Raw genomic sequence first — 57671 nt, forward strand, 5'->3', positions numbered from 1 at the left:
ACGCACGCGCCGTCTAGCCCAACGTCGAGCCCGGATCACCGCGGTACCGCCTGCGGCCGGCCTGGTCGGGGCATGACGGCCGACATTCCGCTCCCCCGCCGGATCGTCCATGTTGAAAGGTGTGTTACTCGGCTTTGCCTGCTACGCCGCCTATGCGATCAGCGATGCGTTCGTCAAATCGCTGCACGGCACGTTGCCGGCCTATGAAGCGGTGTTCTTCGGCGCGGTGCTGATGCTCAGCGCCCTGCCCTTCATCCGTAACCCCGGCGATCGCTATCTCGACGTGTTCACCGCACGCAAGCCGCACCTGTGGTGGATCCGCGCGATCACCGGCGCCATCTGCAATATCTCCGCCGTGATCGCCTTCACCGCCTTGCCGATGGCCGAAGCGTTTGCGCTGATTTTCTTGTTGCCGATCTTCGTGACGCTGCTGTCGGTGATTTTCTTGAAGGAACACGTGGGCTGGCGACGCTGGTCGGCGGTGATCGTAGGCTTCCTCGGCGTGCTGGTGGTGCTGCGGCCGGGTTTTCGCGAGCTCGGCGTGGGGCACCTGGCGGCGATGACCTGTGGTCTTTCCGGTGCGGTATCGGTGGTCGCATTGCGCATGGCCGGTCCGCATGAAAAACGCATCAGCCTTTACGGCGCCGGCGTGATGGGTCCGCTGGTGAGCGGCGGCGTGTTGATGCTGCCAAGTTTCATCTGGCCGGATCTGCATCAGTGGTGGTTGCTGGCCGGTTACGGTCTGCTCGCCGGGCTTGCCGGCGTGTTGCTGATGCTCGCCACCCATCACGCGCCCGCCAATCGCATCGCACCCACCCAATACAGCCAGATGCTGTGGGCGATTTTCTTCGGCTACTGGCTGTTCGGCGATCACCTGGATTGGTTCATGCTGATCGGCATCGCGCTCATTCTTGGTTCGGGACTCTTCACGCTGGTGCGCGAGGAAAAGGTCACGAACTGGTGGAAGCGCACGCGCATGGTCTGATCGACCTTAGATGAATATTTCTTAATCAAGCAGCTAAGGACCTGCGTCTTGCCGCGAGGCATCACTCGTCCGTGACAACGCTTGTGCCATCACTTTTTCCATTGCATGTCAGCCCCGCGCCCACGCGCTTTGCGGGCAAAGTCATGGCCGCGCGCGCCCCTGCCCGGGTCAACCACATGGACCACGGATCGTTAGAAGTCAGTCAACACGACGTCACGGCGCAACATCGTCGCCGCATCGTGCTCGCGAACAACGATACGAATGGTTGGTCTTGTGAATTGCATACTTGAGTTGCTGGGAGATGGTCGATGAGTGCCGACACTGCCCAAACGTCCGGGCACCCTCGTAGGAAGCGTGGCGTACTGATCGCGGCCGTGATCATCGTGATCCTGCTCGTGCTGATCGTGGTCCATATCCTCTCCGGGCAAAAAACCAAAACCGGACAGCCACCCCAAGTGGTGAGTGCCGCCACCGCCACGCTTGGCGATATGCCCGAAGTGCTCACCGCGCTGGGCACGGTCACGCCGGTGGCAACGGTCAACGTGCTGCCGCAACTGAGCGGCTACCTGACGGGCGTGGGCTACCAGGAAGGCCAGGACGTCGAGAAAGGCCAGTTCCTCGCGCAGATCGACCAGCGCCAGTACGAGATCAACAAGCAGCAAGCGCAAGCGCAGCTGGCCAAGGATCAGGCGACGCTCGATCAGGCACGCGCTGACCTGGTCCGCTTCACCCAGTTGCATGAGCAGAAGTCGATCGCCGAACAGACCTATGCCGACCAGAAGTTCACGGTGGCGCAGAACGAAGCGGCCGTGAAGGCGGACAAGGCCGCCATCGCGCAGGACGATCTGGACATCGCCTATTGCCATATCACTGCGCCGGTAGCCGGCCGTGTGGGTTTGCGCCTGGTTGATCCGGGCAACTACGTGACGCAGTCCACCTCGCCCGGCATCGTCACCATCACGCAGATGAAGCCGACCACGGTGCAATTCACCGTGCCGCAGAATTCGCTGGGCAAAGTACTGCAACGCGTGAACGGCGGCGCCAAGCTGCCGGTCACCGCCTATAGCAGCGACAACAGCAAGCAGGTCGCCACCGGCACGCTGTACGCACTGAGCAACCAGATGGCCACCAGCACCGGTACGGTCACGCTGCGCGCCACCTTCGCCAATGACGACGAAGCGTTGTTCCCCAACGAATTCGTCAACGTGCAGATGCTGGTCGACACACTGCAGAAGGCGGTGCTGGTGCCCACCTCGGCGGTGCAGAGCGGCGCGCCCGGCGACTATGTGTATCTGGTCAATGCGGACCAGACGGTATCCGTGCACAAGGTGACGCCCGGCCCCAGCGACGGCAAATCCACCGCCATCCTTGCCGGCCTCACCGCCGGCCAGCAGGTGGTGACCGACGGCATGGACCGCCTCAGCGACGGCGCGAAGATCCGCATCGCGCAACCGCATCCGGCCGGCGCCAGCAGCGCAGGCGCGCCTGCCGCCACGCACACTGGCAAGCGCGCGCACGCCGCCAGCGCGTCGTCGTGAGTCGCGGGCGCAAGAACCGATGAATATTTCCCGCCTGTTTATCATCAGGCCGGTAGCCACCTCGCTGCTGATGATCGCCCTCGTGATGGTGGGCCTCGTGGCGATGAAGTTCCTGCCGGTGTCGTCCCTGCCCAACGTCGACTATCCGACGATCCAGGTGCAGACGTTTTATCCAGGCGCCAGCCCATCGGTGATGGCCACCACGGTAACGGCGCCGCTGGAAGTGCAGCTGGGTGAAATTCCCGGCCTGCAGCAGATGACCTCCAACAGCTCGGCGGGTGCGTCGATCATCACGCTGCAGTTCGACCTGTCGCTCAATCTCGACGTGGCCGAACAGAATGTGCAGGAGGCTATCAACGCGGCGAACAGCTTGCTGCCCTCCGGCCTGCCGGCACCGCCGACCTATGCCAAGGTGAATCCGGCCGATCGCCCGATTCTCACCTTGGCCGTCACCTCCAACTCCATGTCGCTACCGCAATTGCAGGACGTGGCGAACAACCGCCTGGGCGCGAAGATTTCGCAGGTGCCCGGGGTGGGCCTGGTGACGCCGGCGGGCGGCAACGTGCCGGCCATCCGCATCGAGGCCGATCCCAAGAAGCTGGCTGGCTACGGCCTCAATATCGATGACCTGCGCTCGCTGATCGCCAACGTCAACGTGAGCCAGCCCAAGGGCAACTTCGACGGCCCCGATCTCGACTACACGATCAACGGCAACGATCAGATCCAGAATCCGCAGGATTATCTGGACACCGTCATTTCGTACCAGAACTCGTCGCCGGTTTATCTGCGCGATTTGGCCCGCGTCACGCAAGCCGCGCAGAACACCGAGCAAGGCGCGTGGTTCAACAAGACGCAGGCGATCGTGCTCAACGTGCAACGCCAGCCCGGCGCCAACGTGATCGCCACCGTCAACCAGATCATGAAGCAGCTGCCGCAGCTGGAGTCCACCCTGCCCGCTGGCATGAAGGTGGAAGTGGTTACGGACAGCACCGGCGTGATCCGCTCCTCGGTCAATGACGCCGCGTTCGAACTGATCCTCGCGGTGATCCTGGTCGTGCTGGTGATCTTCGTGTTCCTGCGCAACCTGCCGGCCACCATCATTCCCAGCATCTCGGTGCCAGTCTCGCTGGTCGGCACGCTGGCGCTGATGTACGAGCTCAACTATTCCATCGACAACCTGTCGCTGATGGCCTTGATCATCGCCACGGGCTTTGTGGTGGACGACTCGATCGTGATGATCGAGAACATCGTGCGCTACCTGGAGGAAGGCAAGACGCCGCTGGAAGCCGCGCTCGAAGGCGCCGGCCAGATCGGCTTCACCATCCTCTCGCTGACGGTGTCGTTGATTGCCGTGCTGATCCCGCTGCTGTTCATGGGCGGCGTGATCGGCCGCTTGTTCAGCGAGTTCGCGGTGACGCTGGCGGTGACCATCGTGCTGTCGGCGGTGGTGTCGCTGACCCTGGTGCCGATGCTGTGCGCGCGCATTCTCAAGGCGCAGGCCGATCGCCATCCCAGCCGCTTCGAACGCATCAGCGAAGGCTTGTTCGACAAGACGCTGGCGGCGTACAAGCGCGGCCTGCACTTCGTGATGGCGCATCAGATGGCGACGCTGCTGACGTTCTTCGCCACGCTCGCGCTCACGATCGTGCTTTACATCGTCATCCCCAAGGGCCTGTTCCCGGTGCAGGACGTGGGTGTGCTGCAAGGCATCAGCGTCGCGGACAACTCCGTTTCCTATGGAGTGATGGTGGATCGCCAGAAACAGCTGGCCGATGCCATCCTCAAGGACGAGGACGTAGCCAGCCTCACCTCGTACGTGGGCATCGACGGCACCAATACCACGCTCAACAACGGCCGCTTCCTGATCAACCTCAAGCCGCGCGACGACCGCTCGTCCACCGCTGCGGAAATTTCGCGTCGCATCCAGCAGGAAGTGACCAACATCCCGGGCATCAAGCTGTACATGCAGCCCGAGCAGGACCTCACGCTCGACACCACCATCTCGCCAAACCAGTACCAGTTCGTACTGCGCGGGCCCAACCAGCAGGCCTTCCAGCAATACGTACCTGAGCTGATCACGCGACTGAAGAACATCAAGTCGATCACCGACGTCACCAGCGATCTCAACAACGATGGTCTGGCCGTCAATGTCGAAGTGAACCGCCAGCTGGCGGCGCGCTACGGCATCACTGCCGCCACCATCGACAACGCGCTTTACGATGCGTTGGGCCAACGCATTGTTTCCACCATCTTCGAACAGGCCAGCCAGTACCGCGTGATCCTGGTGGCCAAGCCGGAAAGCATTCCTACGGTGGAATCGCTGGGTGATCTGTATCTGCCCAGCCAGACGGCGAGCAGCGGCCATGTGCCGCTCAAGGGCATCGCCACCATCAAGATCACCAAGTCGCCACTGGTGATCAGCCATCTATCCCAGTTCCCGGCCGTCACCGTGTCGTTCAACCTGGCCAAGGACGCCTCGCTGAGCAAGGCTGTGAAGGAAGTGAACGCGGCCGAGGCAGCGGTGCATCTGCCGACGTCGATCACGTCCACCTTTCAGGGCGCGGCGCAGGCGTTCCAGGATTCGCTGTCCAGCGAGGTCTACCTGCTCATCGCCGCCCTGATCGCCGTCTATATCGTGCTGGGCGTGCTGTACGAGAGCTTCATCCATCCGGTGACGATTCTCTCCACCCTGCCCTCGGCCGGCATCGGCGCGCTGGTCGCGTTGATGATTGCCGGCAGCGATCTGGATGTGATTGGCATCATCGGCATCGTGTTGCTGATCGGCATCGTGAAGAAGAACGCGATCATGATCGTGGACTTTGCCCTCGAAGCCGAACGCGAACACGGCAAGCCCGCGGAGGAAGCGATCTTCGAGGCGTCCCTGCTGCGCTTCCGTCCCATCCTGATGACCACGCTGGCGGCGATGCTGGGCGCCTTGCCGATGCTGCTGGGTTCGGGCACGGGTTCGGAGCTGCGTCGTCCGCTGGGCCTGGCCATCATTGGCGGCCTGCTGCTAAGCCAGTTGCTGACGCTGTTCACCACGCCGGTGATCTACCTCTACTTCGACCGGCTGGCCCAGCGTTTCCGCCGCCAGCGCCTGCCTGAAGAGGCGGCTGGGGAAGGCGCGTGAACATCCCTGGCGTCTTCATCAAGCGGCCGGTGGCGACCACGCTGCTGGCCGTGGCGATCCTGCTGTCGGGCATGCTCGCGTATTTCCACCTGCCGGTGGCGCCGCTGCCGAACATCACCTTCCCCGTGGTGGTGGTGCAGGCGAGCATGGCGGGCGCCAGTCCCAGCATCATGGCTGCGACCGTGGCCGAGCCACTGGAGCGTCGACTGGGCACGATTGCCGACGTTTCCGAGCTGACCTCCACCAGCACCGTCGGCTCGGCGCAGATCGTCATCCAGTTCGGCCTCAACCGTGATATCAACGGCGCGGCGCGCGACGTGCAGGCGGCGATCCAGGCGGCTCGCGCCGACCTGCCGACGACGCTGCGCAACAACCCGACCTACCGCGAGTTCAATCCGGCCGACTCGCCGATCATGGTGCTCGCGCTCACGTCAAAAACGCTGACCCGCGCGCAGCTGTACGACTCGGCCGATTCGGTGATCCAGCAGCAGCTCTCGCAGGTCGACGGCGTGGGCCAGATCACCCTGGGCGGCAGTGCGCTGCCCTCAGTGCGTGTGGAACTGGAACCGGACCAGCTCAATAGTTACGGCATCGGGCTGGAGGATGTTCGCGCCGCAATCAGCGCGGCGAACGCAGACAGCGTGAAAGGTCATATCGACCAGAACGGCCAACGCTTCGAAGTGCTGTCCAACGACCAGATCAACAAAGCCGCGCCGTATCGCGATCTGATCGTCGCTTATCGCAATGGCTCGCCGGTGCAGTTGCGCGACGTGGCGCAGGTGCTCGATTCGGCGGAAAACCTGCGCAACGCCGGCCTCTACAACGGCCAGGACGCCGTGCTGGTGATCGTGTACCCGTTGCCGGGCAGCAATATCGTCAAGACGGTGGCGCAGATTCGCAAGGCGCTGCCGTCGATCGAAGCCACCTTGCCGCACAACGTGCATGTGGGCGTGGCGGTGGATCGCTCGCAGTCGGTCAACGCGGCAGTCAACGACACCGAGCGCACGCTGTTCATGGCCGTGCTGCTGGTGATCGGCGTGGTCTATATCTTCCTGCAATCGCCGCGCGCCGTGCTGGTGCCGGCGGTGGCCTTGCCGCTGTCCATCGTCGGCACCTTCGGACCGATGTACCTGCTGGGTTACAGCATCGACAACCTCTCGCTGATGGCCTTGACCATCGGCACCGGCTTCGTGGTGGACGATGCGGTGGTGGTGCTGGAAAACATCGTGCGCCATGTCGAAGCGGGCATGGACGTACGCGAGGCCGCGATGGTCGGCAGCGCGGAGGTGAGCTTCACCGTGATTTCGATGAGCCTTTCGCTGATCGCGGTGTTCCTGCCGATCCTGCTGATGCCGGGCATCGTGGGCCTGCTGTTCCACGAGTTCGCCGTGACGCTGTCCATCGCCATCCTGTTTTCGCTGGTGATCTCGCTCACGGTGACGCCGGCGATGGCGGCCTTCGTCATCAGCCGCAAGTCCCTGCATTCCAAGGCGCGCTGGGCGGTGTGGTACGAACGGCAATTCGAGCGCTTCCGGCAGGCGTATGCGCGCTCGCTCGCGGTGGTGCTCGATCATGCGTTCGCGGTGATGCTCACCCTGATCGGCCTGATCGTGCTCAACGTGGTGCTGATCCGGCTAGTGCCCTCGACCTTCTTCCCCGAGCAGGACAACGGCATCCTCAACGGGCAGATCATTGCCGACCAGAGCATCTCCTTCCAGGCGATGCAGAAAAAGCTCGCGCAATTGCAGGCCATCGTGCAAAAGGATCCGGCGGTCGCCTCTGTGGCCGGCTTCACCGGCGGTCGTGCGCTCAACACGGCCAATGTGTTCATCGAATTGAAGCCGCTGGCCGAGCGCAAGATTTCCGCCGCGCAGGTGGTGGATCGCCTGCGTCCCAAACTCAACGCGGTATCGGGCGCCAAGCTGTTCCTGCAGGCGGCGCAGGATCTGCGCATCGGCGGCCGGCAATCGGCCTCCGAATATCAGTACACGCTGACCAGCGACGATCCGGAGGCCTTGTTCACCTGGGTGCCGCGCCTGGTGACGGCGCTGGGCAAGTACCACGACCGCATCACCGACGTGAATTCGGACCTGCAGCAGAACGGCTTGCAGCTGTATGTGAACATCGACCGCGCCACCTCGGCGCGCTACGGCTTCGCGCCCAACCAGATCGACAGCGTGCTCTATGACGCCTTCGGCCAGCGCACCGTCTCGACCATCTACAACGAACTGAACCAGTACTTCGTGGTGATGGAAGTGGCGCCCAAGTACTGGCAATACCCGCAGACCATCAATCGCATCCGCTTCAGCACAGCCGCTGGCAATGCATCGGGTACGCAGCAGACGCAGATGTCCAAATCCATCGTGAGCGGCGTCGCCGCCAGCACCACGAGCACGACGACATCCAGCACCAACTCGCGCAACAGCGACGCCGAGGCCAACCAGCTCACCAATGCCATCGCCAACGCCAAGGGCGGAAGCTCCAGCGGCAGTGCGGACAGCACCTCGGCGGAAACCCTGGTGCCCTTCCCCGCGCTGGCGTCATATGTGAGCAACCACACGGCCACCCAGGTGAATCACCAGGGCGGCCTGGTCGCCGGCACCATCTCGTTCAACCTGCCGCCGGGCGGCTCGCTCAGCGACGGCCTGGCCGCCATCAATGAAGCGGCGCAGGAGTTGGGCATGCCCGCTTCCATCCATGGCGCGACCGCCGGTGCGGCGCAGGTGTACGCGCAGTCCATGGGCACCATGCCGTTGCTGATACTCGCGGCACTCGCGGCGGTCTATATCGTGCTGGGCATCCTGTACGAGAACACCGTGCATCCCATCACCATTCTTTCCACCCTGCCCTCGGCGGGCATCGGCGCGACGCTGGCCTTGCTGATCTTCGGCACGCCGTTCTCGGTGATCGCGATGATCGGCATCATCCTGCTGATCGGCATCGTGAAGAAGAACGCAATCATGATGATCGACGTGGCCATCCACCTGCAGCGCGACGAGGGTCTGGAGCCGCGCAAGGCGATCCACGACGCCGCCGTGGTGCGACTGCGCCCCATCATGATGACTACGGCGGCAGCCGTGCTAGGCGCCGTACCGCTGGCGATCGGCATCGGCCAGGGCGCGTCGCTGCGCCAGCCGCTGGGCATCACGGTGATGGGCGGCCTGATATTCAGCCAGGTGTTCACCTTGTACACCACGCCAGTGATCTACTTATACCTCGACCGCCTGCGCGCACGCCTGGCGCGTTGGTCCGAGAGCCTGCCGTGGAACCGATCGGACGCAAAAGCATGAACAAGATCTTTTCCCGCCATCTACTGGCCGTTTCGCTGGCGACGCTGCTCGGCGGCTGCATGGTGGGTCCCGACTACCACCGCCCGCAGGTCAACGTACCGACCCAGTACAAAGAGATGCCCGGCTGGACCTCTGCCACGCCCGCCGACGACGTACCCAAGGGCGATTGGTGGAAGGCCTTCAACGACCCGCTGCTCGACGAGCTGGAACCGCAAGTGGCGGTATCCAACCAGACGGTGGCGCAGAGCTACGCCAACTATCAGGCCGCCGTCGCCGAAGTGCAGGTGGCACGCAGTGCGCTGTTCCCCACCATCGGCATCAGCGGCTCGGGCAGCAAGCAGCGCTCGGCCGCCGGTAACGCCGGCAGCGGCGTCGAACACCTGACTCCAGTGAGCACCTCCGGTTCGCTGGAGGGCAATGTGAGCTGGGCGCCGGATCTATGGGGCAAGGTTCGCCGCACGGTCGAGGAAAACAAGGCCACCGCACAGGCGAGCCAGGCGACTCTCGCCAACGCCACCTTGTCCGAACAAATCGCACTTGCCACGGCGGTGATCAACTTGCGCGTCTCCGACGCCAACATCGACCTGTTGCAGCAGACCGTCGACGCGGACAAGGAATACCTGCGCGTCGTCGCCAACCAGGATAAGGCCGGCACCATCGCGCCCTCGGATGTCATCACGGCGCGCACGCAGCTGGAGAACGCGCAATCCAAACTGATCGCGCTGGGCGTGGCGCGTGCGCAAGACGTGCATGCCATCGCCGTGCTGGTGGGCAAGAACCCCGAGGAGCTCGACGTTCCCCACAACGCCACCCTCCCCACCCTGCCCCAGGTCCCCGCCGGCGTACCTTCCACGCTGCTGCAGCGCCGCCCTGATATCGCGATAGCCGAGCGTCAGATGGCTGCGCAGAATGCCGCCATTGGTGTCGCGATCGCCGCCTACTATCCGTCGCTGTCACTCTCTGCAGCGGATGGTTTCTCGCAGTCCCCGCTCGCCGGCCTGCTGCATGTGGCCAATCATGTGTGGTCGCTGGGCGCCGACGCGAGCGAAACGATCTTCGACGCTGGCGCACGCCACGGCGAAGTCGCCGCCGCCCGCGCCAACTACGAAGCCGCTGTCGCCAATTATCGCGGCACGGTGCTGGGTGCCTTCCAGAACGTGGAAGACGATCTCTCCGGCATCAACATCCTCGCCCAACAAGCGCAGGTGCTCGACGCTGCGGTCAAAGATGCCACTCGTGGATCGCAGATCGCCTTCAACGAATACCAGGCCGGCACGGTGGATTACACGACGGCCGCGTTGGCGCAGACGACCGAGTTGAGCACCAAGCAGGATGCCTTGAGCGTGCAGCAGCAGAGGCTGCTGGATGCCGTGTCATTGATGGGCGATGTCGGTGGCGGTTGGTCGGCGGATGAATTGGCGCATGCGCCGGTAGCGGCGACAGCGTCTGCGGCGCAATAGAGACCAGCCGTTGTAGGAGCGCACCCTGTGCGCGACCGCCACGCCCGAGCGTATCGCTCCGTAGGTTTGTCGCGCACAGGGTGCGCTCCCACAATAAAAGCTGACCAAAACCCTTATCCACACCCATGACCTGCGTCCCCTTGTAGGAGCGCACTTGTGCGCGACCGCAGCGCTGGGGTGTACCTCTCCGTCGGATGGTCGCGCACAAGTGCGCTCCTACAAGGTCACCGCAACTCTAAGCGCACGGCTCTGGCTCTAGGCCTTTGGCTCTTAGGGTCCCCGTATGACGCGGCGGGCGGGTGGAGGAAAGCCCGCAGGGTGGCCGCATGGATGCGGCCAGTTTTTCGACCGCGCACCTGGAGGGCGCAGCCCGGAAGGCGCGCCATCCGGGGGGCCCTTCTCTTTGGTTACTTTCTCTTGGGCAAGCAAGAGAAAGTGACCCGGCCTCCGGCAGGAGGACGGAAGCCCGCGGCAGGCAAGCTCATGAAAGCGAAACAACCAGCCCAGTAACGCTGCGCGCACACTGCAAACAAACCAAAAGATCTGAAGCTGGCGACAATCCCCCTAACCTTGTCACACTGCTCCCTCAACCACCCCAACCATTACCCATGCCAACCCCCAACCTCCCCCTCTCCCCCATCATCGCCGGCCTCTGGCGCATCACCAGCTGGCAACTCACCGTGCAAGAGCGCGTGCGCTGGATCGAACAAGCGCTGGAGCTGGGCATCACCTCGTTCGACCACGCCGACATCTACGGCGACTATCAGGCCGAAACGCAATTCGGAGAGGCGCTCAAAGCAGCGCCGTCACTGCGCGCACGCATGCAGCTGATCACCAAGTGCGGCATCCGCCTTCGCTCCGCGCAACTCCCGTACCGCATCAACTACTACGACAGCTCCGCCCACTACGTGCGCCAGCAGGTCGAACAATCACTGCGAAAGCTGCACACCGAACAACTGGACCTGGTGCTGATCCATCGCCCCGACTATCTGATGGATGCCGCGGCGCTGGCACAGACGTTCGACACGCTCACGCGCGAAGGCAAGGTGGCGCACTGGGGCGTCTCCAACCACACGACCAGCCAGTTCGCCCTGCTGCATCAGCATCACCCGTTGCTCACCAACCAGATCGAACTGTCGCCCTTGCAGATGGATGCCCTGGACGACGGCACGCTCGATCAGGCGCAGCAGCTGGGCCTGCGGCCGATGATCTGGTCGCCGCTAGGTGGCGGGAGGTTGTTTACCGGCGAGGACGAACAAGCCGTGCGCGTTCGTGCCGAGATGTCGGCGATCGCGGATCGCTGTGGCATCACGCTCACCACGCTGGCCTTCGCCTGGTCGCTGCGTCATCCGTCGCGTCCGCACGTCATCACCGGTACCGGTCGTATCGATGGTCTGCGCGAGGCGGTGGCGGCGCTGGATGTGAAGCTGGATGCTGAAGATTGGTATGCGATTTGGACCGCCAGCAAGGGGCATTCGGTACCCTGACGGCCGCCAAAACTGTGGGAGCGCACCCTGTGCGCGACTGCGACACCGCAACCTACATGATGGGCCGCTCAATTGAGCGGCGACTATGCCCGGTGAGGGGCCTGTCGCGCACAGGGTGCGCTCCCACAAGGTGTCGTCAGGTTGGCGCTTAGCGGTTGCTCACGCCATGCGGCACATGCCCCGTCGCCACATGCTTGCGCGCGGACTCCACGTTCGCCGGTGAATCATCGAAGAAGATATCGGCGCCAAACGCATCGAGGAACGGCCCCTTGTCGCGACCGCCGAGAAACAGCGCTTCATCGATACGCACGCCCCAACGGCGCAGGGTCAGGATCACCCGCTTATGCGCCGGTGCAGATCTCGCAGTGACCAGCGCAGTGCGAATGGGTGAATCCTCGGCCGGAAACGCTGCCTGAAGGCGGTGAACGGCAGTAAGGAAACCGCGGAACGGCCCAACCGAGAGCGGCTCGTTGGCAAGCTTGTGCTCACTGCGATGGAACGCTTCCAGCCCTTCCTCACGCGATACCCGCTCGCCTTCATCGCCGAAGATCACCGCATCACCGTCGAAGGCGATACGCAATTGCTCGGTGGCACGCGGCGGCGCGGTCGACGGCAGGATGGTGGCGGCGGCCACGCCAGCGGCGAGCGCGCGACCCACGTCTTCCGCGTTGGCGGAAAGGAACAGATCGGCCTTGAACGGGGCGATGTAATCGGAGGTAGGCGCACCGCTGGTGAATGCGGCGCGGCTGATCTCCAGCCCGTAATGCTGGATCGCATTGAATATACGCAGGCCGGTGTCGCCGGAGTTGCGCGACAACAGGATCACCTCGACCGGCGGCACATCGCCCGCCAGCTTGTTCAAGCCCAGCAGTTTCTGCACCAGCGGAAACGCCACGCCGGGCTGCAGCAGTTCGTTTTCGTGTTCGATCTGGAACGCGCGATAAGCATCCAGCCCCTGGTGCTCGAACAGCTCGTGGCTGTCGCCCAGGTCAAACAAGGCACGCGAGGAAATGGCGACCACGAGACGATTGTCGCTGGCGGCCTTGGGATCGTGGGCGTCGGGTGTGGGGCGGGTCATGAGGGAAATCTATCACGCGGTCACGTGATGGGATGGGGGATGGGTCGCGGAGGCGCTAAAACCCGTGGGTTACGCACGGACACAAACGCGCGCCAACCACCCACTCCGCGATCCCAAGAACCTCAATCCGGCGCGAACTGCTCATCCAGAATGCGCTGTTCCAGATTGTGCTCCGGATCGAACAACAAGCGCACACCCTGCCCCGCCGACTGGCGGATCTCCACCTCGCGAATGTCGCGCACCTCGTGATAATCGGCGGTGGCGCTGACCGGACGCTTGCCGGGATCGAGCACGCGCATGGTGACCAGGGTGCGATGCGGCAGGATCGCGCCGCGCCAGCGACGCGGGCGGAACGGGCTGATCGGGGTGAGCGCGAGCACGTTGGCATCCAGCGGCAGGATCGGCCCGTGTGCGGAGAGGTTGTAGGCCGTGGAACCGGCAGGCGTCGACACCAGGACGCCGTCGCAGACCAGGTTGGGCAGCTTCACGGTGTCGTTGAGCTTCACTTCCAGATGCGCCGCCTGGTTGCTTTGGCGCAGCAGGGACACTTCGTTGAACGCCAGCGCGTGATGCACATCGCCGTTGATGTCGACCGTGCGCATTTCCAAGGGATAGAGCACCGCGGCATGCGCGCGTGAAATGCGCTCTTCAAGCTCGTCGATGCGGTGCTTGTTCATCAGGAAACCGACGCGCCCCAGTTTCATGCCATATACCGGGGCCGGCAGCGCGCGATACGCGTGCAGCGTGCGCAGCATGAAACCGTCGCCGCCCAACGCCACGATCACATCCGACTGCTCCGGCACCGCATCGCCATAGCGGTCGATGAGTTTGCGCCGGGCCTGCTGGGCGACATTGGTTTCGCTGGCGACAAAGGCGAAGCGCATAGGGTCGGGCAACGGTCAGGGCGAGGACGCCAGTTGAGCGTAGATGGACGAAGGGCGCAAGACCGTCGCCGGCGTTGCGCCCTGCTTGCCAGTTCCCTTAACACGTCGCCCCCTCACCGTCATTCCGGCGCAGGCCGGAATCCAGTAACGAAATATGGGGTTGTCGCGACAGCCGACACGCTCTTGTTCGCTTCGCGAAAACCGCCAACAGCGGCTACTGGATTCCGGCCTGCGCCGGAATGACGGTGAGGGAATACCAACGATGGCGGGGCGTTGAAAACCCCGAACCACGGAGCTGCCCGGCACTGCCGGGCAGCTCTGGCGTCGCTTACTGGTTCACCGGCACCTGCGCCAGCTGAGCCAGGCGGCGGACCGCCACCGAGGCGATCGGGTAGTCCGCCTTCTCGGTGAGGATGTCCGCCAGCATGTTGCGCGTGTACTTGAGCGTGGCGTCGTCACGCTGCAGCCACGCCTGCACCGGCGAGACGTCCTTGGCGCTGCCGGTCATCGACAGCACCTGAAGGGCCAGCGCGCGATGCTGGTGGTTGAGCTCGTCCAGCAGCGAACCGCGTGCCTGGGCGTGCCATGCACCTTCGACCGGCAAGGCTTCGATCTGGCTGCGCAGCCACTCCAGATCCAGCGCCTGACCCAGTTCGTAGAACACACCGGCCACCTTGGCGATGGGCTGGTTGCCCTGCTGTGCCACCTCGACGATGTCGAGCATGGCGCGCAGCTCCGGCAGACGGGCCATGCGCAGCGCGAGTTCGCCCGGCATGCCCAGGCCGTCCCACTTCTCCTGGCTGGTGGCGAAATCCTGCTTGCCCGTTTCGGTGAGCACGTCCGGCAAGGCCGCACGCAGCTCGGTCACGCCGGTCTGGTAGCGCTCCACGTTGGCATTGATGTCCAGTGTGCCGCCCGGACGGTTCAGCAGCCAACGGGTGGTATGACGCAGCAGCGACCAGATCTGCAGGATCGCGTCGATCTGGGTGTTCTCCGCCACCTTGCCGTCCAGCGCTTCGATCTGCGCCCACAGTTCACGCGCATCGAGAATTTCGCGCGCTGCCGTGTACGCCTTGGCGATGGCTGCCGGACCCTGACCGGTGTCCTCCTGCATGCGCATCATGAAGGTGGCGCCCATGCGGTTGATGGTGGAGTTGGTCACGGCCGTGGCGATGATGTCGCGCTTCAGGCGATGGCGCTGCATATGCTCGGCGTACTTGCCATGCAGCGGCTCAGGGAAGTAGCGCACCAGTTCCTTGGAGAGGTACGCATCTTCCGGCACGTCCGAGTCGAGCAGCTGCTGGTACAGCTTGATCTTGTCGTAGGACAGCAGCACCGAAAGCTCCGGACGCGTCATGCCGATGCCGCGCGCCTTGCGCTCGGTCAGCTCGGTTTCGCTCGGCAGGTTTTCCACCTGGCGATCGAGCAGGCCTTCCGATTCCAGCTGGCGGATGAAGTGCGCCATCGAACCGATGCGATGCACCGACTGGTGCTCCATCAGAGTGATGGCCTGGTTCTGGCGGTAGTTGTCCCACAGCACCAGCTGGCCCACTTCGTCGGTCATGCTGGCCAGCAGCGTGTTGCGCTGTTCGGTGGTCAGCTCACCGCGCTGCACGGCGTCGCCGAGCAGGATCTTGATGTTCACCTCGTGGTCGGAGGTGTCCACGCCGGCGGAGTTGTCGATGAAGTCGGTATTGAGCAGCACGCCGTGCTGGGCCGCTTCGATACGGCCCTTCTGGGTGAAGCCCAGGTTGCCGCCCTCGCCCACCACCTTGCAGCGCAGCTCCACGCCGTTCACGCGCAGCGCGTTGTTGGCACGATCGCCCACGTCGGCATGCGTTTCGGCGCTGGACTTCACGTAGGTGCCGATGCCGCCGTTCCACAGCAGGTCGACCGGCGCCTTCAGGATGGCGCTGAGCAGGTCGTTCGGCGCCAGCTGGGTCACGTCCGGCTTGAGGCCGAGCACCGCACGCACTTCCGGCGAAATCGGGATCGATTTGAGCGTACGCGGATACACGCCGCCGCCCGCGGAAATGAGCTGCTTGTTGTAATCGTCCCAGCTCGAACGCGGCAGCTTGAACATGCGCTCGCGCTCGACGAAGGAACGCTCGACATCCGGGTTCGGATCGAGGAACACATGGCGATGGTCGAATGCCGCCACCAGCTTGATATGGCGCGACAGCAACATGCCGTTGCCGAACACGTCGCCCGACATGTCGCCGACGCCCACGCAGGTGAAGTCCTGCGACTGGCTGTCACGGCCCAGTGCACGGAAGTGGCGCTTGACCGACTCCCACGCGCCCTTGGCGGTGATGCCCATGCCCTTGTGGTCGTAACCATTGGAGCCGCCCGAGGCGAACGCGTCGCCCAGCCAGAAACCGTGCTCGACCGAAATCGCGTTGGCGATATCGGAGAACGTGGCCGTGCCCTTGTCGGCAGCCACCACCAGGTACGGATCGTCGTTGTCATGGCGCACCACATCGTGCGGCGGCACCACCTTGCCTTCGATCAGGTTGTCGGTGATGTCGAGCAGGCCGCTGATGAACATGCGGTAGCACGCGATGCCTTCGGCCAGCTGCGCGTCGCGATCGCCGTTCACCGGCGGACGCTTCACGAAGAAGCCGCCCTTGGAACCGACCGGCACGATCACGGTGTTCTTCACCATCTGCGCCTTCACCAGGCCCAGCACTTCGGTGCGGAAGTCTTCGCGACGATCTGACCAGCGCAGGCCGCCGCGCGCCACGGCACCAAAGCGCAAGTGGATGCCTTCCACGCGCGGCGCGCTGACGAAGATTTCGCGATACGGCACCGGCTTGGGCAGATCCGGCACGCGGTGCGAATCGAACTTGAAGCTGATGTAGCTGCGGTACTGGTCGTTCCACTGCTGGAAGAAGCTGGTACGCAGGGTGCCGCGGATCAGTGCCACAAAGCTGCGCAGGATGCGGTCGTCGTCGAGGCTGGAGACCGTTTCCAGCAGCGTGCCGATGGTCTCTTCGATCACCGCCAGCTGCTCGTCGCGCGGCTTGGACAGCGCCGCCGCCAGGCCATCGATGAGGGCCGGATGTGCCTGGCGCAGCGGCTCGGGAATCAGCACCTGCATTTCGCCGCGCAGCAGGTCACCGGCGCGCTTGAGCTCATCCGTCGACAGCGACTCGCGGCGCGGATCGAACTTGGCCAGGAACAGCTCCACCAGCAGGCCGGCAATCGCCGGATAGCGGTTGAACGCGTCTTCCATATAGCTCTGCGAGAACGCCACGCCGGTCTGCAGCAGGTACTTGCAGTAGCCGCGCAGCATGGCGATCTGGCGCCAGCTCAGCTTGGCGCCGAGCACCAGGCGATTGAAGCCGTCGTTCTCGGCGTTGCCGCGCCAGATCTGCTCGAAGGCGTCTTCGAACAACTGGTCAACCTGCTCCACGCTGAAAGCGAGGCTGCCGGCGGTCTGCACTTCGAAGTCCTGGATGTACAGCATGCTGTCGCCGACATGGATGTCGTACAGGTGCTCGGTGAGCACGCGCAGGCCCAGGTTTTCCAACTGCGGCAGCACTTCGGACAACGCGATGTCGCCGCCGCTGCGATATATCTTGAAGCGCAGTTCTTCCGGGCGCGAGGCCGGGTGATAGAACGACATGCGCACGGCGTCGTCGCCCTTGAGCAGCGACAACTGGTGCACGTCTTCGGCGGCGGTGGCCGGCGAGACGTCTTCCACATAACCGGCGGGCAGCGCCTTGGCGTAGCGATTGGCCAACACCACGCCGTCGTGGTCGCCCAGGGTGCGCACGAGTTCATCGCGCACATCGTCGTGCCAGTTGCGCACGATGGTGGCCACGCCCTTCTCGAGCTCGGCCACGTCGTAATGCACCTGGTCGCCGATCTTCGGACGCACCACGACATGCAGGCGCACCAGCGCCGCTTCGCCCATCAGCACGGACGAATCGAGGCTTTCGCCGCGCATGGCATCCTTCAGCAGCGCTTCGATGCGTTCGCGCACCGTGGTGTTGAAGCGGTCACGCGGCACATAGACGATGCAGGTGACGAAACGGCCATAGCGGTCGCGGCGCACGAACAGGCGCGTGCGTGCGCGCTGGCGCAGTTCCAGCGTGCCCATGGCGGTGGTGTAGAGCTCTTCGTCGCTGCTCTGGAACAGTTCGTCGCGCGGCAGCGTTTCCAGGATATGGCGCAGCGCCTTGCCCGAATGCGAGTCGCGCTTGAGGCCGGAGCGCTCCATGGCGTATTCGAACTTCTGGCGTACCAGCGGCACATCCTGCGGACGCGCCATATAGGCGTTGGACGAGAACAGGCCGAGGAAGCGCTGTTCGGCCACCGGCTTGCCGTTGGCGTCGAACTTGAGCACGCCCACGTAATCCATGTAACCCGGACGATGCGCGTGCGAGCGCGCATTGGTCTTGGTCAGGATGATGGCGTCGGTCGAACCGGACTGCGGCAGGTCGCTGGCCACCAGCGAACGCAGCGAACGTGGTGCGAGCGAGCGCTCGCTCTTGTGCAGGATGCCCATGCCCGAGCTTTCATTGGCACGCAGCACTTCCTCGCCGTCGGCTTCGGTCACTTCGTATTCGCGGTAACCGAGGAAGGTGAAGTTGTCGTCGGCCAGCCAGCGCAGGAAGGCGGAGGCCTCCTTCACGGCGGCGGCGTCCAGCGGCAGCTGGCGCGACGGCAGGTCGTCGGCGGTGGCGAGCGCCTGGTCGCGCATTTTCTTCCAGTCGGCGACGACCACGCGCACGTCTTCCAGCGCGCCTTCGAGTTTGGCCTTGAGCTTGGCCAGCTCTTCGTCGTCGGCCACGCGGTCCACTTCGAAATGCATGACCGATTCGGGCTGGCCGTCGGGGGCGCCGATCTTAAGCAGCTTGCCGGAGGCATCGCGTGCCACTTCCACCACCGGATGGATCACGGCGTGGATCTGCAATTGCTCGGTCGCGACCATGGTGACGGTGTCGACCAGGAACGGCATGTCGTCGGTGACGACCTGGATGTAGCTGCGGCCGGCGTGGCCCGTGGCCGGGTTGACCACACGCACCGCGGCGCGGCCCGGCTGACGCTGCTGCATGAAGCTGAGCAGGTCGGCGATCAGGGCAGCCCACTCGCGGGCGGTATGGAGCTGGAGGTCGCCGTCGGCGATGCGCGCGAAGAAAGCGCTGATAAAAAATTGCGCCTCATCAAGGCGCCCGGTAGGAAATCCGCTTTGCTTCAGTTCTTCGAAAACAACACTGGGGAACGAGCTGTTGCTAGCCGCACGAATCGCGTTCATGGCATCTACTGTGTTGGGGAGACGGAATGAGGCCGGGAGCCTGTTCTCGATCTCCGCATAACCCGTGTTGCTCACCTGCGCCCGCTAGCGAGTGCCGTGTGGCGCAGCGCCTGACTGGCTGTCAGGTCCAGCCGCACGGCACTCGCTAGCGGGCGCAGGTGAGCAACCCTCCGGGCCGGATTTGTTTGCCCACCATCCATCGTCATCACTCGGTTGTGTATCGACATACACGCCCTCGTTCTTCCTTGTCTGGCGGGCAAACAAATTCCGGCACGGGTCATGCGGAGATCGAGAACAGGCTCCAAAAAGCCTCAAAAGAATACGCCTCGCGCCATACCTTATCCACCTTTGCGAAAGATGCACTTCAGCTTGCGGCAGGCCATGACGCCCGTGCAGCAATGGCTGTGCATCGGAATCTTCGCGACGTTTGCGTGACAGCCCAGTGCATCGGCAACGTTTGTGTACGCGGACGAAAAACTTGCTGCGCTCGCGTGTTGCCGTTGCAGCGCCGCTGATTCCCGTCCATCGCGGGCCACCGATACCGCTGCGTATGTCACGACAGCGACGCATGCAAAACGTTGCAGCGCAGCAGATGAAATCATCGACTGACTGACCGCCATGCCGGCAACCCTGGTCCCGGCTTTCGCTGGCCTGGGAGCGCGTTGTAAGCAAGCGCGCTGCCGCTGCAACCGGACCATCGGCACAGGCGTTCGCAAGCCACCGCAGGCACCATAAAGCGGACGGCCGTCCCCCTGTCTTTGTGGCCGACACCCTTCCTTCACGGAATTCAGCCAAAATTAGCTCGCACGTCCCGTTGGGAGTACAGCCACCCAACCCAGCGGAACACATAGGACGCGTCTGAATGGCCCTGGGAGGCCGATCCGGCGTATCAGGGGTGTCTCTACAAATTGTAAACTGTACGGTATAGTCCAAGCTCGCCTGCCTGAACGAGCCACGGCTTTACCGACCCTGCCCTTCCCGGCCTGCCCGTTCACGGGACGCTCGGACTAGCGGGGCCGTTGCGTGTTCGTTGCAAGCCCCCTTTGTCGTCGCCCGGAGAGGCGTCGACGCGCTGCATCCCCGACCACATTAAAAAAGAAATGGAGCCCACATGAAGTCCACGTCACTGCGCACACCTCTGCTGTGCCTTGGCCTGCTCTCACTGGCCGCCTGTGGCAAAGGCAAGGATCAAGGCCCGCCGCAGGCGCCGCCGCCGGAAGTCGGTGTCGTCAAGGCCCAGGCCCAGAGCACGCCGCTAGCCAAGGATCTTGTGGGCCGCGTGTCGGCTTACCGTAGCGCCGATGTGCGCGCCCGCGTGTCGGGTGTGCTGCTCAAGCGCGTCTATCAGGAAGGCACCGACGTCAAAGCCGGCCAGGTCATGTTCGAGATCGACCCGGTGATCTACCAGGCAGCGCTGGACTCGGCCAAGGCCAATCTGGCCGCCGGCCAGGCGACCTACGTGAACTTCCACAACCTGGCCGAGCGCGACCGCAAGCTGCGCCCGCAGAACTACATCTCGCAGTCCGACCTCGACGCCGCCGAAGCCAACGAGCGCAGCGGCGCCGCCTCGGTCAAGCAGCTTCAGGCCGCCGTGGAAAGCGCCAAGATCAACCTGAGCTATACCCGCGTGGTAGCGCCCATCGACGGCCGCGCCGGTCAGCAACAGGTGACTGAGGGTGCCATCGTCGGCAACGGCGCCGCCGATTCCGGTTCCAGCTCGACGCTGTTGACCACGGTCGACCAGCTCGATCCGCTGTACGTCAACTTCACCGTCAGTGCCGCCGACCTCGATCGCCTGCGCGCCGCCCAGGCCGCCGGCAACGTGTCGCTGAGCGACCAGGGCAAGACCACCGTGAAGGTCACCCTGCCCGACGGCAGCAAGTACGCCCAGGACGGCACGCTCGACTTCTCCGGCGCCACCGTCGACCCGACCACCGGCTCGATCAACCTGCGCGCCCTGCTGGCCAACCCTGAGCGCCGTTTGTTGCCGGGCACCTACATCACCATCACCGCCAACCTCGGCGAGCTCCACAACGTGTTCCTGGTGCCGCAGGCGGCCATCCAGCGCGACGTGGTCGGCGCCTATGCGCTGGTGGTGGGTCAGGACGGCAATGTCGCCCGCAAGAACGTCTCCGCGGACAACCTGGCCGGTTCGAACTTTATCGTCACCAGCGGCCTGAGCAACGGCGACCAGGTGATCGTCTCCGGCCTGCAGACGGTGCAGCCCGGCAAACCGGCCAAGGCGGCGCCTTACCAGCCCGACCAGAAGCCCGGCGCGCAGGGTCAGCCGGCAGCAGCGGGTCATGCTGCTGGCGGCAAGCAGTAAAGGGAGTCGACCGACATGCCGAGTTTCTTTATTGACCGCCCCATCTTCGCGTGGGTGGTAGCCATCCTGATCACCCTGGTTGGCACCATCTCCGTGTTGAACATGGGTATCGAGTCGTACCCGAACATCGCGCCGCCCCAAGTGGTGGTGTCCGCGACGTATCCGGGCGCCAACGCCGACACCATGGAGAAGAACGTCACCCAGGTGATCGAGCAGCAGCTCACCGGTATCGACCACCTGCTCTACTTCAGCTCCTCGTCCAACTCCAACGGCACGACCTCGATCACGCTGAGCTTTGAAACCGGCACCGATCCGGACATCGCCCAGGTGCAGGTGCAGAACAAGGTGCAGCTGGCCTTGCCGCGCCTGCCGACCGCCGTGACCCAGCAGGGCGTGGTGGTGGCCAAGAGCAACCCTGACTTCCTGATGTTCGTGTCGCTGGTGTCCAACAACCCGGACATCGACGGCAACCGCCTGGCCGACGTGATTGCGTCGCAGGTGGCGGACCAGGTCGGCCGTATTCCCGGCGTGGGCGCCACCCGCCTGATCGGCGCCGAGTACGGCGTGCGCATCTGGCTCAACCCGGACAAGATGCACGGCTACGGCTTGTCGCCCAGCGCGGTGTTCTCCGCCGTGGCGGCGCAGAACGTGCAGTTCGCCGCCGGTTCGCTCGGTGCCGATCCGTCGCCGAAGGAACAGGGCTTTACCGCTACCGTCTCCGCTGAAGGCCGCTTCTCCTCCCCGCAGGAGTTCGGCGAAATCATCCTGCGCGCCAACAGCGACGGCACGGTGGTGAAGCTGAGCGACGTGGCGCGCATCGACTTCGGCCCGCAGAGCTACGGCCTGGGCGCGACGTGGAACGGCCAGCAGGTCGGCGGCCTGGGCGTGCAGCTGCTGCCCGGCGCCAACGCGCTGGACGTGGCCGACGCCGTCAAGGCCAAGATGAACGAGCTGTCCAAGGACTTCCCCGAAGGCGTCACCTGGTTCGCTCCGTACGACACCACGCCGTTCGTGACGATCTCCATCAAGGAAGTCGTGCACACCCTGATCGAGGCCATCATCCTGGTCTTCCTGGTGATGCTGATCTTCCTGCAGAACTTCCGCGCCACGGTGATCCCCACCCTGGTGATCCCGGTGGCTCTGCTGGGTACCTTCATCGGCCTGGTCGCGCTGGGCTTCACCATCAATCAGCTGACGTTGTTCGGCATGGTGCTAGCCATCGGTATCGTGGTGGACGACGCGATCGTGGTGATCGAGAACGTCGAACGCATCATGAGCGAGGAGCAGCTCTCGCCCAAGGAAGCGACACGCAAGGCGATGGGCCAGATCACCGGCGCGGTGGTGGCCATCACCGTGGTGCTGGCGGCGGTGTTCGTGCCGTCCGCGCTGCAGCCGGGTGCGTCGGGCGTGATCTACAAGCAGTTCGCGCTGACGATCGCAGTGTCGATGGGCTTCTCCGCCTTCCTCGCGCTGTCGTTCACGCCGGCCTTGTGCGCCACGCTGCTCAAGCCTGAGCACGAGCACAAGAAGAACATCATCTACCGCAAGTTCAACCAGACCTTCGACTGGGTCACGCGCACCTATGGCGGCCACATCGGCAGCGCCACCCGCCATGCGCCGCGCTGGATGATCGTGTTCGCCCTGGTAGCGGTGCTTGCCGGCTTCCTCTACACACGCCTGCCCACCAGCTTCGTGCCTAGCGAAGACCAGGGTTTTGCACTGGCCATCGTCAACCTGCCGCCGGGCGCCACCCTGCAGCGCACGCAGGCCGTGATGGCCGAGATGCGCGAGCGCGTGAAGAAGAGCCCGTACAACGATGACATCATCGGCATGTACCAGATCAGCGGCTTCAGCTTCATCGGCCAGAGCGAAAGCACCGGCATGGCCTTCATCAAGCTCAAGGACTGGGATTCGCGTGCGATCACGGCCGATGAGCTGATCATGAAGTTGAACGGCGTGTTCCACGGCATCCGCGACGCGCAGATCTTCGTGGTCAACCTGCCCACCATCCGCGGCCTCAGCCAGTTCGGCGGCATCGACATGTATCTGCAGGCCCGTGCCGGCCAGACGCATGGCGAGCTGATGCAGGCGATGGGCACCGCGGTGGGCAAGGCGAAGGACAACAAGGCGCTGTTCGGTGTGCGTCCCAACCAGCTGCCCGATGCTCCGCAGTGGGATATGAAAGTGGATCGCACGCAGGCTCAGGCGATGGGCATGTCGGTGAGCGACGTGTACTCGGCCATCCAGCTCACGCTGGCGCCGGTGTACGTCAACGACTTCGTCTACGGCGGCCGCGTGAAGCGCGTCTACCTGCAGGCGGACCAGGCCTACCGCATGGGCCCGGATGCGCTGCAGCACATCTACACACCCAGCAGCCTGGCACCGGGGGCGGCGGCCAACAGCAGTTCGTCGAGCTCGTCGTCGTATCAGGCGACGGTCAATCCGTACAACATGATTCCGATCTCCAGCGTGGTCAACACGAAGTGGGACATGGGCTCGCCAGCCCTGACCCGCTACAACGGCTACGCTGCGGTCGAAATCGTGGGTAACGAAGCGCCGGGCTACTCGACCGGTCAGGCCATGAACGCCTTGCAGGGCATCGTCGACCACGACCTGCCCAAGGGCTTCGGCGCGGACTGGACGGGTCAGTCGTACCAGGAAATCCTGGCCGGCAACTCGGCCACCCTGCTGCTGGCGCTGTCGATCCTGATCGTGTTCCTGTGCCTTGCCGCACTGTACGAGAGCTGGTCGATCCCGGTCGCCGTGCTCCTGGTGGTGCCGCTGGGCCTGCTCGGTACGGTCGTGTTCTCGATGTTGCGCGGCTTGCCGAACGACATGTACTTCAAGATCGGCATGATCACGGTGATCGGCCTGGCAGCGAAGAACGCGATCCTGATCGTGGAATTCGCGGTGGAGCAGCAACAGGACGGCAAGTCGCTGTTCGATGCCGTCATCACGGCGGCCCGCCAGCGACTGCGCCCGATCCTGATGACCTCCATGGCGTTCATCCTCGGCGTGTTCCCGTTGTTCATCTCGACGGGCGCCGGCGCCAACTCCCGCCATGCCATCGGCACGGGCGTGATCGGCGGCATGATCTTCGCCACCTTCCTGGGTCTGCTCTTGATCCCGGTGTTCTACGTGACGGTGCGCCGCGCACTGGGCGACAAGCTGGACGAACCGTCCCGCAAGATTCGCCCGGCCCATGGCGAAGCCGCTGCGGGTACGCCGCAGGGTGGCGGTGGCAACGGCGGTACGCCGAGCAGCGCCATGCAGCCGTTCGATTCGGACCCGCGTCGCGGCGGTTGATCCGGATCTGCGGAAGTCAAAGCAAAGCCCCGGTCGAAAGACCGGGGCTTTTTCTTTGGATCACCCTGCGTTTCCGAAAAGGCCGCACGCGCCGCCCGCTGATAATGTGCGACTACGGCCATCTCCTGTTTTCGCCCGCATGCGCTCATTCGTCGACTGGCTCGAACATATCGATCCCGGCATGCACCGCCGCATCAAGGGGCTGCGGCTGGTCACTGCCTATGGCCTGGCGGCGGCGATCGGCACCTTGCACGATGTGGCGCATCCGTTCGGCAGCATGGTTGCCGTCGGCTCGTTGGCAGCAAATTTCGCGCTGTGGGCCAGCGTTTCCGAAGCGCGGCATACGCGCTTTGAATCCAGCCGCGATCTCGCCCTGCTCTGCCTGGCCGCCACGCTGGGCGCCTTGATGCAGGCTCTGATGGTGCCGGTACTTTCTCCGCTGTCGCAAAACGGCGCTGAATTCACGCTGGTCAGTGGTGCCTTCCTGGCCAGTTACCTCAAACGCTATGGCGTCACCGGCGCAGGCGTCGGTTCGCAGATCTACATTGGCCAGTTGCTGGCCTACACCATGCGGCTCGACGCTTCTGCGTGGCCGGCCATCCTGATCGCCGGATGCATCGCGGCGCTGGCCTCGGTGGTGCCGCGCTTGCTCTCCGGTCCCGCCGAGCGCCCCGCCGAACTGGCGGTGCTGTCGCCCGCGGACATTCCCGGCCGCTGGCATCTGTCGGCGCCCTTCATCATGGGCGTGCAGGCAGCGGTGGCATCGCTGATCGTCGTGCTGCTCAACGCGAAGCTGCACCTGCCCGAGTCGGCATGGGCGGTCACGGCCTGCACCTATGTGGTGGCCGGCAGCGCCACGGGCACGTCGCAGCGCGTGCGTCGGCGCATCGTGGGCACGCTGATCGGCGTGCCGTTCGGCCTGGTCTGTCTTCCGCTGGCCGAGCATGCACCGCTGTTGATCTGGGCGTTGGCCGCCGTGGCGATGGTGGTTTACGCGATGGCGTTGCCGGAACGCTACGACATTGCCTGCGCCGCGTTCGCCTTCACCCTGATCGTCACGCTTGCCGCATCGGGCGAGCACTCGATCATGTTCCTGAGCGCGCGCATCTGGCAGACGCTGCTCGGTGGCTTGCTCGGCCTGCTCGCCGCGCATCTGATCCTACCGTTGCGCACCGCGGAGTCACCCGCGGTGCGTGCGTGAGGCATCAATCGTCGGTGTTGACCGTCATGTTGCGACCTTGCTGCTTGGCCTGATACAGCCGCCGGTCGACCAGCTCCAGGAACGACAAACGCTCATCGCCATGCATCGGCACCACCGTGCCCACGCCGATGCTCATGGTCAGCGACTTGCGCGCCATCGAGCGCTCATGCGGAATCCATTCCTGCTCGATCAGCGCGTGGCAACGCTCGGCCACTTCGCGCGCCGCGGCGGCGTCGGTATCGGGCAGCACCAGCACGAACTCCTCGCCGCCGAAGCGGGCCAGGAAGTCATGCGAGCGGCGCACCGCCTTCTCCAGCACCTTGGCTACCAGCTTGAGCGTGTAGTCGCCCTGCACGTGGCCGTAGTGGTCGTTGTATTGCTTGAAGTAATCGATATCGAGCATCAGCAGCGACAGCGGCCGACCGCTGCGACGCGCCTGCTCCCAGTCTTCCTCGAACACGCTGTCGAAGCGGCGGCGATTGGCGATGCCGGTGAGGCCGTCCTTGAAGGACAGCGCCTCGAGTTCGCGCTGCAGTTCGATCAGGCGCTGCTCGGTACGCTTGCGCTCGCTGATGTCGAACATGAAGCCGACCAGCGCATCCACGCTGCCGTCGTCCTTGCGCACCACGTGCACCACGTCGCGGATCCACACGTAGCTGCCGTCCTTGCACAGGGCGCGGTAATCGGCTTCGTGATCCACGCCTGCCTTGGACTGCGCCACGCAGAAATTGACCGCCCAGTCGCGATCTTCCGGATGGATGCGCTCGGCCCAGTCCTGCACGCTGACCCAGCTGTCCGGCGCCCAGCCCAGCAGATGCTCGATCTGCGGGCCGATATAGGAGAACGACAGACTGTCCCACTGGATGCGCCAGGGAATGGCCTTGGTGGACTCGAGCAGGGTCTTGTAGACCATGCTCTCTTCTTCCAGCTTCTCAACGACATCGGTCATGGGCGGCTCGCGGCAGGTGGTTTCGGATCCCTGGTGGGAAGCAACCATCGTGCCGCGGCGATGATTGGGCGTGAAAGCCTGCAAAAGCGCGCTTTGCGCCATCGAGCCGTAGCGACCGCCTGAAGTCGATCTAGCCCAGCTCGGTCAGTTCCCGACGTGGCGTGACGAGCCCGGGAGAGAGTCGCCATCCTTGGCGGGAGGGGACCTGTCTCCGTGGTGATCGCAAGTATTTGCGATGGCTCCCGCGCCAGTCAACAAACCAAGGCCCCTTGTGGGAGCGCACCCTGTGCGCGACAGTCCGAGGGTGCCTCGGACGCCACGCCGTCGCGCACAGGGTGCGCTCCCACAAAAAAAACTGGTTGCGATTCCCGGAAAGGAAAAGCCCCCGGTTCTCACCGAGGGCTTCGCCACACGAAAACCTTGCCGGCTTATCGCAGACCCGTCTCCGCACGCGCAATCACAATGCGCTGAATCTCACTCGTGCCCTCATAGATCTCCGTGATCTTGGCATCGCGGAAATAACGCTCCAGCGGCATTTCCTTGGAGTAGCCCATGCCGCCATGGATCTGCACCGCCTGGTGCGAAATCCACATCGCCGCTTCCGAGGCGGTGAGCTTGGCCACGGAGGCCTCGGTGCCGAAGCGGCCGCCGTTCTTTTCGGCCTCGCCCTTGGTCCAGGCGGCGCGCAGCGTGAGCAGCGTGGCGGCGTCCAGCTTGCACTTCATGTCGGCAATCTTGGCCTGGGTCATTTGGAACGTACCGATCGGCGTGCCGAACGCCTTGCGGTCACGCACCCACTGCAGGGTGGCTTCGTACGCAGCGCGCGCAATACCCACGGCCTGCGATGCAATGCCGATGCGGCCGGCGTCGAGCACACCCATGGCGATGGAGAAGCCCTTGCCCTCGTCGCCCAGCAGGTTTTCCTTGGGCAGCACGTAATCAGTGAATTCGATTTCGCAGGTGGCCGAGGCGCGGATGCCGAGCTTGGGCTCGCTCTTGCCGGCGTGGAAACCGGGCAGCTGGGTGTCGACGATGAAAGCCGACACGCCCTTGGCGCCGATGCCCGGCGTGGTGATCGCAAACAGGATGATGTAGCGAGCGACCGGGCCGGAGGTGATCCAGCTCTTCTTGCCGTTGATCACCCAGTCGCCATTGGCGTTCTTGGTGGCGCGCGTGTGCATGGCCGATGCATCGGAACCGGACTGCGGCTCGGTCAGCGCATAAGCGCCGATGGCCTCGCCCTGGGCGATGGCGCGCACGTACTTCTGCTTCTGCTCCTCGGTGCCGTGCTTGAGGATGCCGTTGCAGAACAGCGAGTTGTTCACCGACATGATGGTCGAGGTGGCGGCATCGGCCGCGGCGATCTCGACCATGGCCAGCACGTAGGCCACCGGGTCCATGCCCGCGCCGCCGTACTCGGTCGGCACCTCGATGCCCATCAGGCCCAGCTGGCCCATCTCGCGGATGTTCTCGAGCGGGAATTCACCCTTGGCGTCCAGTTCGGCGGCCACCGGCACAATGCGCTTCTGCGCGAAGTCGCGGGCAATGGCCTGGATGGACAGCTGATCGTCGGTAAAGCGGAAATCCATGGAAGACTCCAAGGGGAATGGGAGACAGGAAGCCCACTATTTTAACCCGGCCAGCCAAGGGACTTCTGTGCAGGTGCAGCAAGGCCCCATCCCCTTGTAGGAGCGCACCCTGTGCGCGACCGCGGCCCCCAGGGCTTGCCCCTCCGTTCAGCTGTCGCCCACAGGGTGGGCTCCTACAAAAGAACGGCCCGACTTGACGCCCTGCACGCCGAAGCCTAGCCTTATGTATCTCTGCATCGCGATATAAGGATAACGATGGACCTGGCCACCGCCTCCAGCGTTCTGCGCCTGCTGGCGGATCCGACCCGGGTTCGTCTGCTGGCCTTGCTTGAGCGCGAGGAGCTGACCGTGGCGGAACTGGCTGCGGTCCTGCATCTGGCGCAGCCGCGCGTGTCCACCCATCTGGCCAAGCTCAAGGAAGCCGAGCTGGTGCGCGACCGCCGTGCCGGCGTGTCCGCCTATTACCGGGCCAACGCCGAGACGGACGAACACCTGCAGGTCCTGCTGAGGTCCCTGCGCGACAACATCGACGATGCCCTGCTGCGCGAAGACGCCGCGCGCCTACCCGGCGTGCTGGCCGAGCGCGCCCGCGAAGAAGGCTGGGCCGACACCGTCGCCGGCGACATGGAACGCCATTACTCCCCCGGCCGCACCTGGGAAACGCTGGCGCGCTCCCTGCTGCAATTGCTGGAAACCGGCGACGTGCTGGATATCGCCTCGGGCGACGGCATCACCGCCGAGCTGCTGGCGCCACACGCCCACTCCATCGTCTGCGTGGACAGCAGCGAGCGCGTGACCGAGGCCGCCGCGCAACGCCTCAAGTCCTTCGGCAACGTGGAAGTGCTCAAGGGCGACATGCACGCACTCGACCTCGGCGACCGCCGCTTCGACCTTGTGCTGATGCTGCACGCCCTCACCTATGCCGAGCACCCGGCCAAGGCCGTCGCGGAAGCCGCGCGCGTGTTGCGCAGCGGCGGCCGATTGCTGGCCGTCACCCTGGGCAAACACGATCACCGCGCCGTGGTGGAGCCCTTCGATCACCGCAACCTCGGTTTTTCATCCGACGAACTGACCGGCTTCGCAAAGCAGGCCGGCCTTCAATCCTTGAGCTGTACCCGCTTGAGCCGCGAACGCAAGGCACCTCACTTCGAAGTGATCAGCCTGCTCGCGCGCAAGCCTTGAAGCGAGGCATCCATCCATGAGTACCCTCCCCTGGCTTCACCCCGAACGCGTCGCCCTGCTGGAACGCCTGCTGCGCGAGCGCATCCTGATCATCGACGGCGGCATGGGCACCATGCTGCAGCAGCATCCGCTGGACGAGGCTGCTTTTCGCGGCGAGCGTTTCGTGGAAGGCCACGACAGTTCGCACGCGCATGACCATCCCGGCAGCTGCGACCTGAAGGGCAACAACGACCTGCTCACGCTCACCAACCCGGACATCATCCGCGGCGTGCACGTGGCCTATCTCGAAGCCGGTGCGGACCTGGTTGAAACCAATACCTTCAACTCCACCCGCATCAGCCAGGCCGATTACCACCTCGAACATCTCGCCTACGAGCTGAACCTCGAAGGCGCACGCCTCGCCCGCGCCGCCTGCGACGCCGTGGAAGCGAAAACGCCGGACAAGCCGCGCTTCGTCATCGGCGTACTCGGCCCCACCAGCCGCACCGCGTCGCTGTCGCCGGACGTCAACGATCCGGGCTTTCGCAACGTCACGTTCGAAGAACTGGTCGCCAACTACATCGAATCGGCCAGCGGCCTGGTCGATGGCGGCGCGGATCTGATCATGGTCGAAACCATCTTCGATACGCTCAACGCAAAGGCCGCGCTGTTTGCGGTGAGCGAACTGTTCCGCGAGCGTGGCGTGCGTCTGCCCGTGATGATCTCCGGAACCATCACTGATCGTTCCGGCCGCACACTGTCGGGCCAGACCGCTGAAGCGTTCTACTACTCGGTGCAGCATGCGCGCCCGATCTCGGTGGGACTGAACTGCGCCCTGGGCGCAGCCGACCTGCGCCCGCACGTGCAGGTGCTGTCGCAAACCGCCAGCTGTTTCGTCAGCACGCATCCCAATGCCGGCCTGCCGAATGCGTTTGGCGAATACGACGAAACACCCGAACAGATGGCCTCCGTAATCGGCAGCTTCGCGCGCGACGGCCTGCTCAACATGGTTGGCGGCTGTTGCGGCACGACGCCTGCGCATATCAAGGCCATCGCCGAAGCCGTGGCCCATTGCGCGCCGCGCGCCCTTCCCTCCCAAAACGCCAAGGCTGCCTGAGTCCCGATGATGCCCCGCTACACCCGACTCTCCGGCCTTGAACCGCTGGTCATCACGCCCGACCTGTTGTTCGTCAACGTCGGCGAACGCACCAATGTCACCGGCTCGGCGCAGTTCCGCAAACTGATCAAGGAAGAACGCTACGAGGAAGCCGTCGATGTGGCGCGCCAGCAGGTGGCCAACGGCGCGCAGATCATCGACGTCAACATGGACGAAGGCCTGATCGATTCGGAAGCGGCGATGACGCGCTATCTGAACCTGATCGCCGCCGAACCGGACATCGCCCGCGTGCCGGTGATGGTCGACTCCTCCAAGTGGACGGTGATCGAAGCTGGCCTGCGCTGCCTGCAAGGCAAGGGCATCGTCAATTCCATCTCGATGAAGGAAGGCGAAGAGGTTTTCCTCGAACACGCGCGCAAGGTGCAGCAGTACGGCGCCGCCGTGGTGGTGATGGCGTTCGACGAGCAAGGCCAGGCCGACACCTGCGAGCGCAAGGTGGAAATCAGTTCGCGCGCTTATGAGCTGCTCACCACCAGGCTCGACTTCCCGCCCGAAGACATCATCTTCGACCCGAACATCTTTGCCATCGCCACCGGCATCGAAGAACACAACAACTACGCGGTGGACTTCATCGAAGCCACGCGCGAGCTCAAGCGCCGCTTTCCGCACTCGCACGTGTCGGGCGGCGTGTCGAACGTGTCGTTCTCGTTCCGCGGCAACAACATGGTGCGCGAGGCGATCCATTCGGTGTTCCTCTACCACGCCATCAAGGCGGGCATGGACATGGGCATCGTCAACGCCGGCGCGTTGATGATCTATGACGATCTGCCGGAAGACCTGCGCGAGCGCGTCGAAGACGTGGTGCTCAACCGTCGCCCCGATGCGACCGAGCGCCTGCTGGAAGTCGCCGATCAGTTCAAGGCGAAGAAGGGCGAAGTCATCGTGGAAAACCTCGCCTGGCGCGACAAGCCGGTGCGCGAACGCCTGAGCCACGCCCTGGTGCACGGCATCGACCAGTACGTGGTCGAAGACACCGAAACCGCGCGCCTGGAAACCTCGCGCCCGCTCGATGTCATCGAAGGTCCGCTGATGGATGGCATGAACGTGGTCGGCGACCTGTTCGGCGCCGGCAAGATGTTCCTGCCGCAGGTGGTGAAATCCGCCCGCGTGATGAAGAAAGCCGTGGCCCACCTCATTCCTTATATCGAGGAAGAAAAGGCGCGCACGGGCGATGCCGGCAAGTCCAACGGCAAGATCGTCATGGCCACCGTCAAGGGCGACGTGCACGATATTGGCAAGAACATCGTCGGCGTGGTGCTCCGCTGCAACAACTTCGATGTGATCGACCTGGGCGTGATGGTGCCCACGCAGAAGATCCTGGAAACCGCCATTGCCGAGAACGCCGACATCATCGGCCTGTCCGGCCTGATCACGCCGTCGCTGGAGGAAATGAGCCAGGTCGCGCGTGAAATGCAGCGCCAGAATTTCACGATACCGCTGATGATTGGCGGTGCAACGACGTCACGCGCGCACACTGCGTTGAAGATCGACCCGCATTACAAGTCGCCCACCGTGTGGGTGAAAGATGCCTCGCGCGCCGTGGGCGTGGCGCAGTCGCTCTTGAGCAAAGAGCTGGTCGACAACTTCATCGCCAAGGTGCAGGCCGAATACGCCGAAGTGCGCGAACGCCACAAGCATCGCGGCGCCGGCAAATCGCTGGTATCGCTGGAAAAGGCGCGCGGACAACGCTACACCACCGACTGGGCGAACTACAACCCGCCCCAGCCCAAGCAGCCCGGCATCACCGTGCTCGACAACTACGATCTTGCCGAACTGCGCCAGTACATTGACTGGTCGCCGTTCTTCAATGCGTGGGAACTGGCCGGCCGTTATCCCGCCATCCTCACCGATGAGATCGTGGGCAAACAGGCCACCGAACTGTTCAACGACGCGCAGGCGATGCTGGACACGCTGATTGCCGAGAAGTGGCTGACGGCGCGTGGTGTGATTGGCTTTTGGCCGGCTTATTCCGTTGGCGACGACATTGCACTTCTCCCTCTCCCCGTCGGGGAGAGGGCCGGGGTGAGGGGCCAAGACTTGCCCCAGTCCGCAGAAAAGCCGATTGCCACCCTTCACCACCTACGCCAGCAAGCCGACAAACCCGCCGAACGCCCCGACTTCTGCCTCTCCGACTTCATCGCCCCCAAATCCGCGAAGAAGCAGGACTGGGTGGGCGGCTTCGCCGTCACCGCCGGCATCGGCATCGACGAGCACGTGGCTCGCTTCGAAGCGGCACACGACGACTATTCCGCGATCCTGCTCAAGGCCCTGGCCGACCGTCTCGCCGAAGCCTTCGCCGAGCGCCTGCACCAGCGCGTGCGCCGCGAGTTCTGGGGCTACATGCCCGACGAGTCGCTCGACAACGTCGCACTGATCGAAGAGAAATACACCGGCATCCGCCCCGCCCCCGGCTACCCGGCCTGCCCCGACCACACGGAAAAAGGCACGCTGTTCCGTTTGCTCGACGGCACGACCAACGCCGGCATCGAACTGACCGACAGCTACGCCATGTTCCCCACGGCCGCCGTCTCCGGCTGGTACTTCTCCCACCCCGACAGCCAGTACTTCGTCGTCGGCCGCGTCACCCGCGAACAGGTCGACGATTACGCCAAGCGCAAGGGCTGGACACGCGAGCAAGCCGAGCGCTGGCTGGCGCCAAATCTGGACTACGACCCGGATTGATCAACCCGCCGATTGGCGTCTGCCCATAAGAGCGCTCCCCTTGCGGGAGCGCTTTCTTTTCTGTGGGAGCGCACCCTGTGCGCGACGGCCCACCGAAGCGGCAACGCCCGATGCCGCGGTCGCGCACAAGTGCGCTCCTACAGGTGATAGGTCGAGCTACGAAACTTGTAGGAGCGCACTTGTGCGCGACCGCAGAGCCTCGTCGTTACCGCTCCGCCCGGACGTCGTACCGTGGTCAAACCTCACTCTCAACCAACTCCCGCCGCCTAACCTCACGCATATGCACCACAAGGTTATAAATCGACACAAACGCCGGGAAGAAATTGGAAAGAATGCCCACCGAGTCGTTCTTGCCAAAAATGAAATACGACAGCAGCAACGCACTGCCAATCACCGACAACCACCAGAACGACAGCGGCATCACCACCCGCTTGAGCTTGCGCGTGTAGTACAGCTGCACAAACCAGCGACTGGTGAACATGATCGAGCCCAGCAGACCCACCATCTTCCAGGGCGTAAGCTCAAAGCGGCGCAAGGCTTCGAGGACGTGGCTGAGTTCGTGGGTCAGGAAGTCCATGGACGGCAGGCCGATAGCTGAAAAGCCGGATATTGTACTCGCCCACCTTTCAATCGCCTGCCATCCTGAGCACTTTTTTTGGCCGGGAGGCTTGACCTGCTAGGCGGCTCCTAATATATTTCCGGGCTCGGCGGGCGATTAGCTCAGCGGTAGAGCACTGCCTTCACACGGCAGGTGTCGCAAGTTCGATCCTTGCATCGCCCACCATCGAATCAAAGAAAAGGCCACCTCAAAAGGGTGGCTTTTTTGTTTTTTGCGCCCCTCAGGGTGCCAAAGGGCTTCGGGGCAACCCTTGATGTGGCTTGTCGCCACGCCCCGGCAACGATCGCCGACGGCCCGAAGCCCTGGAATGCCATGCCGCCCCCCCCCGTAGGCTGTCCGAATGGCCGATGCATGGGTGTCATTAGGCTTGGCATCCTGTGGGTCACGCCAGCCGGGGGGAAAGCCATGAACGAAGGCATCTACGAGGTCAGCTTCTACCAGAACTCCAGCAAGCAAGTGGACTACGGGAACGGCATCGTCACCATCAAGGAAGGTGCGATCAACGGCGGCGATGAGGGCTTCATCTATCGCGGCAGGCTGTCTCTGGATGGTGATCGAGCGACAGGCCGCATCCATGTGTCGAAATGGAGCCTTGCCGTACCTTCGGTCTTCTCTGGCCTCGATGACTACCAACTGGACTTCACAGGCGACTTCAATGGCGACGCGCTCGATGGCTGGGGCACCATCGTTGGCCAACCGAACATGACACTGTGGATCTCTGCTCACCGAGTCGGGGACTGCGCCTAGACGGCTCGATATGCCAAGAACGAGGTCAGTTTCGCTTCCCGAACCAATGGTCAAGATATAAGTGAAAACTGCCCCGCTATGGATTGAACCCGTTAGTGACATCGATCCCGACCTAAGCGAACAAAGGGTCAGAACACTTTCTCTAGAGGCTCACTGCGGCAGAACAATATCGTGTGGCGGGAGTTCGGCCACGAGGCAGGTCTAGAAAAGTGCTCTGATCCCCTTGTTGATCGCTTGTCCATTGAATGCCGTCTGTCATAGCGTATTGCGACACAACAGGGGAAGCGCTATGAACGACCGCGATATTCCGTCGGGTCCGTCGGACTTTGAAGTTCATAAGCTCAACGTCGAACTCAAGAAATTTCAGACTCAAATAGAAAACGACAACAAGAAGTTCAGAAGCGAGTTGATTCACAACAACTGGCGAACGACCTATGAGGCAGCCAACGCGGCCGGACGCGCCGCTATCAATGCACTTTTATTAGCAAGTGGTGGCGCAGTTGTCGCACTTCTCGCATTCCTTGGAAATCTACTTTCCAAAGATACGTCGCACGACTATCTGGCGCAGACACGCATAAGCACCATCGTTCACAACGTGGCTCTTGTTCTTCAGCTATTCGCAATATCAATGTTACTGTCGGTTCTTGCGACCGCCTTTGTCTATCTGTCGATGTTTTACTTTTCTGGCTCAGCCCGTTGGCGCGGCGAGGACGAAGCTAAGGCGGACCGATACGAAAAGATTGGGAACGTTCTGAACAACCTGTCTATCGTGACAGGTATCGCTTCATTTGGGATGCTCGTATACGGCGCCCGCGTTGGTCTAACCATGCTTCAGACACTCTGATTTCGGGCGAAGAAGCCTGCGGGAGAACGGGATTGGCCCAAGCCGACATTAGGGAAATAGCGCGCATCACTTATGAAACAGTGACGGCACAGAAGTACGCGTTATCCAACTTCACTATGCAGGACAGCCCCCGCATGCGCGTGGTGCTGTCGTTGTTTGTGGCATGCATGGATCACGCTGCGTCTGCCGCCCTGATGTTACGCACCCAGCCGGACACCTGTGGCATTTCGGCTATGACGCTTCTTCGGCCACAGGTGGAAGCTTTTTCCAGAGCAATCATGTTTAGCGTGGAAAGCGAGGTGACAGACGATGAAATCCGCGCCTTTATTGAAAAAGATAAGCTACCCCAACGTATTCCACTGAACAGCAAGAGCAAGGATAAAAAAGACGTTCAAGCCAAGGCCGTGCAGGAAATCGCCATGCGGGAAGTGAACGCCATGGTGAGAGGGATCGACGACGGCAGCGAGATTACGCGTTTCGTGCATTTTGCGGAGAAGGAGTTACACAGTTTTGTCCATGGTGGCCGAATGGTCGTACGCATGTACGACGAGGGCCCACAGAGCATCGGATTCAGTTTGGCTCACGATACGGCGCGGGAAATCCTGTATCACATGGGGCTTCTCTCTATGATGGCGCTTACATTCGCTGAAGAGCGTTTGGCGGACAACCCAGAGCCGAGCACTGGCCTCCTCGCCGTCACATGGCGCGCCTTCGTTGATCACCTCGCGTACAAGCCTGTAGACCTTCCCGAGCGCAGCAAACGGGATGGGGGTAGTTAATTCGAACAATGCCGGTGGGGCTCAACTACCAATAACGGGGTCAGGTTCACTTTTCGACGACGAGAAGCGAACCGGACCCCGTTTTGCTTTCAAACTCGCTTAATCAACGAGAGGACGATAGGCGCGGACCACAGGCCTCGCCCTTTCCAAATCGTATCTCGCCTGAAGTGCCAGCCAGTAGAAGGCGGTGGTGTCGAAAGCCAGGGATAGCCGAATGGCGATCTTGGGGGTGATCGGGTGGGTGTCGGCGATGAAGGCTTTGATCTGATTTGAAGGTATGCCGGTCCGACGGGCGAGTTGGGCGGGGTTGAGGGCGCTGGGGATCAGGTAGGCGTGTAGCAAAATGTCGCCGGGGGCTCGCAGGGGTTGCGAGGGGTCCACTTCCGAGTGCGGGGTGAGCTGGATCAGTTCCATGGTGGTTCCTCCCTGTCGGACACGGCTCCGCAGCGGATAGGCGCTTACAGCGCTCCGTGTCAGTGAATGCTTGGCAGCTTCGTCGGTGATCGCCCGAGTGCGGCGCATCGCCATGCCAGCCGATGCGCCGTAACGGCGATCATCGGAGGCGTGTGGTGGTCACTCGAGGCTCGTCACCGAGCAGGCGGGCGTATTGCTGCAGGCATTGGATGGCCGTGCCCAGGCTGGCCGCGACGGCCACGGGAAGCGGCCATGGCAGCGCTCTGCCGGGGAATCCCCTCACCTGAGCGTGGCGGCACTGCTCGCTATCGAGACGCAGGCGCGTGAGGGCGAGCACCGCCAGGGCGATGTCACCGCGAGCGACAAGACGCGGGGTTTCGGGCCATGCCACAGACGTGGATGACAGGTCGCGAGGCGGAGGAGTGAGGGTGTCGTCAGTGGGAACGGACGAGCGAATGCGTACCGTATGATCGTGGATAGCCATGATCAACTTCCTATGAGTTGGTGATGGTTAGCGGGTCGTGGGTGTTTCCAGCACTCACGGCCCGCGCCTCATGACCTGGTGGTCATGGTCATTCGCGAGGCCGTGCAACACGGCAGCGCGAATGACTGACCCTAACAAGCAGGGTTGGCATCGTCTGTCAGGCTTGGGCGAGATGGATGTCCGCGTGACCGCAGGCGAAAGTGAGGGCTCGGGGCTGACAAAGTGTCAGCGCCCTTTCCGTCGAAAGCAGAGGAGAGAATGCAGCCCTCTGTGCAGAAGTGAGCAACAAAAGCGGTTGAAACCCCTTCTCTACCGGCTCACTACGGCAGAACTAGGTCGTGTAGCGACCGCTCGGCCACGAAGCTGACATTGAAAGTGCCCCGCCCCTCTAAAAGATGGTGCTGGAGACAATGCTAGCGATGGAGCATCGCTGGTGCAGGTGCTATTAGCGCGTGGGCTACGGGAGGCAATGTCGGTTCTGGTGCCCTAACCCGCTAATTGCCCCTAGAACCCTTTTCCGATTTTCCAAGACCGTTCCACCATCTGCGAAGGATTTCCGGCTCTCCCTACACCCGTCCGGCACTTAATTTCAGATAAGTCCGAATGCGAAGAATCTGGCGCGCTGATAGGTTGCTTACCCGATTATGCAACCGCTTGGAAGAAATACATGCGCAATGGATGGGCAAGGACATACTTTTTGATTGGCGCTGCCGTGCTTGGAGGCTGTGCCACCACGCCCGACCCGGGTATATCGTCCGACATGATTGACCAGCTACGTCGCGAAGGCGTCACGTTGCCCAGCAGCGGTTCGGCCGAATTCCAAGAGCGAACCAAAGGAAAGGTCGTTGCCGCAACCGTGGCGGCGTCTGCCGCGGCAGTGCTCTTCGGCGGCGTAACTGTGCCCTTTGGGCAGCGCAATAAAGCTCCGATAGATGGCTACACCAACACGACAGTACGAGAGACTGTGTTCCGCCCTGAAGAAGCACTCGCGTTTGATAACCCAGCGGCGGCGCTGACCGAGGCCCTTCGGCGAAAGCTTCCTAGTACCGGCGTCGAGATTCGATCGGATAGTCCGCAGACCGTGCTGACCCTAACTTCCTTCTGGGGGATCGATTACGAGAAGCTCACTGAGAAAGATAACTATCGCCTGTACTACAACCTCAGCACGACCGCTCGTAACGGAACAAAAATCTTGCGCCAATCCACGTGCTCCGGGGCAACTGCGGACATGCGCACCATTGAGGCGTGGATGGCCAACGACAAGGCTGATATCAAAAAGGCAGCAGCTGCGATCGGCGATATTTGCGCCGATCAATTCCTTGCCGATCTGGGATTAGCCTCGCCCGCCAGGTCTACGATGAAGGCTTCCCAAGCCGCATCGCCCTAGAGGACTCTTCCCAAGTACAGCGGGGCGAGGCGTCGCTTGCGCGCGAAAAATCTGCAGCAACGAAGCAATAGGTTAGTACACTCTTTTACAGGCTCACTGCGGCAGAACTAGATCGCGTGGCGCGAGTTCGGCCACGTGGCAGGCTTAGAAAAGTGCACTTCCCCGCTTTTTTGCTGCTCATTTTGATCAACGCATAGCCTGCTCAGCACGCGCCTCTCCCAGCACCGCACCGCGTCGCCCGGGAGCCTGAACCAACGCAGCGCGATACGCCTCATGCGCCGCTGCGGAATCACCTTGTAACAGCAGCAATTCGCCCAATTGCTCGCGTGCAGCAAAATAGGGGTCAGAGTCAAATTTTCTAGCTAGAAACCGAGGTCCAAAAGAGGTGAAAGTGCACTCCGACCCGGTTTTTGGCCATCGCCCGGCCACGACGCAATCAGTGAACCGGTGGCGTCAGGAAGGCCGGCCCTGATCTGATCACCAGACCGCCGAACAGGGGCATTCCAAAATGGCTCCCGGCAGCCTTCTTTGGCGTTGCCATGGACTGCACCGACATGGCGCCACTCCCCGCCGCTTTGGAGAGTTGCCATACTGCGTCCCAGGGAGTTCCGGAGGCACCCGACCAGAGGCGTAGCTGGTTGGGGTCGTGGCGCGGTCGTGCGATGCGCACGGCCACCGCGATGAGCGGCACATCGGACGGGGAGAACGGATATGGCCTTACCCCTGGCGGCACATGGCATCGATCTGAATTCACGATGATGCCTGCACGCATGAGTCGCTCGCTCTTGCAGGCGATACTTGCCGCGCTGCTGCTCCACGCAGCAAAGGGGCACGCGCAGGAGCTGGAACCGCGAACCTATTCACCCTCCCCGACAGGCACGAATTTCGTCGGCCTCGCCTATAACCGCCTTACGGGAGACGTGCTGACAGATCCATCGCTTCCGATCTCGCATGTCGAGGCACAGATCAACACCGTCGCACTTGGCTATGTGCGCACCTTCGGGCTGGCTGACCACACGGCCTCGCTCGGCATCGTCATACCTGGCGTCAGCGGCGACCTCAGCGGTAACGTGATCGATGCGCCCACCGCCATTCACCGCGAAGGCATGGGCGACGTACGCCTGCGGTTCGCGTTGAATCTCGTTGGCAATCCGGCGATGTCTCCCGAGGAATTCGCCAAGCGCACGCCCGAGACCTCGATAGGTGTGAGCCTGACCATGTCCGCGCCGACGGGACAGTACACGTCGTCCCGACTGGTGAACATCGGCACCAACCGTTGGTCGTTCAAGCCCGAAATAGGACTGATGCAACCGTGGGGGAAATGGTTCGTTGAAGCCTCCGTCGGTGCGTGGATCTTCACCACCAATCACGACTACTACGGCGGAAAGACGCGCAGCCAGGACCCGTTAATGACCGCCCAGTTGAACGGCGGATATACCTTTGGCCCGGGACTCTGGCTTGCGGCTGCCATCGGCTACGCGACGGGCGGCAGAACCAGCCTCAATGGCATCGATGATGACAACCGACAATCCAACGCCCGCTACGGGCTGACCCTGTCTGTCCCCTTCGCCCGAGGCTGGTCGGCGAAGCTCGCGCTGACCAACGGACTGGTGACACGCGTCGGTGGCGACTACAAAGGCGTCTCCCTGGCCATCCAGTATCACTGGTTCGATCGGTGAGTTGATCGCGTTGGCGTGGTGCTCTGACCACAAAGCGGTGATGGCGGCGACTCGGTTGCGGATTCTGATCAACGCATAGCCTGCCCAGCACGCGCCTCTCCCAGCACCGCACCACGTCGCCGGGGGGCCTGAATCAACGCAGCGCGATAGGCCTCACGCGCCGCTGCGGCATCGCCTTGTAACAGCAGCAACTCGCCCAATTGCTCGCGTGCGGGAAGTGCCGGGCCGGGTGTTACTGGGCGCTTCTCCAGGCTATCTTCGCGATCGGCGGCGGACTGCAGCAGCGACCGCGCCTGGTCGGCATGGCCCGTGGCCTGGCTCTGCCATGCGGCGACCTCGTCGGCGAGTATGGCCGTCTGGGTGGCCCAATAGTCATCGCCAGAGTCACGCAGCTGCTTTTCAAGCTGACGGAGCCGCGTGACTTCTGCACCGGCGTCCGCTGGGTGACCGGAGCGCGCAAGACCGATGCCTTTGGACCAAACCGCGATGGCGAGGATGGGGGGCGAGGCGCCGGGCATCGGCGCCACCTCAGCCGCATCAATCCAACGACCGCGCTCGACCGCGAGCCGTATCGGCATGATGGTGGCTGCATAGGCGATCGCGAACTCCGTTACGTCCAGTGCACGCATGGCTTTCATCTCATCAACCACGCGTTGGGCGTCGCCATCTTTCCCCTCCTGAAGATAGGCGTAGACCAGGTAGTCCATGGCGTGAAACTCGCCCATCGCATCGCCATGCTGATGTGCGGATTCCTTGGAGGCGAGATTGGAGTGGACCGAATCGTCCCATAGGCCAAGCCGGGTGAAGATGTGCGAAGGCATATGCAGCGCGTGGGGTGCTGACGGGGCGATCTTCGCGTACACGCGGGCGGCCGGCAGACCTTGCTTGGCCAGTTCTTCGCTGTCGCACGCATGGATCATGTAGTGGGCAAGGCCCGGATGATCTGGATGGGCGCGAAACAGCGGCTCCAATATTGCGACGGCATGCTTCTGCTTGGCATGTGTCTTGTCGGCTGGTGATGCGTTGGATAGCAGGGCCAGGGCGTAAAACACCTGCGCTTCCATATCCGTCGGGTGGTCGCTTGCCACTTGCTCCATCGCCTGCTCGTAGGCTTCCGTTCTCTGGTTCGCCTTGAGCCCCGGGGTCGCCTGAAACAGCACGCTGCCGGCGCTGATGAAGCCCTTTTCGCGATCGGATGCCGCACCAAGCTCGACAGCCCGCTGCATGTCCCGCTGCGCCTGCCCAAAGGATGCTGGCGGTAACGATGGCGACCACACCGGATGAAAATGCACCATTGCCAGGCCCCAATACGCCATGGCGCAATGCGGGTCCTTCTGCGCAATAGCCTGGAAAGCCTGCTCCGCTGGCGCGTAGGCGAACGAATGCAGCAAGGCGACGGCGCGATTGAAGGACGGTTGCACCGAAGGGGCGCATGAGATCGGGAACGATACGTCTCCCAACTTTTCAGGGACGCCGTGATCGTGGGCCTCTTGTGCCAGGGCAGGCGAAGCGATCAAGACTAGCGCGTACAGAGCTCGCAGGTATCGAAACATGGGCTACTCCCCGGAGTGCGCAGGTATTGTGCATCACTGGCGGGCGAGAGTTTGTGCATGGCACTCGGGCGTATGGCCTATTTCTCGCTTGGCACGAGAGCAGACCCTCGATTACAGCGGGTCGCCAAAGCAGCATTGGCGGGGGAAAATGCACCCTGCCCCGGCCTCACCAGTTTCAGCGCACAGGATTTGCTCCCACAAAGAGCAGCCAAGCAACGTTCAATCCGTGACCCATGGGCCTGCGTGCCCCTTGTGGGAGCGCACCTTGTGCGTGACCGCAGCGCTGGGATGTGCCGCTTCGTAGGCTTGTCGCGCACAGGGTGCGCTCCCACAAATGGCGGTCTGCAGCCGTTGATCCACGGCCCGAAGCCGGTGCCATCCACTGTAGGAGCGCACCTTGTGCGTGACCGCAGCGCTGGAATGTGCCGCTCCGTAGGCTTGTCGCGCACAGGGTGCGCTCCCACAAATGGCGGTCCGAAGCCGTTGATCCACGGCCTGAAGCCAGTGCCCTCCACTGTAGGAGCGCACTTGTGCGCGACTGCGGCGCCAACGCACCGCGGGTGATCACCGGCCGTTTGGCCGTGCCACCGTATTCGGCCGCCAGATAGGCGCACAGGCCGTGCAGCAGGTGCTCCACCAGCTTCTGGTGTGCGCCGCCCGGGCTCGCGAAGATGGGCAGCAGGGTCTGGCCGATACTCGAAATGATCGAGTCATGGAAACATTGCCAGGGCTGCGTGGACAACTCCCCTGCATCGCCGGTGTCGCGGCACGCTCCGAGCTCTCGCAGCGCCTCTTGCGGCACATAGAAATACAGCGAGTGCAACGGATCGCCGATGTAGGCCACCGGATCGCACCTCAGATCGAGCACATAAACGGTGCCGGCGGAATACGGCGTCGAACATACCGATCGTCCGTCGTACCAAAGCTCGTGCGTTTTCTGTTCAAGGAAATTGAGGCAGACCAGATAGGCATGCTCCATCCCCATCGGACTGGTGATGCCATAGCCTGCGCGGTCGATCCGCAGCTCGGTGACGGCGAGCCGGGTGCCCTGCTGCGTCTGCGCGCGCAGCACGCGAGGATTGCTGATCTGGAAGGAGCGACCGAGTCGCTCGCCAAAGGCACCTTGATACATGGATATCTCCGGGCCAACGTCTTCGTAGAAGCTTGCTGGCTCAGCTAGCCCCTGAGCTCAGCAAGTTACCGATGACGGGCCAGGCCCGATGCCTCCCTCCGGGTACCTGTGGTCACCCGAAGGCCTGAACAAAATGACTCGAAAGTGTCGAAAAGAAGCCCGGCCCCCACGAGGGCCAGGCTGAAGTTATCGACTTCGCAGGATTTTGCCGCCGACCGTCGAGCAGCCTTGATCAGGCGCACGGTCTGGCAAACGGCCGCCTCAGCTTGAAGTGCTGGTGGCTGGTTTGGCGCCCGGGCCGGTTTCATGCAAGAAGAACGAGACGACAATCCCGATCGCAATCACCACCACCCAGAACTCACTGGAGTGGAAGAAGTGAACGCGGGGATCCACCACCGACGAGCCCACCGTGTTGCCCAGTTTCCGCGCGAACACGGGACCAACGAGCGCGGTCACACTGAACGTGATGAAGTTGATCGCACCCGTCGCACTGCCTTTCACGCGATCAGGATTGGCTTCCTTGATGATGGTGTAAGGGATCATGGCCGATCCGGAGGCGACGCCAAACAACAGCAAGGTCGCCCAATTGGGAATCAGATCGGGAAGCCAGGTCAGTTGTATCGCGCAGATCAACATCAGCACTGCGCCAGCGATAAGCGCCACCTTCCGTCGACCCAGCGCATCGGCAAGCCAGCCGAACAGCGGGCAACCGAAAACCCAGCCCAGCGGAACCATCGAGATGGCGAGCACGGCGTCGTGATAGCTGAACTGCCGGTCCAGCTGAAAGAAGCGCACGCCCCACACCATGTCGCCGATGGTGGTGGGAACAAACAGCAGGCCGGCAACGATGCCGCACAGATACGACTGCGGGTTGCTCAGCACCACCTTGTACGGCGCCAGGAATCCACCCGGCTCGTTCGCTTGCCCTGCCCGGCTCTCGCTGGGCGTCATGGCCAGCAGCGCGACGCCCACCAGCAAGACAATCGCCCCCATCGCATTCCAGAATTGCGGAACGCTCACCATCCCATGAATCAGCGGACCCACGGCTAGCTGCCCCATGGAACCACCGAGCATGCCCAGGCATTGGGTGAAGCCAATCACCGTGGCCAGGCGCGTCGCCGAAAAACCCCGCGACGCCAGGTAGACGGCGCCAGTAAATGCAAATGCCGAACCCGCGCCTTGCAGCAATCGGCCAGCGGTGCCGGTATTGGCATGAGGCAGGGCAAACAGAAGACATCCGAGCGCCAGGATCAGCATGCCCGCGGGCACCACATAGCGCGCGCCCAGGCGATCCAGCAGTACGCCTGCCACCAGGCTGGTCACGGAATAGGTGTAGTAGTAAGTGCCAAGGATGCTGCTGACGCCCAGCGCATCGACACCGAAGGCCCGCATCAGCTCGGGCAGCATCACGGCGGGCGACGATCGCGAGGCATACTCGAGAAAGTAGAAGATCGCCGCCAGACACCATGCGACGACGAAAGCCGTGTGTTGCCTGGAGGGAGACACGGAGACGGAAGGCTGGGTCTTCATCACATCGACGCCTCGTTGGCCAAAAGGCAGCTGCGCACACCCCGAAGCGAAAAGGCACACGCCACCGCGTTCAAGGCGGCATGTCTTCCAGCTTCATGTCGTCCCGAGCGTAAGGATCGCCCCCGGACACTGATTGGAGGATTGTGTGCGGGGTTGGCAATTCCTGATCCGCCTATGCTGGCGACGCCCTGCACCACTCAGGCGTCTGTCGTGGGTCGGCCACCGGGCGGAAAATAGTGCTCGATGAACATGCGCGGAAGAATAAGCCCGATGGTCATGAAGAGTATGACCAGAAAGGCGGTTGTTCCGTTGGCGACCACGCTGGTGATCAGCTCGATCGACGCTGCCTGCGAAGTACCGCCGACCAGACGAAGCAACGCACTGGCCGATTCGAACAGATAGTACCCAGGCATCATGGAGACGACTGCCGAGAACGCGATCGCCGCAAACGGCAAACGCAGGCGATCCACCACGGGCGTGATGATGGCGCCAACCAGCAGGCAGGCAACTAGCGCCGCCGTGGTCACGTGACAGCCCGCCAACGCAATAAGCACCCAGCGCAACGCGTGCGCAAGCATTCCGATGGCGATGGGAAATGACAGGAGACGCCAGGGCATCGAGAAGAACGTGCCAAAACTCGCCACGGCGAAACCCGCGGCGATCACATCGGCTAGGAACGGCACCGCCGCCGGCGTATCGGCCGGCAATGCCGTGATGCCGCCTGCGCCGAGTCCCGCAAGCAAGCCCACGCAGGTCAACAGGATCAACACACCCGCATAGGCGAGCCGTGATATCCCCAGCGAAATGCGGGTGCGTGCCAGGTCGATCGCGCCGTTGAGGATATGCGGACCGGGAATCAACACCATGCACGGGCAGAAGGCCACCAGCGTCGGCGACGTCGACAGATGCATGCGAATGACGATGGCTCCAAGCAGGCCCGCCATCGCTGAAGCACATAGCGGCTGCGCCAGCGGACTGGTCCGCAGGCGGGCCAACCCGCGGCGCGCCAGCGCACCCGCGCCGGCACTCAGTGCGATAAGCCACAAGCTTTGGGCACTCAGCGCGCCGAAGATTACGCCCAGCGCTGCAGCGCCCAGGGCGGAAAACAGAACAAAGCGCAGCGTGGAGACCGCGCCTGTACGTCCGGCCTCAACCAGCAAGGAATACGCGGTTTCTCTAGGCAGGGACTGCTTGCACACCCGATCCACCGCGTGGGATACGGCGAGCACTTTCCCCATGTCCACGCTCAGAGGGGCGCTCGAGGACACCTCGGAGAGCAGCGTGCCCTCGATCTCAACGGTCAATTCGCCCCATTGCGGCAGCACCCTCACGTCCAAACCGAAGGATCGCCCAAGCTGCTCCGTGGCAACCACGGTCCGTTCGGTCGTCTGCCCGTTTGCAAAGAGCAGACCGGCGGCAAGCGCGACCGTATCCAGCGATAGATCGCGCTCTTTTCGAACCGCGGCCGAGGGTGGGCACTTGCCGGCATCTGTCATGGCCCTGGTCCCTGCTTTCGACGACAAAGCCTTGCCTGATGCAGGTTGCATCTATCGGTGGAATGTCCTGCGCCAGGATAGGCAGCGCGCGCTTCTGCGGATTGGAGATCTTTGAGTCGAGCTGGAGATTATTGATGTTTTCTGCACGGCTCTGCTTCGAAAGTGTGACTCTGACGGTCGCCATGAAACACCGTGATACGCTCGGGCATGGCAACGATTTTGTACCTGCCGCGTCAAACCCATTCAATCCGGCGTGATCGATTAAGCGTAATGTTCGCCTGTTGGAATAGCCCATGCATTGACGCCGGAACCTGGGTGCAACGAGTGGCCGCCATCGGCCGCCTCTGCCATACGAGTCTCAGTCATATGAACGAAATGCCCGCATTCGCCTCGGACGCTCCGATCGAGACCCATCTGTCCGGCTTCGACTTGATCAACACCTCGATGCTGAACAAGGGAACGGCTTTTACCAACGAAGAGCGCGATCGCTTTCGCCTCCACGGCCTGCTCCCTCCCCATATCGGCACGCTCGATGTACAGGTGGCACGCCGCTTGAAAGTCCTGCGTGCGTTCAACACCGATTTCGAGCGTTATGCGTTTCTGCGCGACTTGCAGGACATCAACGAAACCCTTTTTTATGCGTTGCTGGTGGGCAATCTCGCCGAGCTGCTGCCCTTGGTTTATACGCCCACGGTGGGCGAAGGCTGCCAGCGCTTCAGCGAGATATGGCGCAAACCCAGGGGCTTGTTCCTGAGCTATCCGAACAAGCACCGCATCCGCGAGATTCTGGCTGACCCGCGCTTGGATAAGGTTCGCGTGATCGTGGTGAGCGACGGCGAGCGCATCCTGGGGCTGGGTGATCAAGGCGCCGGAGGCATGGGCATTCCGATCGGCAAACTGTCGCTCTACACCGGTTGCGCCGGCATTCACCCGGAATTGACGCTGCCCATCCTGCTCGACGTCGGCACCAACAATCAGGAGCGTCTTGCCGATCCGCTCTATGTTGGCTGGCAGCATGAGCGTGTCACCGGCCAGGACTACGACGACTTCGTCGAAGCCTTCGTCAGCGCCGTGATCGAACGCTGGCCGAATGTTCTTCTGCAATGGGAAGACTTCGCGGGATCCAATGCCAGCCGCCTGCTGGAACGCTATCGCGACCGGCTGTGCACGTTCAACGACGACATCCAGGGCACGGCCGCGGTGGCTACGGCCAGCCTGTTGGCGGCGATCAATGTGACGGGTGTGCAGCTGACCGACCAGCGCATCGCGATCGTTGGCGCCGGTTCGGCGGGCTGCGGCATTGCTTCACTCCTACTGCAAGCGATGGTCGATGCCGGTGCCAGCGAAGCAGATGCGCGTCAGCGCTTCTTCCTGGTCGACCGCAATGGACTGCTGGTGGAGGGCATGGCGAATATCACGCCCGCGCAGGCTCCCTTCGTGCAGAATCGCTCGGCGGTGGCGTCCTGGACGCAGGAAAGCGCGAGCGAAATATCCCTGCTCGATGTCATGCGCAACGCCAGGCCAACGGTCCTGGTCGGCGTATCGGGGCAACGCGGCGCGTTCACCGAGACTGTCGTTCGCACCATGGCGGAACATGCCGAGCGTCCGGTCATCTTCCCACTGTCCAATCCCACGTCTCGTTCCGAGGCGACGCCGGAGCATTTGCTGGCCTGGACCAATGGCCGCGCCCTGATGGGTACCGGCAGTCCGTTTGATCCGGTGGCGTGGGACGGGAAGATGGTTCCAGTCAACCAGACCAATAACTCCTACATCTTTCCCGGCGTGGGACTGGGCGTGCTCGCAGCAGGCGCACGACGGGTCACGGATGCGATGTTCATGGTCGCCGGCAAAGCCGTCGCAGCGATGTCGCCCACCGTCAACGACAAGAATGGTCGGCTTCTGCCCCCGGTCGCTCAGCTGCGTGACGTGTCCATCGCCGTGGCCAAGGTGGTCGCCCGGCAGGCCCAGCTCGATGGCGTCGCCGATGACTGTGACGAGGCGACACTATCCGCACGCATCAGCGCCCTTTTCTGGGAACCGCACTATCGGCCTTATCAGACTGCAAACGAGGCGTGATCGATGGGCGCGTAGCCTCGCGACAGCTGGTATCGCTCGCCAGTTTCACGGTGCCGCTTGCTTACTCTGCTGAACATCCGTACCAGAGACCCTGGTGAGCGTGTCGACACTCCAATCGCCACCAACGGCCTTGATCAAGCGGACATCGGACTCCAGCTGGCGCCGGGACAACTCGACGTAGGCACGTCGCTGCGCAAGGCTCACACTTTGCGTGGTGACCACTTCCAGGTAGTCGGTGGCCCCCGCCTTGTAGCGCGTGAGGGCCAGCTGTTCGGCTCGGCCGGAAGCATCCACTGCGAGTTGCTGCGTGCCCGCCTCTTCGTTCAATACATGCACGGACGCCAGGTTGTCTTCTACGTCCTGGAATGCCGAGAGCACCGTCTGTCGATAGTCGGCTGCGGCACCGTCTTCCTGGGCCTCGGCCTGGTGCAGCGCCTGCTTGCGGCGGCCGCCATCGAACAAGGTGCCGACCAGCGCTGGGCCAATCGCCCAGAAGCGGCTGGGCAGCGTCGCCAGCTGGGTGAATCGCGAAGCCTCGACACCGCCCGACGCCGACAGCAGCAAGTCGGGAAAGAACGCTGAGGTTGCTTCGCCGACATCGGCATTGGCGGCAGCCACCCTACGCTCGGCTGCGGCAATGTCAGGGCGTCGCTGCAGCAAGGTCGAAGGCAGACCCGGTGGAACCACCGGCATGGCGATCGCGCTGGTGGATGCGGCAATGGACAACTCCGCCGGTGCCACGCCGACCAACGTGGCGATGGCATGTTCAAAACGCGCGCGACTCTCGCCCAGGTCCACCAGTTGCGCACTGGCGACCTGCAACTGGGTCTCTGCTTCGGCAAGATCCGAATCCGATGCAATGCCGCCAGTGAAACGTACCTGCACGAGATCGCGCGCCTGCGTAAAGTCGGCAACGGTCTGCTGCAGCAAGGCCGTCTCCGCATCCACGCTGCGCAGGTCCACATAATCGATGGCCAGTTCCGCATGCATGGCCAGTCGAACGGAGGCGAGATCCGCCTCGTCGGCCTGGTAGCGCGCCTTGGCAGCGTCGACCTGGTGACCGATGCGATCGAACAGATCCGGCTCCCATGAGACATCCAGTCCGGCCTGGTAATCCGACACGGTTTTGCCGGCCAATGAACGCCCGACGACGTTCTGCGAGGTGTGGTTGCGGTCGGCGGCGACACCGGCCGTGATGGTCGGGTAGTACGCGGCACGTGCTTCCTTTTCCTGCGCCTTCGCGGCCTGCAGATTGGCGATGCTCTTGGCGATGGACTGATTGCCTGCATCGACACGCGCTTCGAGCTGGTCGAGTGTCTGGTCATGGAACAAGGTCCACCAGTCGCCGCGGCGCACCGTGTCGTTCGGCTGCGCGGCAACCCAGCCTGGTGCGGCACGCTGTGCCTCGGTTGCAACAGGCGCCGCCTCCTTGAAGTGATCCGGCACGCTGATCGGCGGCCGCACATAGGCCGGCCCCGGCGTGCAGCCCACCGACAAGCCCAGGCCGACAGCAACAGCCAGCGTGCTGGCGACGCGCGAAATAGTTGGGTTACGCATGGCTATGCCTCCGTCGCTCAGGTTGCATCTGCGGGGTGCGTGTTGATGCTCACCGGTTGCCCGTTGCTGACGGCATCGCCCGGGTTGACGATCACACGCTCGTTGCCACTCAGGCCCGTGAGAATCTCAACGCGCGTGCCGAAATCCCGGCCCAGGGTGACCGTCATCAAGCGCACTTGCCCCTTGCCGTCGACCGTCGCCACCTGCACGCCCGATGGACGAAACAGCAACGTATTGGCCGGCAACGACAGCATGGCCTTGGGTGCTGCAAGGGCGAGACTTACCTGCGCATAGGCGCCCGGGGGAACGGCGCCATCGGCATTATCCATATCCACTTCCACGCGCAGCGTGCGGCTGGATGGATCGATCGCGCCAGCCGTGCGTGCCACGCTTCCCACAAAGGTCCGGCCCGGATACTGCGGCAAGGTCAGCGTCGCACGGGCACCGATGGCCACATCGGCGGCATCGTCCTGCGGCACGTTGACGAAGATGCGCAGCTTGTCCGTTTCGGCCACTTTGAACAGCGCTGCCGGCGTGCCGCCGTTGCCGGCATCGATCAAGGCGCCGACATCGATATTGCGCACGGTGACGACGCCATCGAAGGGAGCGTAGACCTTCTCGAACGATTGCAGCTGCTGAAGTCGGTCCACGTTCGCTTGTGCGGCTGCGAACATGGCTTGCTTCGCCTTCATCGTGCTCACGTTCTCCTGGCTGGATTGCTCGGATACCGCATTGCTCTTGAGCATGCTCTCCCAGCGCGAGGCGGTGACCTTGGCGATCTGATAGTTGGCTGAGGCGGTCGCCGCGTCTGCACGAGCCTGCGCGAGCTGCGCATCAACTTCCGGCGATTGGATTTCGGCGAGCAGCTGTCCGCTGTGAACATGCGTGCCGATATCGGTCAGCCACCGACCCAGGTAGCCGCTGGTGCGCGCATAGATGCTGGCCTCCTGGAACGCTTCCACGTCGCCGGGCAAGATGAGCGACTGCTGGAGCGGTGCATGGTCCGGTGCAACGACGGCCACCGTAGGCGTGCTGAGCGCCGCTGTCTGGCGCACCACCGCCGCGTGTGCAGACAGCCTCGGCAATCCACCGGCGGCCAGCGCCAGGAAGATGGCGGCCACCGGCAGAATGATGGGAAGACGCGAGCGTGACGATGTCGAAACTGGAATAAGCGCGTTCATGGTGACTCTCCCATCAGGGCGTCGGAAGCGGGGAAGGAAGTGCGGGCAAGACCTGTTGGCGGCGGCCGAGCCACGCGTGCACGGCGGCGAACACCACCGGGACGAAGACCAGCGTGGCCACGGTGCCGAACATCAGGCCGCCGATGACCGCGCGGCCCAGGGGCGCGTTCTGCTCGCCGCCATCGCCCAGGCCCAGCGCCATCGGCAGCATGCCGATGAGCATGGCCAGTGCCGTCATCAGCACCGGACGGAAACGGGTGCTGCCGGCATCAAAGGCGGCTTGCAGTGCCGTCGCGCCTTGCTGGAGCCGATCGCGCGCAAAGCTGACCACCAGGATGCTGTTAGCCGTGGCGATGCCAATACACATGATGGCACCGGTGAGTGCGGGCACGCTGATCGTGGTGCGGGTAACGAACAGCATCCAGGCCATGCCGGCGAGCGCGCCCGGCAGTCCGCTGATGATGATCAGCGGATCGGTCCACGACTGGAAGTTCACCACCATCAGCGCGTACACCAGCAGTACCGCGAAGGCGAGCCCGAGCATCAGGCCCTTGAACGAGGACTGCATGGTCTGCACTTCGCCGCGCACCGCGATGCTGGAGCCCGCCGGCAGATGCGCCTTTGCCGTCGCGACAAGACGATCGATATCGCCCGCCACCGCACCCAGGTCGCGTCCCTGCACGCCAGCGAAGATATCGATCACGGGCTGCACGTTGTAGTGCGACACCACGGCGTCCTGCGACGTGCGGCTGAGCGTGCTCAGGGAGCCCAGGATCGGCGGCGCCACTTGCTTGACGCTGCCTGCGGTCAACGGAATATTGCCCAGCGCCTGCAGCGAATCGATGGTGTACTGCGGCGCCTCCGTGGTCAGCGGATAGCTCACCCCGTTTTTCGGGTTCAACCAGAAGTTGGGCGTGGTCTGCGCACTGCCGGAGAGCGCAATCAGCAGGTTCTGGGCAATCGTGCGCTGCTGGAACCCTGCCTGGATCGCCTTGACGCGATCCACATCGACATTGATGGATGGCGCATCGTTAGGCTGCTGGATGCGCGGATCCACCAGGCCGTCCACGTGGCGAAGCTGGGCCAGCAGTTCCTCAGCGACCTTGCGGTTGCCTTCCTTGTCGTTGCCCACCACCTGCACGTCGATCGGCGACGGCAGGCCAAAGTCCAGCGTCTGGCTGATGATGTCCGCCGGCAGGAACGAGAACGTCACACCGGGGAAATCGTGATTGAGATGATCGCGCAGCGCGCTGACGTACTCCTCCGTGGGCCGGTGGTCGGGCTTGAGGGAGATCAGCACGTCCGCATCCGCGGAGCCCACGGGCAACGAGGAGTCATAGGTCATGTTGATGCCGCTGACCGGCAGCCCGATGTTGTCGAGCACGCTGCCCAGCTCGCGCGGCGGGATGACCACGCGGATGCGCTGCTCCACCAGATCGACAAGCCGTGCGGTCTGCTCGATGCGCGTACCGGTGTGAGCGCGCAGATGGAGGCGGATTTCGCCCGTATCCGAGGTCGGGAAGAAATCACGGCCGAGGAAGGGCACCAGCAGCAGCGAACCGCCGCACACCAGGGCGAATATCACCGCCAGCCTGCGTGGGTGGGCAAGCAGTGTCTGCAAGGCGCCCTGATACCGCCCGTGAAAGCGCTCGAAGCCACGCTCGAAGCGCTGCTGGAACCGACGCAGCGCGCCGGCGCGCCCCTGCCCTTCACCATCGGCCACGCGATCGTTGCGCAGCATGTACATGGCCAGCGTAGGGATCAAAGCGCGCGAGAAGAAATACGACGCCAGCATCGCGAACACCACCGCTTCGGCCAGCGGCACGAACAGATAGCGCGCCACACCGGACAGCAGGAACATCGGCAGGAACACGATGCAGATCGACAAGGTCGATACCAGCGTCGGCGAGGCGATCTGCGCCGAGGCATCGATGATCGCGTCATGCAGCGACTTGCCCATGTCCCGGTGGTGGCTGATGGCCTCGATGGCCACCGTGGCATCGTCGACCAGGATGCCCACCGCCAGCGCCAGGCCACCCAGGGTCATGATGTTGATGGTCTGCCCGAGCACGGAAAGCGCAATGAGCGAGGTCATCACCGACAACGGAATGGTGATGGCGATAATGAGCGTGGACCGCCAGCTGCCAAGAAACAGCAGGATCATCATGGCCGTCAGACCAGCGGCGATGAGGCCCTCGCGAACCACGCCCGCCACGGCCGAACTCACGAAGACCGACTGATCGGACACCGGCTTGATGTCGAGCGCCTTGGGAAGACCCGCGGCAATCTTCGGCAGCATGCCCTTGACGGAGGCAATGATGTCCAGCGTCGATGCGTCGCCTGATTTCTCCACCTGCAGCAAGGCAGAGCGCGTACCGTCCACGCGCACGATATTGGTCTGCGGCGCAAAGCCGTCGCGCACCGTCGCCACGTCGCGCAGATAGGTCACGCCACCGTCCGTCGCCCTCACCGGCAGCATGTTCAATGCATCGACCGAGGCCGGGCTGCCGTTGAGGTTCACGTTGTATTCGAGCTCGCCGATCTTGGCGGTGCCGCCGGGCAGGATCAGGTTTTGCGCGTTCACCGCGTTGACCACGTCCAGCGGCGACAGGCTGTGCGCCTGCAAGGCCTTGGGATCGATGTCGACCATGATCTGCCGCACCTTGCCGCCGAACGGCAGCGGAATGGCGGCGCCCTGCACCGTCGCCAGCTGGGTACGAATGAAGTTGTTGCCCAGGTCATACAGCTGCTGCTCTGGCAGCGTATGACTGGACAGCGCAAGCTGGAGGATTGGCACGGTGGAAGCGTTGTACGAGATCACCAGGGGCGGCAACGTGCCAGGCGGGAGCACGCGAAGAATCGACTGCGCATTGGCCGACGCCTCGGCGATCGCGCGATTGATGTCCGCGCCTTCGTGGAAGTACACCTTGATCACCGCGGTGCCGTTGACCGTCTGCGACTCCACGTGCTCGATGTTGTCCACATCGGAGGTCAGGGCGCGCTCATAGGGCGTGGTGATGCGGTTGGTCATGTCATCGGCGGAAAAGCCGTTGAACGACCACACGATGCTCAACACCGGAATATTGATGTTGGGAAAAATATCGGTGGGCGTGCGCAACACCATCAGCGGGCCGATGATGGCCAACAGCAGGGCCAGCACGATGAAGGTGTAGGGTCGCCGCAGCGCCAGTTGGACGATCCACATAGCAGGCTCCGTCTTGGACAGGTCAGGTCAGGCTGAAGGCTAGATTCAGGGCGCTTGCATGCCCCTGACCGCTTCCTGACAAATCTGTAATCACGCCTTCCGGACGCCCCGCGTATGATCGGCCCAGGCACCCCGCGAGAGTCCCCATGCGCCTGCTGGTTATCGAGGATGAAAAGAAAGCCGGCGAGTACCTGAAGAAGGGACTCGAGGAATCCGGCTTTACCGTGGACGTGGTGGCCAACGGCATCGATGGCCTGCACCATGCGCTCGAAGAGGACTACGACCTGGTCGTTCTCGACGTCATGCTTCCGGGCATGGACGGATGGGAGGTGTTGCGCCGCCTGCGCACCAAGAAGGACACCCCGGTCCTGCTGCTGACCGCGATCGACGAACTCGAAGAGCGCGTGCGCGGGCTCGAGCTTGGCGGCGACGATTATCTGGTCAAGCCTTTTGCCTTCGTGGAGCTGCTGGCGCGCATCCGCACCCTGCTCCGGCGGGGACCGCCGCGCGATATTGAACACGTCCATATCGGCGATCTGGAAATCGACGCCGTACGGCGCCGGGTTCGGCGGCGTGGCCAGCGCATCGATCTGACGCCCAAGGAGTTCTCGCTGCTGCAGCTATTGGCAAGACGGCGCGGCGAAGTGCTGAGCCGCACGCAGATCGCCTCCTATGTGTGGGACATGAATTTCGACAGCGACACCAACGTGGTCGAGGTCGCCATACGTCGATTGCGCGTCAAGATCGACGACGGTCACGACACCAAGCTCATCCACACCGTGCGCGGCATGGGTTATGTGCTCGATGACGAACGCGGGGACGACTGATGCGTCGCCTCTCCCTCGCCACGCGGCTTACCGTCACCTTCACGGTGATTACGGCGGTGTGTTTCATCCTGGTCGGATGGCTGCTCTACCGGGCGGCCGAGCAGCGCATCCTGGAGCAGGACGAGACCAACATTGTGCTTTCAGCCCGCCACCTTCGACGGCTAGTCGCCGAGCTGGACTCCATCGCAGATCTGAAGATCCATCAGGATCGCATGGTCGTCAGCGTGCTCGGCGACAACAGCAACGCGTTGCGCATGGTCGATGACGCGGGACGAATCATCGTTGACCACAATCCCATGGGCTTTCCGCTGGACGCCAACGGTGCCGTGCCCACCGGTCAGCGCATCGTCCCCACCATGTTGCACACTTGGTATGGCGATCAGAGCTTGCCCATCCGCGGTGTGGCCGTGGTAGGGCAAATGCGGGACGGTGCGCAGGTAACCATCATGGTGGCGCGCTCGCTCGCCGATCGCGCAGTGCTGCTGCGACGCTATCGGCGAGATATGGCGCTACGCCTGCTGGCGGGAATGATCGCAGCCACCGTGCTCAGCTATCTCCTGGTGCGTCGGGCACTCCGGCCCTTGCGATCCATGGCCGCCGAAGCCGCCACCATCCATGCGCAAAACCTCCATACACGACTGTCGGCCGGCAATGCGCCCACCGAATTGCACGCCCTCTCCCATGCCTTGAACGAGATGCTCGATCGCCTCGAAGGCGGATTCGCGCGGGTCTGGCAGTTCACCGTCGACCTCGCCCACGACCTGCGCACTCCGCTCGGCAATCTGCGCGGCACCAATGAAGTGGCGTTGGCGCGCACACGCACGCCGGCAGAATACCAGGCCTTGCTCGGCTCCAATATCGAGGAATGCGACCGCGTCAGTCGTACCATCGAGAGCGTGTTGTTTCTGGCCCGCGCGGACAATCCCCAGTTTGCGCTGCAGCGTTCGACCCTGGATGTGCGCGAGGAACTGCAGCGCATCGCCGACTACTTCGAAGGCATCGCCTCGGACGCACGCGTCGCCATCGACATTCAAGGCTCCGCCACGATCTTGGCGGATCGCGAACTGTTCCGCCGTGCGGTGGGCAATCTTTTGTCCAATGCGCTGCGCTATACGCCGCCGGAACAAACCATCACGTTACTGGCCACGCAGACAAATGATGCGGTGACCGTCGCGGTGGAAAATCCCGGCGCAGGCATCTCAGCGGAGCACCTGGACAAGCTGTTCGACCGCTTCTACCGCGTGGATCGTTCCCGCAGCGACTCGGCCAACTCCACGGGACTTGGCCTATCCATCGTGAAAAGTATCATCGAACTTCATGGCGGCCGGGTCACGGTAGACAGCCAGCCACAGGGCATCACACGTTTCGTGCTGTGGTTTCCCGTTCACTGAGCAGACAAGCCCACGGTCGAACATCCCGTTGACACAGCGACTGCGCTGGGTCGGGAGCGTGTTTCATTTAGCCGTCCAATGCCTGCAGCAGTTGCTGTCGACCATCCTTGAGTACTTCATCGGCCAGTTCGGGATCGGCCTCGACCACCGCACGCGAAAGCACGAGTGAACCGACCATCTGACTGAACAATGCGATGGCCTTGCTCCTGCGCTCCTGCGCATCCTCGCCTTTCAGCACACTCGCCAGCTGGTCGATATTCCAGGTCAGTCCCTGCGCATAGGACTGCCGCGCTTCCTTGCTGAGGCGCCGCACATCGCCGGCGAATCCGGTCAGCGGACAACCGGCCTCGACATCGGCCCGGTGTTCCTCGGACAGATACCAATCGACGTGGCGCTTCATCGGATCGGCGTCGTCGTCTTTGGACGCTTGAATGCCAGCCAGCAGCCGCTCCGCTCCCTCCTCCATGGCCTTCTCCATCACCGCCGCGACCAGGGCGTCCTTCGACTTGAAGTGGTTGTAGAAGCCCCCCTGGGTAAATCCGGCGGCCTTGGTCAGCTCCGACAGGCCCACGGCAGCCACTCCCCGCTCGCGGAACAGCTTTTCCGCTGCGGCGACGATAGATCGTCTATTTTCAATGGCTTGCTGCTTTGTAACACCCATGTCGCTACTCCTGGCCAAGGCCCAACAAGACCATTATCTCAAAAAACAATGGTGATCACCATTGACAATGGTCGAGCCGGGTGCCAGTCTACTCTATGTCAATGGTGATCACCATTGTGATCTCCAGCCGTCCGGTCAACTGAGCCGCCAGACTTCCAGAGGAAACGACCATGTCCACGACCTCCGCCGAACAAAACAAAGCCCTGGTGCTTGAGGCCTTCGACACGCTGTTCAACCAGCGCGACTACGAAGCGGCCAAACACTACTGGTCCGATCAATACATCCAGCACAGCGCGCATATCGAGCCCGGCCGTGACGGCCTGTTCAATCTGATCCGCAGCATTCCCGACACGCTGCGCTACGAACACGGGTTGATCCTGGCCGAAGGCGACTACGTCATCGTGCACGGGCGCTTCTCCGGGCACGGTCGTCCGGCCGCGTGGATTGCCGCCGATGTCGTGCGCATCGAGAACGGCAAGCTGGCCGAACACTGGGACGTGCTGCAAGACGAAGCCACCCAGGCCGAATCCAAAAGCGGTTTGCCGATGTTCGGCGAACGCTTCCCTTCCTGATTTCCTTCGAGGAGTACGCTCATGAAACTCA

Annotated in this window: 39 protein-coding genes and 1 tRNA gene (1 of these 40 only partly in view); 23 read left to right on the forward strand and 17 right to left on the reverse strand. The window is 63.1% G+C overall.

All coding sequences use genetic code 11. The features are described from left to right. Positions 1–109: 109 nt before the first annotated feature. The 6 genes from AC1DE1_RS10410 to AC1DE1_RS10435 all read left to right on the forward strand — a co-directional run bounded on the left by AC1DE1_RS10410 (position 110) and on the right by AC1DE1_RS10435 (position 11890). Positions 110–985 carry a DMT family transporter gene (locus tag AC1DE1_RS10410; RefSeq protein WP_441611392.1) on the forward strand — a complete coding sequence of 292 codons (876 nt, stop codon included), beginning with the start codon at positions 110–112 and terminating at the stop codon, positions 983–985. A gap of 374 nt (positions 986–1359) precedes the next feature. Then, complete coding sequence (locus AC1DE1_RS10415) at positions 1360–2523, forward strand: efflux RND transporter periplasmic adaptor subunit (RefSeq protein ID WP_441603675.1); 1164 nt, start codon at positions 1360–1362, stop codon at positions 2521–2523. 19 nt (positions 2524–2542) lie between these two features. After that, positions 2543–5653 carry an efflux RND transporter permease subunit gene (locus AC1DE1_RS10420; protein WP_477177365.1) on the forward strand — a complete coding sequence of 1037 codons (3111 nt, stop codon included), beginning with the start codon at positions 2543–2545 and terminating at the stop codon, positions 5651–5653. Then, the gene (locus AC1DE1_RS10425) at positions 5650–8943 is read left to right on the forward strand and encodes an efflux RND transporter permease subunit (RefSeq protein WP_477179075.1); all 3294 of its coding nucleotides are present in this window, start codon (positions 5650–5652) and stop codon (positions 8941–8943) included. Before AC1DE1_RS10420 ends, AC1DE1_RS10425 begins: the two co-directional genes overlap by 4 nt. Continuing rightward, on the forward strand, positions 8940–10403 hold the full coding sequence (locus AC1DE1_RS10430; protein ID WP_477177363.1) for an efflux transporter outer membrane subunit: 1464 nt from the start codon (positions 8940–8942) through the stop codon (positions 10401–10403). Before AC1DE1_RS10425 ends, AC1DE1_RS10430 begins: the two co-directional genes overlap by 4 nt. 608 nt (positions 10404–11011) lie before the next feature. Then, on the forward strand, positions 11012–11890 hold the full coding sequence (locus AC1DE1_RS10435; protein ID WP_477177362.1) for an aldo/keto reductase: 879 nt from the start codon (positions 11012–11014) through the stop codon (positions 11888–11890). Between the two features lie 148 nt (positions 11891–12038). Here the strand turns inward: AC1DE1_RS10435 and AC1DE1_RS10440 are convergent, their stop codons facing one another. The 4 genes from AC1DE1_RS10440 to AC1DE1_RS10455 form a co-directional block, all read right to left on the reverse strand. Next, a complete protein-coding gene (locus AC1DE1_RS10440; RefSeq protein ID WP_441603670.1) occupies positions 12039–12968 on the reverse strand; it encodes a 5'-nucleotidase in 930 nt (309 codons plus the stop codon). 122 nt (positions 12969–13090) lie between these two features. Next, positions 13091–13852, reverse strand: a complete 762-nt coding sequence (locus tag AC1DE1_RS10445; protein WP_441603669.1) for an NAD kinase — start codon at positions 13850–13852, stop codon at positions 13091–13093. 328 nt (positions 13853–14180) lie between these two features. After that, on the reverse strand, positions 14181–19115 hold the full coding sequence (locus AC1DE1_RS10450; RefSeq protein ID WP_477178637.1) for an NAD-glutamate dehydrogenase: 4935 nt from the start codon (positions 19113–19115) through the stop codon (positions 14181–14183). Positions 19116–19453: 338 nt separating this feature from the next. After that, on the reverse strand, positions 19454–19735 hold the full coding sequence (locus tag AC1DE1_RS10455) for a hypothetical protein (RefSeq protein WP_477177360.1): 282 nt from the start codon (positions 19733–19735) through the stop codon (positions 19454–19456). Positions 19736–20226: 491 nt separating this feature from the next. Here AC1DE1_RS10455 and AC1DE1_RS10460 point away from each other — a divergent pair, with 491 nt between their 5' ends. The 3 genes from AC1DE1_RS10460 to AC1DE1_RS10470 all read left to right on the forward strand — a co-directional run bounded on the left by AC1DE1_RS10460 (position 20227) and on the right by AC1DE1_RS10470 (position 25948). Next, positions 20227–21441 (forward strand): efflux RND transporter periplasmic adaptor subunit, encoded by a 1215-nt coding sequence (locus AC1DE1_RS10460; protein WP_477177359.1) that lies wholly within the window; start codon positions 20227–20229, stop codon positions 21439–21441. A gap of 15 nt (positions 21442–21456) precedes the next feature. Beyond that, the gene (locus AC1DE1_RS10465) at positions 21457–24747 is read left to right on the forward strand and encodes an efflux RND transporter permease subunit (protein WP_477177358.1); all 3291 of its coding nucleotides are present in this window, start codon (positions 21457–21459) and stop codon (positions 24745–24747) included. A gap of 139 nt (positions 24748–24886) precedes the next feature. Then, positions 24887–25948: an FUSC family protein gene (locus AC1DE1_RS10470; protein WP_477177357.1), complete on the forward strand. Its 1062-nt coding sequence runs from the start codon at positions 24887–24889 to the stop codon at positions 25946–25948. 4 nt (positions 25949–25952) lie between these two features. On the opposite strand, the gene AC1DE1_RS10475 is transcribed toward AC1DE1_RS10470, so the two are convergent. Together AC1DE1_RS10475 and AC1DE1_RS10480 are read right to left on the reverse strand one after the other, a co-directional pair. Continuing rightward, positions 25953–26897: a GGDEF domain-containing protein gene (locus AC1DE1_RS10475; protein WP_477177356.1), complete on the reverse strand. Its 945-nt coding sequence runs from the start codon at positions 26895–26897 to the stop codon at positions 25953–25955. Between the two features lie 428 nt (positions 26898–27325). Then, positions 27326–28486, reverse strand: coding sequence for an acyl-CoA dehydrogenase family protein (locus AC1DE1_RS10480; protein WP_441603662.1), 1161 nt, complete (start codon positions 28484–28486; stop codon positions 27326–27328). A 255-nt stretch (positions 28487–28741) separates the two neighbouring features. Between AC1DE1_RS10480 and AC1DE1_RS10485 the strand changes: the two genes are divergently transcribed. The 3 genes from AC1DE1_RS10485 to metH are packed head-to-tail and all read left to right on the forward strand — an operon-like array spanning position 28742 to position 33506. Then, the gene (locus AC1DE1_RS10485; RefSeq protein WP_441603661.1) at positions 28742–29668 is read left to right on the forward strand and encodes an ArsR/SmtB family transcription factor; all 927 of its coding nucleotides are present in this window, start codon (positions 28742–28744) and stop codon (positions 29666–29668) included. A 16-nt stretch (positions 29669–29684) separates the two neighbouring features. Then, positions 29685–30764, forward strand: a complete 1080-nt coding sequence (locus AC1DE1_RS10490; RefSeq protein WP_477177355.1) for a homocysteine S-methyltransferase family protein — start codon at positions 29685–29687, stop codon at positions 30762–30764. A gap of 6 nt (positions 30765–30770) precedes the next feature. Continuing rightward, positions 30771–33506 (forward strand): methionine synthase, encoded by a 2736-nt coding sequence (metH, locus tag AC1DE1_RS10495; protein WP_477177354.1) that lies wholly within the window; start codon positions 30771–30773, stop codon positions 33504–33506. Between the two features lie 235 nt (positions 33507–33741). Here metH and AC1DE1_RS10500 read toward each other — a convergent pair whose 3' ends face one another. After that, positions 33742–34083, reverse strand: a complete 342-nt coding sequence (locus tag AC1DE1_RS10500; RefSeq protein ID WP_477177353.1) for a lipid-A-disaccharide synthase N-terminal domain-containing protein — start codon at positions 34081–34083, stop codon at positions 33742–33744. 132 nt (positions 34084–34215) lie between these two features. On the opposite strand from AC1DE1_RS10500, the gene AC1DE1_RS10505 reads away from it, so the two are divergent. The 4 genes from AC1DE1_RS10505 to AC1DE1_RS10520 all read left to right on the forward strand — a co-directional run bounded on the left by AC1DE1_RS10505 (position 34216) and on the right by AC1DE1_RS10520 (position 36495). Further along, positions 34216–34290, forward strand: a tRNA-Val gene (locus AC1DE1_RS10505). A gap of 240 nt (positions 34291–34530) precedes the next feature. Beyond that, positions 34531–34872 (forward strand): GrlR family regulatory protein, encoded by a 342-nt coding sequence (locus tag AC1DE1_RS10510; RefSeq protein WP_477177352.1) that lies wholly within the window; start codon positions 34531–34533, stop codon positions 34870–34872. Positions 34873–35161: 289 nt separating this feature from the next. Next, positions 35162–35716, forward strand: a complete 555-nt coding sequence (locus AC1DE1_RS10515) for a hypothetical protein (protein ID WP_477179076.1) — start codon at positions 35162–35164, stop codon at positions 35714–35716. Positions 35717–35748: 32 nt separating this feature from the next. Continuing rightward, entirely contained in the window at positions 35749–36495 is a 747-nt protein-coding gene (locus AC1DE1_RS10520; RefSeq protein ID WP_477178478.1) for a DUF6988 family protein, read from the forward strand. A gap of 99 nt (positions 36496–36594) precedes the next feature. Here AC1DE1_RS10520 and AC1DE1_RS10525 read toward each other — a convergent pair whose 3' ends face one another. Both AC1DE1_RS10525 and AC1DE1_RS10530 read right to left on the reverse strand, forming a co-directional pair. Further along, the gene (locus AC1DE1_RS10525; RefSeq protein ID WP_477177349.1) at positions 36595–36909 is read right to left on the reverse strand and encodes a HigA family addiction module antitoxin; all 315 of its coding nucleotides are present in this window, start codon (positions 36907–36909) and stop codon (positions 36595–36597) included. A 139-nt stretch (positions 36910–37048) separates the two neighbouring features. After that, entirely contained in the window at positions 37049–37393 is a 345-nt protein-coding gene (locus tag AC1DE1_RS10530; RefSeq protein ID WP_477177348.1) for a hypothetical protein, read from the reverse strand. A 667-nt stretch (positions 37394–38060) separates the two neighbouring features. Here AC1DE1_RS10530 and AC1DE1_RS10535 point away from each other — a divergent pair. After that, positions 38061–38780 carry a hypothetical protein gene (locus AC1DE1_RS10535; RefSeq protein ID WP_477178128.1) on the forward strand — a complete coding sequence of 240 codons (720 nt, stop codon included), beginning with the start codon at positions 38061–38063 and terminating at the stop codon, positions 38778–38780. 662 nt (positions 38781–39442) lie between these two features. Beyond that, positions 39443–40459 carry a transporter gene (locus tag AC1DE1_RS10540; protein ID WP_477177346.1) on the forward strand — a complete coding sequence of 339 codons (1017 nt, stop codon included), beginning with the start codon at positions 39443–39445 and terminating at the stop codon, positions 40457–40459. A gap of 68 nt (positions 40460–40527) precedes the next feature. Here AC1DE1_RS10540 and AC1DE1_RS10545 read toward each other — a convergent pair whose 3' ends face one another. The 4 genes from AC1DE1_RS10545 to AC1DE1_RS10560 all read right to left on the reverse strand — a co-directional run bounded on the left by AC1DE1_RS10545 (position 40528) and on the right by AC1DE1_RS10560 (position 46170). Next, the gene (locus AC1DE1_RS10545; protein WP_477177345.1) at positions 40528–42012 is read right to left on the reverse strand and encodes a tetratricopeptide repeat protein; all 1485 of its coding nucleotides are present in this window, start codon (positions 42010–42012) and stop codon (positions 40528–40530) included. 175 nt (positions 42013–42187) lie between these two features. After that, the gene (locus AC1DE1_RS10550) at positions 42188–43144 is read right to left on the reverse strand and encodes a hypothetical protein (protein ID WP_477179077.1); all 957 of its coding nucleotides are present in this window, start codon (positions 43142–43144) and stop codon (positions 42188–42190) included. 261 nt (positions 43145–43405) lie between these two features. Then, a complete protein-coding gene (locus tag AC1DE1_RS10555; protein ID WP_477176445.1) occupies positions 43406–44674 on the reverse strand; it encodes an MFS transporter in 1269 nt (422 codons plus the stop codon). A 197-nt stretch (positions 44675–44871) separates the two neighbouring features. Continuing rightward, the gene (locus AC1DE1_RS10560; protein ID WP_477176444.1) at positions 44872–46170 is read right to left on the reverse strand and encodes a threonine/serine exporter family protein; all 1299 of its coding nucleotides are present in this window, start codon (positions 46168–46170) and stop codon (positions 44872–44874) included. Between the two features lie 366 nt (positions 46171–46536). Here AC1DE1_RS10560 and AC1DE1_RS10565 point away from each other — a divergent pair, with 366 nt between their 5' ends. After that, positions 46537–48246 (forward strand): NAD-dependent malic enzyme, encoded by a 1710-nt coding sequence (locus AC1DE1_RS10565; protein ID WP_477176443.1) that lies wholly within the window; start codon positions 46537–46539, stop codon positions 48244–48246. Positions 48247–48291: 45 nt separating this feature from the next. On the opposite strand, the gene AC1DE1_RS10570 is transcribed toward AC1DE1_RS10565, so the two are convergent. The 3 genes from AC1DE1_RS10570 to AC1DE1_RS10580 are packed head-to-tail and all read right to left on the reverse strand — an operon-like array spanning position 48292 to position 54189. Continuing rightward, positions 48292–49803, reverse strand: a complete 1512-nt coding sequence (locus AC1DE1_RS10570) for an efflux transporter outer membrane subunit (protein ID WP_477176442.1) — start codon at positions 49801–49803, stop codon at positions 48292–48294. Positions 49804–49820: 17 nt separating this feature from the next. Further along, a complete protein-coding gene (locus AC1DE1_RS10575) occupies positions 49821–50984 on the reverse strand; it encodes an efflux RND transporter periplasmic adaptor subunit (RefSeq protein WP_477176441.1) in 1164 nt (387 codons plus the stop codon). 13 nt (positions 50985–50997) lie between these two features. Further along, positions 50998–54189, reverse strand: a complete 3192-nt coding sequence (locus AC1DE1_RS10580) for an efflux RND transporter permease subunit (RefSeq protein ID WP_477176440.1) — start codon at positions 54187–54189, stop codon at positions 50998–51000. 146 nt (positions 54190–54335) lie between these two features. Between AC1DE1_RS10580 and AC1DE1_RS10585 the strand changes: the two genes are divergently transcribed. Then, positions 54336–55016, forward strand: a complete 681-nt coding sequence (locus tag AC1DE1_RS10585) for a heavy metal response regulator transcription factor (RefSeq protein ID WP_477176439.1) — start codon at positions 54336–54338, stop codon at positions 55014–55016. Beyond that, positions 55016–56407: a heavy metal sensor histidine kinase gene (locus AC1DE1_RS10590; protein WP_477176438.1), complete on the forward strand. Its 1392-nt coding sequence runs from the start codon at positions 55016–55018 to the stop codon at positions 56405–56407. The genes AC1DE1_RS10585 and AC1DE1_RS10590 overlap by 1 nt, the downstream gene beginning before the upstream one ends. 67 nt (positions 56408–56474) lie before the next feature. Here AC1DE1_RS10590 and AC1DE1_RS10595 read toward each other — a convergent pair whose 3' ends face one another. After that, the gene (locus tag AC1DE1_RS10595; RefSeq protein ID WP_477176437.1) at positions 56475–57068 is read right to left on the reverse strand and encodes a TetR/AcrR family transcriptional regulator; all 594 of its coding nucleotides are present in this window, start codon (positions 57066–57068) and stop codon (positions 56475–56477) included. A 170-nt stretch (positions 57069–57238) separates the two neighbouring features. Between AC1DE1_RS10595 and AC1DE1_RS10600 the strand changes: the two genes are divergently transcribed. Further along, entirely contained in the window at positions 57239–57640 is a 402-nt protein-coding gene (locus AC1DE1_RS10600; RefSeq protein ID WP_441603639.1) for a nuclear transport factor 2 family protein, read from the forward strand. 21 nt (positions 57641–57661) lie between these two features. Beyond that, positions 57662–57671: the beginning of an SDR family oxidoreductase gene (locus AC1DE1_RS10605; protein ID WP_477176436.1), read on the forward strand. 752 nt of this gene lie beyond the right edge of the window; only the first 10 of its 762 coding nucleotides appear in the window; it begins with the start codon at positions 57662–57664; its stop codon lies beyond the right edge, outside the window.

This window comes from Dyella sp. 05T440, from assembly GCF_056395965.1.

Bases quoted from the DNA above. Each gene is read 5' to 3' on its own strand.
- AC1DE1_RS10410 (WP_441611392.1), top strand. From the start codon at position 110: ATGTTGAAAGGTGTGTTACTCGGCTTTGCCTGCTACGCCGCCTATGCG.
- AC1DE1_RS10420 (WP_477177365.1), top strand. From the start codon at position 2,543: ATGAATATTTCCCGCCTGTTTATCATCAGGCCGGTAGCCACCTCGCTG.
- AC1DE1_RS10430 (WP_477177363.1), top strand. From the start codon at position 8,940: ATGAACAAGATCTTTTCCCGCCATCTACTGGCCGTTTCGCTGGCGACG.
- AC1DE1_RS10435 (WP_477177362.1), top strand. From the start codon at position 11,012: ATGCCAACCCCCAACCTCCCCCTCTCCCCCATCATCGCCGGCCTCTGG.
- AC1DE1_RS10440 (WP_441603670.1), bottom strand. From the start codon at position 12,968: ATGACCCGCCCCACACCCGACGCCCACGATCCCAAGGCCGCCAGCGAC.
- AC1DE1_RS10445 (WP_441603669.1), bottom strand. From the start codon at position 13,852: ATGCGCTTCGCCTTTGTCGCCAGCGAAACCAATGTCGCCCAGCAGGCC.
- AC1DE1_RS10450 (WP_477178637.1), bottom strand. From the start codon at position 19,115: ATGAACGCGATTCGTGCGGCTAGCAACAGCTCGTTCCCCAGTGTTGTT.
- AC1DE1_RS10455 (WP_477177360.1), bottom strand. From the start codon at position 19,735: ATGGCGGTCAGTCAGTCGATGATTTCATCTGCTGCGCTGCAACGTTTT.
- AC1DE1_RS10460 (WP_477177359.1), top strand. From the start codon at position 20,227: ATGAAGTCCACGTCACTGCGCACACCTCTGCTGTGCCTTGGCCTGCTC.
- AC1DE1_RS10465 (WP_477177358.1), top strand. From the start codon at position 21,457: ATGCCGAGTTTCTTTATTGACCGCCCCATCTTCGCGTGGGTGGTAGCC.
- AC1DE1_RS10470 (WP_477177357.1), top strand. From the start codon at position 24,887: ATGCGCTCATTCGTCGACTGGCTCGAACATATCGATCCCGGCATGCAC.
- AC1DE1_RS10475 (WP_477177356.1), bottom strand. From the start codon at position 26,897: ATGACCGATGTCGTTGAGAAGCTGGAAGAAGAGAGCATGGTCTACAAG.
- AC1DE1_RS10480 (WP_441603662.1), bottom strand. From the start codon at position 28,486: ATGGATTTCCGCTTTACCGACGATCAGCTGTCCATCCAGGCCATTGCC.
- AC1DE1_RS10485 (WP_441603661.1), top strand. From the start codon at position 28,742: ATGGACCTGGCCACCGCCTCCAGCGTTCTGCGCCTGCTGGCGGATCCG.
- AC1DE1_RS10490 (WP_477177355.1), top strand. From the start codon at position 29,685: ATGAGTACCCTCCCCTGGCTTCACCCCGAACGCGTCGCCCTGCTGGAA.
- metH (WP_477177354.1), top strand. From the start codon at position 30,771: ATGATGCCCCGCTACACCCGACTCTCCGGCCTTGAACCGCTGGTCATC.
- AC1DE1_RS10500 (WP_477177353.1), bottom strand. From the start codon at position 34,083: ATGGACTTCCTGACCCACGAACTCAGCCACGTCCTCGAAGCCTTGCGC.
- AC1DE1_RS10510 (WP_477177352.1), top strand. From the start codon at position 34,531: ATGAACGAAGGCATCTACGAGGTCAGCTTCTACCAGAACTCCAGCAAG.
- AC1DE1_RS10515 (WP_477179076.1), top strand. From the start codon at position 35,162: ATGAACGACCGCGATATTCCGTCGGGTCCGTCGGACTTTGAAGTTCAT.
- AC1DE1_RS10525 (WP_477177349.1), bottom strand. From the start codon at position 36,909: ATGGAACTGATCCAGCTCACCCCGCACTCGGAAGTGGACCCCTCGCAA.
- AC1DE1_RS10530 (WP_477177348.1), bottom strand. From the start codon at position 37,393: ATGGCTATCCACGATCATACGGTACGCATTCGCTCGTCCGTTCCCACT.
- AC1DE1_RS10535 (WP_477178128.1), top strand. From the start codon at position 38,061: ATGCGCAATGGATGGGCAAGGACATACTTTTTGATTGGCGCTGCCGTG.
- AC1DE1_RS10540 (WP_477177346.1), top strand. From the start codon at position 39,443: ATGCGCACGGCCACCGCGATGAGCGGCACATCGGACGGGGAGAACGGA.
- AC1DE1_RS10545 (WP_477177345.1), bottom strand. From the start codon at position 42,012: ATGTTTCGATACCTGCGAGCTCTGTACGCGCTAGTCTTGATCGCTTCG.
- AC1DE1_RS10550 (WP_477179077.1), bottom strand. From the start codon at position 43,144: ATGTATCAAGGTGCCTTTGGCGAGCGACTCGGTCGCTCCTTCCAGATC.
- AC1DE1_RS10555 (WP_477176445.1), bottom strand. From the start codon at position 44,674: ATGAAGACCCAGCCTTCCGTCTCCGTGTCTCCCTCCAGGCAACACACG.
- AC1DE1_RS10560 (WP_477176444.1), bottom strand. From the start codon at position 46,170: ATGACAGATGCCGGCAAGTGCCCACCCTCGGCCGCGGTTCGAAAAGAG.
- AC1DE1_RS10565 (WP_477176443.1), top strand. From the start codon at position 46,537: ATGAACGAAATGCCCGCATTCGCCTCGGACGCTCCGATCGAGACCCAT.
- AC1DE1_RS10570 (WP_477176442.1), bottom strand. From the start codon at position 49,803: ATGCGTAACCCAACTATTTCGCGCGTCGCCAGCACGCTGGCTGTTGCT.
- AC1DE1_RS10575 (WP_477176441.1), bottom strand. From the start codon at position 50,984: ATGAACGCGCTTATTCCAGTTTCGACATCGTCACGCTCGCGTCTTCCC.
- AC1DE1_RS10580 (WP_477176440.1), bottom strand. From the start codon at position 54,189: ATGTGGATCGTCCAACTGGCGCTGCGGCGACCCTACACCTTCATCGTG.
- AC1DE1_RS10585 (WP_477176439.1), top strand. From the start codon at position 54,336: ATGCGCCTGCTGGTTATCGAGGATGAAAAGAAAGCCGGCGAGTACCTG.
- AC1DE1_RS10590 (WP_477176438.1), top strand. From the start codon at position 55,016: ATGCGTCGCCTCTCCCTCGCCACGCGGCTTACCGTCACCTTCACGGTG.
- AC1DE1_RS10595 (WP_477176437.1), bottom strand. From the start codon at position 57,068: ATGGGTGTTACAAAGCAGCAAGCCATTGAAAATAGACGATCTATCGTC.
- AC1DE1_RS10600 (WP_441603639.1), top strand. From the start codon at position 57,239: ATGTCCACGACCTCCGCCGAACAAAACAAAGCCCTGGTGCTTGAGGCC.